The organism is Lactiplantibacillus mudanjiangensis (genome assembly GCF_005405385.1).
GTDB classification, from domain to species: domain Bacteria; phylum Bacillota; class Bacilli; order Lactobacillales; family Lactobacillaceae; genus Lactiplantibacillus; species Lactiplantibacillus mudanjiangensis.
The window spans coordinates 57,672-115,342 of record NZ_BJDY01000004.1; the positions used below are offsets into that span (position 1 = coordinate 57,672).

Consider the following 57,671-nt stretch of genomic DNA (forward strand, 5'->3'; position numbering starts at 1 on the left):
CACAAACGACGGCAGTTTATAACTACTTTTTGCGAACTTTACAACGGTTACCCAATACGATTTCATACTTGAATATTGCGGGTAATATTGGTGACGATGCCCAAAGTGATGGGGCCGTTGCGGTGAATAGTGCACTGTCATTGCGGTTTTTATTGCGTCCGGTTGTGGACCAGTATCAAGAGTTTGTGGTGCATGGCAAGAATGCTCGACATTCAAGACTGCATGAAAATTATGAAGTCGATCGACAAATTGTGCAGTTTTTATATCCAGATAAAACAAAAACGGTTGCCGATAAAAAATGATTATGTTACAATATCGTTTGTGCGTCACGTATGCACGTTTACGTGGGAGGAGCAAAAACTCAGCTCCATTTACCACATCACGAAGGAGGAATATCTCGTGGCTAAAAAAGTAGCTAACGTTGTTAAATTACAAATTCCTGCGGGTAAAGCAACACCCGCTCCACCAGTTGGCCCCGCATTGGGTCAAGCAGGTATCAATATCATGGGCTTCACAAAGGATTTCAATGCTCGTACCGCTGACCAAGCTGGTATGATCATTCCTGTTGTGATCACAGTTTATGAAGATCGTTCATTCGACTTTATTACTAAGACCCCACCTGCTGCCGTTCTTTTAAAGAAAGCTGCTGGTGTTGAACATGGTTCTGGCGAACCTAACACGAAGAAAGTTGCTACGGTAACTTCTGCTCAAGTTAAGGAAATCGCTGAAACTAAAATGCAAGATCTAAACGCAGCTGATGTAGAAGCAGCTATGCGCATGATCGAAGGTACTGCTCGGAGTATGGGATTCACCGTCGAAGGCTAATTCAGTACTGAGAGTATGTCGGACACTTCATTAAAATGAATGTGTCAAGTGGGAGGAAATCTCCGTTTGAACCACATTTGCAAGGAGGAAAACACTTAGATGGCAAAGAAAAGTAAACAATACCAAGATGCCGTTAAACTCGTTGATCGTGACAAAGCTTACGATGTAACTGAAGCGGTAGACTTAGTTAAAAAAATGGATTTCGCAAAATTTGATGCAACTGTTGAAGTTGCGTTCAAATTGAACGTTGATACAAAACAAGCTGACCAACAACTTCGCGGTGCGGTTGTTTTACCTAATGGTACTGGTAAAGACCAAACTGTTATCGTTTTTGCTAAAGGCGATAAGGCTAAAGAAGCCGAAGCAGCTGGTGCAGACGTCGTTGGTGAAGCTGACTTAGTTAGCCGTATCCAAGACGGTTGGTTAGACTTTGACGTTGCAATCGCAACCCCAGACATGATGGCCCAAGTTGGTCGTTTAGGTCGAGTACTTGGACCTAAAGGTTTAATGCCTAACCCTAAGACTGGTACGGTTACGATGGACATTACTAAAGCCGTTAGCGACTCAAAAGCTGGTAAGGTGACTTACCGGACTGATCGTGACGGTAATGTCCATGTTCCTGTTGGCAAGGTATCATTTGATACTGACAAGTTAGTTGGTAACTTCAAGACCATTGAAGATGTCATCGTTAAAGCTCGTCCAGCCTCAGTACGTGGGACTTTCATCCAAAACTTAGTTGTTACTTCAACCTTTACCCCAGCGGTACGTGTTGATTTAGCTTCATTTTAAGGATTAGATTTTCTGAAAACAATTGACCCCTTGGGTAATCTATGATAGATTACTAGAGGTTAAGTAATATCTCTACCTAAGACTCAGGCGGCCTAATTGGCCTTAATCTGATACCTGCCGAGGAAAAATTGTTTTTTCTCTATGTCTTGGTGGGCATAGGGATTTTTTTATAAATCCCTGAACAAAAATTCCGGGAGGTGAATCTTTTGAGTAAAGAAACTGTTGCTGTAAAAGCAAAAGAAGTTGAAGAAGTCGCAGAACAATTGAAGGCTGCTGTATCTGCTATTGTTGTAGATTACCGTGGGTTGACAGTTGAACAAGTTACTGACTTACGTAAGCAATTACGTGAAGCTGGTGTTAAGATGCGCGTTATCAAGAACAAAATCATGGTACGTGCAGCTGAAAAAGCTGGTTATGCTGACTTAAACGATGTCTTTTCTGGTCCTACTGCCGTTGCCTTCTCTAACGAAGACGCGATTGCACCAGCTAAGATTTTAGCTAACTTCGCTAAGACTGCCGATGCTCTTGAATTAAAGGGTGGGATGGTCGAAGGTAAAGTTGCGACTCTTGAAGAAATCCAAGAATACGCTACGATGCCATCACGTGAAGAATTATTGGCTACTATCGCTAACTTGTTACAAGCACCTGTTCGTAACGTGGCATACGCTGTTAAGGCGGTTGCTGAAAAGGGCGACGAAGACGCAGCTTAGGCTGTTGGTGTTAAATAACTAAAAAAAAATATAGTTCATATAAAATGGAGGAACACAAAATGGCTTTTGACAAAAGTGCTATTATCGACTCATTAAAAGAAGCTTCAATCTCAGATTTAAACGATTTAGTTAAGGCTATCGAAGAAGAATTCGATGTCTCAGCTTCAGCTCCAGTTGCTGTTGCTGGTGCTGCTGGTGGCGACGCTGGTGCAGCTAAGGATTCATACGATGTTGAATTAACTGAATCAGGCGACCAAAAGGTTAAAGCTATCAAGGCTGTCCGCGATATCACTGGCCTTGGTTTGAAAGATGCTAAAGCTCTTGTTGATAACGTACCTTCAATCGTTAAAGAAGGCGTTTCAGAAGACGAAGCTAACGACATGAAAGCTAAGCTTGAAGAAGTTGGTGGTGTTGTTACCCTTAAGTAGTCTAACTGCTTAAAGGAACAACCCGAGTCCGTTTGGACCATTGTAAAATGGCCTGAGCGGGCTTTTTTTGTACCAACTTTTAGGCTTCATGAAAGTGTTCAAACTGACGACCGGCTTGCGCCAGTGCCAATAATTGTTGTAAGTAGCGTTGATTTTCATGAGAGTTGTGAGGCTCCGGTAGACATAGGTGAGCAAGCTGTGTTGGTGTTAGTGGGTAACTGGGTAGTGCTTGCTGGATAAGTTGAGTCTGAAGTGTCGTTAACATGTAATCGGCTCCTCTCTTGATGGAAGTAACGGAACGATAGCTTGTAAATTTAAGTTGCTATGAGCATAACACAATCCACAGAATATACGTTCCCCTTCACGCAAATAATAAATTTTTACAAATTATTAACGAACTAATGCGCAAGTAAAGACTCGGTTAAAGCGGGGCGACGGTGGTTGTGTAAATCGGGTAAGATTGCGATAATAAGAACAATTAGATTATTGGGGGAATGATTTTTGAAGGCAACGTTACAAAAACTTGGGACGGTCTTGAATAAACGAATGGGACTAATTAAAGCATTATTTGTTTTTTCAGTCTTGTTATTCGTCATTACCGAGGTCGGCAAAATTGCCAAAGAAGTGTCAGGTGAGCAGTTAGGGATGGCCTTAGCCTCACAGAGTTGGTGGCACTTATTAAGTATGGTCGTAATTGGAATTATTGCAGTGACGCCCATGTTGACTTACGATCTCATGATTACGAAATTTTTACCTAATCATTATTCGTTAGGGTACATTGCTAAAGCTGGTTGGATTACAAATACGTTCACGAATATTGGTGGCTTCGGGGGCGTTTTGGGGGCGTCACTACGCGCTAACTTTTACAATAAGGGTGCCTCGAAGAAGCAAATTGTCTTTGCGATTTCTAAAATTGCTTTATTTTTAGTTTCAGGTTTGTCACTGTACTGTATGATTTCGTTAGTTTTGGTCTACGGATTTGGAATCGGTCAGGTTTACGATAGCTATTGGATTTGGTTAGTCGGTGGGGCCCTGTATTTTCCAGCAATTTTCATTTTTACGCGGATCAATGATTCTGAATTTTTTGATGGCTTAACGCTTGGTAATGTTGTTCGGTTATTGAGTGGTTCTTTTGGGGAATGGACCGGTTGCGTCTTGTTCTTCCTCTTAATTGGGAACTTCATGCATTTACCAATCGATTTTGCGGCGGTGGTGCCACTGTTTGTGATTGCTTCGGTTGTTGGGGAAGTCTCAATGGTCCCAGGTGGGATTGGGTCATTTGATGTGTTTATGATCTTCGGCTTAGGAGCCGTTGGAGTCTCACGACCGGATGCGGTTGCTTGGCTACTGTTCTATCGGCTGTTTTACTATATTATTCCATTTGCTATTGGCTTAGGTCTATTTGTCCACGATACCGGTCATCGAATCAATGTTCATTTAGAAGGGATTCCGAAGTCGGCTTTACAACGATTTGCCCAGATGGTCTTGACGGTGTTCTTATACATGTCGGGCTTCTTAATGTTACTGATGTCAACGGTGCCTAATTTTGCGTACAATAACAAACTGTTTTTACGGGTCTATCCGTTTACGTTTTTCTTCATTAACCAAGCAAGTAGTATTGTTATGGCTTTCTTACTGATTGGGGTAGCGATGGGAACGGCGGGGCGCGTGAAAAAAGCATTTTGGCCGACAGTGGTGGTGTTGTTAATCGCCATTTTAAATACGGTACGTTGGTTAGTTGTTTATGATGCCATCTCAATGAAGTTTATTATTTTCTTAGTCCTTATTTTGGCTTTCGTTGCGTTATCACACCACGCTTATTATCGAGAACGGTTGGCCTTTTCGTGGGGGCAAACGTTATGGGTGGGGTGTGTCTATGTCATCACCTTCGTGTTATACACGATTGTCGGGATCTATAACGCCCCACAGATTCATCACCGACATACGGTGCCAGACGCGCTGTTCTTCCCGTCACAGAAACTATGGCTCTTTGGAGTGATTGGATTAGTGATCGCGGCGATGATCTTAGTTGCCATGGAACGCTACTTTGCCAGTGGTCATAACGAACGGTTAGGACAAAAGCTTGAAGCAGCACGTGTCCAGCAATTGATTGCTCAATTTGGTGGTAATGAAATTTCACATTTAGCCTTTTTGAATGATAAGCTGGTCTACTACTATCAAGTGGATGGCGTCGATCAAATCGCCTTCCTGTATCAAATTAAGGCCGATAAGCTGGTTTTAATGGGTGAACCGTTTGGTAACCAGGACCAGCTGCAGCCGGCCTTAGAACAGCTGATGGACGATGCTGACAGTGATGGTTATTCACTAGTCTTTTATGAAATCAACGAAACCTTGACGATGCGGTTGCACGAAATGGGCTTTGATTTTATTAAGACTGGTGAAGAAGGGCATGTTGATCTAGAAAAATTCACTTTAGCCGGTAAACGACTAAGGGCTGAACGGGCGTTAATGAATAAATTTAGCCGTGATCAATATGAATTTGCGATCTTACAACCACCATTTAGCGCTGAAACGATGGCCGAGTTAAAAGCGGTCTCAGATAGCTGGTTGGCTGGTGAAACGGAAAAAGGGTTCTCATTAGGCTTTTTTGATGAGACTTATTTGAATGCAGCACCAGTCGCAGTCGTTTACAGTCCAGCACATGAGATTGTGGCGTTTGCCAATGTAATGCCACAGGGGAATGATCAAGTAACGTCAATTGATCTGATGCGTTCTAGCAAGGCGGCCCCATCAGGAATTATGGATACGGTTTTTGTTCATTTGTTTGAACAAGCTCGAACAGATGGCTATCGCTACTTTAATATGGGCATGGCGCCACTGGCCGGTGTTGGGGTGTCACGATACAGTTTTATCCAAGAAAAGATTGCCCATTTGATTTATGAATATGGGTATCAACTGTATGGTTTCCAGGGGTTACGCTCGTATAAGGAAAAATACGTGACTGATTGGGCACCGAAATACATTGCTTATCGGAAACGAAATTCGTTGATCTTCACTATTTTGCAATTGTTACAAGTGGTGAATACCCGGGTAAAGAAACCACATCAACGAACGATATTAATGCCGAAATGGCTTCAAAATGGTACCCGTCATTAATCTAAAGCTTGAAAGCTAGGTTTTAGCAATATTCGTTGATATGATAAGCATTCATCGATCAAAACTAGTCATACTTTCCACCTACCGTTCGCCCACATTGAGCCGGAACGCTGTGGGCGGACCGGTTCAGCCAAAAAGCGGTCTGAACCGTCGTTTTGAACCACTAACCCCGTGTTTCAAAAACGCCAGGATGAGCTCAATGTGGAGGCACTCTCGGTTATGATAGTGATTGCTAATTAACTAGCATCCGCATGATAACCGGAGTCAGCCAGTGATGGCGCCGGCCGTGAAAATATCGTAAGTCCGGGTGCTTTTCCCGGGCTTACGATATGGACGACTTTTGAGATTAGCGGTTTGGGCTAGGCTTAAAAGCGAGGTGGAAGCCCGTATTTTGGCTGGAGCCGGTCCCCGCAGCCGGCAGAATCGCTGGCTGGCGTAGGTGACAAATTTAATCCAACTTAAGTCAATGTTGCTAAAGTTTCGACTAATACATTTAACTTTCAACCTTTAGTCATTAATTAAAAAAACAGGCCTGATACTCCAGCGTGAGTATCGGGCCTGTTTGAGTTTAGTTAGTATATTTCATGGGTAAAACATGGTTGAACTGGTCGAAGCCAGTAAAGATTTCATCGAGGTCATGACCGTCAATAAATAAATCAAGATTTTCGACTGGCGCAAAGCCCATTTTGGTACTATTTTGAAGCATATCAATTAATGGATCATAAAAGCCATTGATATTATATAACGCAATTGGTTTTTGATGAATATCCATCTGACTCCAAGAAAGCATTTGTAAGAATTCCTCGAAAGTGCCAAAACCACCAGGTAGCACAATAAAGGCATCGGCTAAATGTAACATTTTTTCTTTGCGTTCGGTCATGGTCTTGGTTTCCACGAAGGTCGTGACATCTTTAAGCGCTAAGCCCCGTTCGACTAAGAAGTGGGGAATAATTCCAATGACGCGGCCTTGAGCGGCTAAAGTCGCCGTGGCAACTTTGCCCATTAGACCATGATCGCCACCGCCATAGATCAATTGGTAATCATTGTCGGCCAAATATTGACCTAATTCAACAGTCTTAGTTGAAAATTCAGGATCGAGACCAGAGTTGGAACCACAAAAAACACAAATATTATGAATTGACATGAGAATTGAAAGGCACCTTTCTGTATAAAACTGTAATAAAAAAGTTTGGGGATTAGCCCAAACTTTTTAAGGTCATTAAGATTAGTCGTCTGGGTCACCAATATCGTAATCGGTATCTTGCATGGCTTCAACTTGGCCTAAGCGATAACCGTTCCCAACTTGTGAGAAGAAATCATGGTTAGAAGTCCCGGTTGAAATCCCGTTCATGACAACTGGATTAACATCTTCCGCAGTATCTGGGAAGAGGGCGTCTTGACCTAAGTTCATTAAGGCTTTATTCGCGTTATAACGACTAAAGGTTAAGACTTCATCAGACCAGCCAACTTGATCGTAAACCAAGTGGATGTAGTTTTCTTCGTTTTCGTACAACTTGTATAAGAAGTCGAACATCCAGTCCTTGAATTCAGCTTGTTGCTTTTCAGAACGTTCTTTGAAACCTAATTGGAATTTATACCCAATATAAGTCCCATGAACACTTTCATCCCGCAAGATCAATTTGATGATTTCAGCGACGTTAGGTAATTGGTTATGCCCCAAGTAATAGAGTGGCGTATAGAAACCAGAGTAGAATAAGAAAGTTTCCAAAAAGACATTGGCTACTTTTTGTTTCAATGGATCTTCGTCTAAATTATCGTAAAGTTTGTAAATCCATTGCGCCTTATTTTGTAAATATTCTTCACTGTCACTCCAGTCGAAAATTTCATTAATTTCATCTGGAGTATTTAGTGTTTCAAAAATCGTCGAATAACTTTTGGCATGGACGGATTCCATGAATTGAATATTGTTTAAGACGGCCGTTTCATGTGGGGTAATGACGTGACGCCGCAATGATTGAAGCCCATCTTGAGATTGTAACGTATCTAGTAACGTAAGCCCCCCAAAGACGTGACCAACCACCCAACGATGGTCGTCATCTAATTCGCGCCAGTCCGCCATATCATTAGAAACGGGGATCCGGGTATCTAACCAGAATTGTTCAGTTAATTTTTCCCAAGTACTTTTATCGATTGCATCTGAAACTCGGTCCCAGTTGATTGCTTTGTAGTTACCGTTGTCGAGCAATTTTTGGTAGTAAGCCAAATCTGTTGCCATAGTGAGTGTCCTCCTAAAAATCTAATGTCCTAAATAACGCAACTTTCACATTCATTGACGCCGACTTCACTATCATCGTCAGTAAAGGTCCGGATGTAGTAGATCGACTTAATGCCTTTTTTATAAGCATAATTTCGTAAAATATTTAAGTCCCGAGTCGTCATCTTGTCGGTGCGACCATCTTTCCATTCGTACAAACCAGCCGGAATCGTTGAACGCATAAAGAGTGTCAAACTCATTCCTTGATCGACATGTTGTTGTGCCGCCGCATAAACATCGATGACTTTACGCATATCGGTATCGTATGCTGACTTATAATAATCAATTGTATCATTAGATAGGTATGGAGCGGGATAATAAATCTTACCAATTTTCTTTTCTTGCCGTTCTTCAACCCGGTTGATGATGGGGTGAAGGCTAGCGGTTGTGTCATTGATATAAGAAATTGAGCCATTCGGTGCCACGGCCATCCGATTTTGGTGATACAGCCCATCACGCATAACATCAGCTTTTAAGGCTTCCCAATCAGCTTGAGTGGGGATGAAGATACCGTCAAATAAAGCGATAGTCTTGTCATATTTTGGTTGCCAGGTTTGTTCGGTGTACTTATCAAAGTATGACCCATCAGCATATTTTGATTTTTCAAAGTTAACGAAAGTTTCTTGTCGTTCACGCGCAATGGCGTTAGAAGCTTTTAAGGTCCAATAATTTAAGAGTAAAAAGTAGATATTGGTAAAATCAACGGCTTCTTTACTTCCATAGACCATTTGGTTCTTAGCGAAGTAAGCATGTAAGCCCATCGCACCTAAACCAATGGTATGGGCTTGACGATTGCCTTTTTGAATTGAAGGGACGACATCAACATTGGAATGGTCGGTGACAAAGGTTAAGGCGCGAACCATCGCGTCAATTGAGTGACCAAAGTCAGGTGAAGCCATCAAGTTCACAATATTCGTTGACCCGAGGTTACAACTAATATCGGTCCCCATTTCTTCATATTCTTGTTGATCGTTAATGTGTGATGGCGTTTGAACTTGCATGACTTCAGAACACAAGTTACTCATCACAATTTTACCGTCAATTGGATTTTCGCGATTAGCTGTATCTACGTTAACCACGTATGGATAGCCGGATTCTTGTTGTAACTTACTAATTTCATTTTCCAAGTCGCGGGCCTTTAACTTGGTTTTCTTAATATTCGGATTTTTGACCATGTTGTCGTATTCTTTAGAAATATCAACATAAGAGAATGGCACGCCGTATTCACGTTCAACACCGTAAGGGCTGAAGAGATACATATCGTCATCGGCTTTGATCAAGTCATAGAACTTATCAGGGACGGTGACCCCTAAAGATAGTGTCTTTAAGCGAATCTTTTCATCGGCATTTTCTTTCTTAGCGGATAGAAAAGCGATGATGTCTGGATGGAAGACACTCAGATAAACCACCCCAGCGCCTTGGCGTTGACCTAATTGGTTAGAGTAAGAAAAACTATCTTCCAATAATTTCATGACCGGTACCACGCCACTAGCGGCACCGTCGATATGCTTAATCGGATCACCAGCCCCACGTAAGTTACTGAGGTTGATGCCGACGCCACCACCGATACGAGATAATTGCAAAGCTGAGTTAATGGTCCGACCGATTGAGTTCATGTCATCGGTTGATTGGATCAAGAAACAAGAAATTAGTTCACCACGACGTGACCGACCAGCGTTTAAAAAACTAGGGGTTGCGGGTTGATAACGTTGATGAATAATTTCGTCAGCTAAATCGAGGGCTAACTGTTCGTTACCATCGGCAAAATACAAAGCGTTCATGGCAACGCGGTCGATGTAGTTTTCCAAGTAATAGTCGCCGTCATTGGTCTTCAAAGCATATTGCGCGTAAAACTTGTAGGCGGCCATGAAGGTTTTAAAATGAAAGTCTTGTGATTTTAAATAGTCGTAGAGTTTTTCGATGAAAGCAAAGTCGTATTTAGCTAAGAAGCCAGTTTCTAAGTAGTCGTGAGTTTCTAAATAGTCAAATCGTGCTTTTAAACTATCAAATTGTTTGGTGTTAGGTTGCACGTTTTGCGCTAAGAAAGCGGCTAGTGCATCTTGATCTTTGTTCAATGGAATCTGATTATTCACCGGAATATTGATTTCGTTGTTCAAATCATAGTACGTGACGTCGCTCAAATTTTTTAGGGTCATGGGAATTCCTCTTTCTACATAGACTTAGGCCAAATGGACGACCCACAATCATTAGATGACTATTGATTGTGGGTCGGTTGAATCATTGATTATTGGGCAATACAAAAAAACATAGGTGTTTAAACCGCTAACTGCTTCAAAGCATCTGGACGGAAACCAGCGATACTGCTTTCGCCATTGATTTCAACGACTGGTACAGCATGGAAACCTTGATCCTTCAAGTAGTCCACGTATTCAGGGTTAACGTTGATATTTTTTTCTTCAAACGCAATGTTGTGCGCCGTCAAAAATTTCTTGGTCATCTTGCATTGCATACAATTATTTTTAGTAAATACCGTAATCTTTTTCATAATTAGTTCCACCTTTAATTCGTTTAATCGATAAATTTAGTATACAACAAGCTATCGAAAAAACAATCAAAAAAGCACAACATCTGGTGGCCTAATTTTGATAAACCCACTAGATGTTGTGCTATGACTGGACGAAGACGCCCAAATTAATTTTCGGTAAATTTATTGTCGTTTGTTCGGTGAATCAGTTATCATAGAACTAGCCTAAAAACTCGAGGAAACTAATTCATGACTAATTACTATTATACACACAATCCAGATATTGTGCATGACGAAAAACAGTGGCAATTTGAAATTTTTAATCACCAATTTACGTTTACGACCGATAATGGCGTCTTTTCTAAGCGGACGGTCGACTATGGCTCCCGAACTTTATTATCGGCTTTTGAGCCAACCGACTTACCTGATGGCCCGCTCTTAGATCTAGGAACTGGCTATGGTCCAATTGGGTTAGCGTTGGCTTATCAATCACCAGAACGAACGGTGACGATGGTCGATGTTAACGAATTAGCGTTAAGCTTAGCCCGTAAAAATGCGGCGTTAAATCAACTCACGAATGTTGACATTTTGACGTCGGACAGTTATGAACAATTGGCCGGTAAAACCTATGCAGGTATTGTGACCAATCCACCAGTCCGTGCCGGCAAAGCGGTGGTTGAAACGATGCTAACGGGGGCCTATGATCATTTGATGACGCAAGGCACCTTAACCGTGGTTTTACAGAAAAAACAAGGCGCACCGTCAGCTAAAAAGCTAATGACGACGACGTTTGGCAATTGTACGATTATTAAGAAGGATAAAGGCTACTATATTTTGCAAAGTGTAAAGGAGGCCTGATCGCGATGACAACAACACCAGAAGATTGGATGCGTGAAGCCTTACAAGAAGCCAAATTGGCTTATTTGATCGGTGAAGTCCCGATTGGGGCCGTGATTGTCCATGACGGCGAGATTATTGGTCGTGGTCATAATTTACGGGAGCATGGTCAAGATGCGACACTCCATGCCGAAGTTTTGGCGATCCAAGAAGCTTGTGAGTACTTGCATAGTTGGCGGTTGGAAGACTGTCAGATATATGTGACACTAGAACCTTGCATTATGTGTAGTGGCGCCATTATTAATGCACGAATTCCGGTGGTTTATTACGGGGCACGTGATCCTAAAGCTGGGGCCGTCCATAGTTTGTATCAATTACTTGATGATGAGCGTTTAAACCACCAAGTGGAGGTTCATGAACGGGTGTTAGCGCGACCGGCTGGCGAACTTCTACAAACGTTTTTTCGGAAGATTCGTGATCGGCAAAAGGCTGCTAAAAAAGCACGTCGCGAAGCTACCGAAAAAAATTAAGCGGATGGCTAGCATTATTCACTTAAATCATGTATTATAGTATTTGCCGTAAGGCCTTAAGGCAAGGGTGGATTTACGAATCGTGTCAGGTCCGGAAGGAAGCAGCACTAAGTTTGCTTCATCTTGTGCCTTAAGTTTTTATGAAATGTAACAGCTCTTAGCCATCTGGTTGAGAGCTTTTTATTTAAAAAAATCTGTAAATTGAACATGTTAGTAAGAAAGGAAGATGCGCGTGTACCGGGCACTTTATCGGGTTTGGCGGCCACAGCGATTTGATGATTTAGTTGGCCAACAAATGATTACGCAAACCTTAAAAAATGCGATCATGACCCATCAGACGAGTCATGCGTATTTATTCACCGGTCCGCGGGGAACGGGGAAAACGTCGGCGGCCAAAATTTTTGCTAAAGCGATTAACTGTCATCATTTGGTTGATGGCGAACCGTGTAATGAATGCGAAACGTGCAAAGCCATTACGACGGGTCAACTCAATGATGTAATTGAAATTGATGCGGCGTCTAACAATGGGGTCGAAGAAATTCGTGATATTCGCGACAAGGCCAAATATGCGCCAACCGAAGCGGATTACAAAATTTATATCATTGATGAAGTCCACATGTTATCTACGGGCGCGTTCAACGCTTTATTGAAAACTCTGGAAGAACCGCCAGCTAACGTGATCTTTATTTTAGCAACAACGGAGCCACATAAAATTCCACTGACGATTATTTCACGGACGCAACGGTTTGATTTTCGCCGGATTACCGCTAAAGACAGTTATGGGCGAATGGTCTACATTTTAGATCAAAAAAAAGTGACGTATGATGAAAAAGCGTTACGGGTGATTGCTCAAGCGGCTGAAGGTGGGATGCGAGATGCGTTAAGTATCTTGGACCAAGTGATTTCATTTGGTGATAATACCGTGACGTTGGAAGACGCCCTAATGGTGACGGGCAGTGTGACAAAGAAACTGCTTGCTGATTACTTAGAAGAAGTCACCCAACACGTGACGAAACCGGCCCTTGAAACGATGCGCCAAATCTTACAAGAAGGTAAAGATGCGAACCGTTTTATTGAAGATCTGATTAGTTATACCCGCGATGTGTTATTGTATCAACAGGCCCCAGAAATGGTCGATAATGTGGCCATGGGAGAAAATGATCAGCGCTTTGCCGATTTTGCCAAAGGCATCGATCCCGAAGTGTTGTATCAGATGATCAAAACGCTAAATGACGTGCAACAACAGATGCGTTTTACCACGCATCCCGATGTTTATTTGGAAGTCTTGACCGTCAAGTTGTCCCAATTAGAAGCGCCGGCTGGTGGTCAAAAGGCTGGTACAGCTGATGTGGCGGCAGATTCGGCGGCCGTTCAACAATTGACGAGTAAAGTCGATCAATTACAGTCAGAATTGCAAGCGTTGAAAGCTAATGGCGTCAAGGCGGCAGCGACTAAACCAGCCCGGGTTAAGAGTAGTAACAATGGTCCAGTTGTGAAAAAAGTTAATGTGAGTCAGGTTTACCCAATTTTGGGGGCAGCAACTAAGGATGATTTAGTGCAAGTTCGTGAGGTTTGGTCAGATCTGATGAACATTTTAAGTATTACGCAACGGGCACTCATGCATGTGGCTAAACCGGTTGCTGCTAGTGATGAAGGCGTCGTGGTCGCCTTTGATTATCCATTCTTGTATCAAAAAGCAATTGATGATCAAGCGTTAATGGATGCTTTAGGTAATGGCTTAGACCGATTAATGGGTCATAGCCCCAAACTGGTTTGTGTGCCGAAAGAACAATGGCCACAGATCCGAAAAGACTATTTAGCCACTCATCAACCTGAAATGAGTGAAGCAGCCAGTCAGGCACCGGAAAAACCGGCTGTTGTAGATCAAGCGCAACAACTCTTTGGTGACTTAGTAGAAGTAAAATCAGACTAACAATTGAAAGGATTTGATTGATTTATGATGCGTGGAATGGGAAATATGCAAAACATGATGAAACAAATGAAAAAGATGCAACAACAAATGACGACTGAACAAGCCGCCTTAAACGAAAAGACGTTTACGGGTAAGGCCCCAGATGACATGGTTACCGTAACGTTTACTGGTGACAAAAAGATGCAAGATGTCACCATTAATCCAGCCGCCGTTGATCCTGACGATGTGGATATGTTACAAGATTTAATTGTTGCTGCAGTTAATGACGCAATCAAGCAAATTGATGATCAAACGCAAAGTACGATGGGTAAATATACTCAAGGCTTGCAATAAAACCGTAGAACCAGTAGTGAGGTAAAAGCATGCAGTATCCAGAACCAATTGCCAAATTAATTGATAGTTATATGAAGTTACCCGGAATTGGTGGCAAAACGGCGACCCGTTTGGCGTTTTACACGATTGATATGGATGGTGACGATGTGACCGAGTTCGCCAAGTCTTTGGTCGCTGCCAAACGTGACCTGCATTTCTGTAGCATTTGTGGCAATATCACTGAAGATGATCCGTGTGTGATCTGTAAAGATAAGTCCCGTGATCAAAGTACCGTATTAGTGGTTGAAGAAGCTAAAGATGTGATGGCCATGGAAAAAATCAAGGAATATCAAGGATTGTACCATGTGCTACATGGCGTCTTGTCACCGGTTGATGGCAAAGGACCAGAAGACATTAATATTGCAAGTTTGTTAAAACGACTTCAACAAAATGATGGGATTAATGAACTGATTATTGCGACCAATGCGACACCAGAAGGGGAAGCCACGGCGATGTATATTTCGCGGTTAGTGAAACCAGCTGGGATAAAGGTCACGCGATTGGCGCACGGGTTATCGGTTGGTAGTGATATTCAATATGCTGATGAAATGACGTTATTTAAAGCGGTCGAAGGCCGTCAGGAAATGTAATAGGTGGCGAAGGATAATTTTTAAGCGACGCAAGCAAATCAAGCAAGCTAAGGCTGTCTATGATCAACAATTATTAACGTTGCTCGATGCAGCGAAGATTGATTGGGATCGGGCCAAGCAAAATGAACAAGCAATCTATGACAATAACACCAACGAATTGGTCACGCAAACGGCATTGGCACGCGCCAAATACTTATATTTGTATCGTGAAGCACGGCGTCGGCAAGTGCATGGCCAACAAATTCAACAATCGGTTATTGATAAATAACCAAAGCGATCGCAACTTAACGTTGTTGATCGCTTTTTTTGTCGAAAAACACAACCACTAGTAGGGTGATCGCTTAATTATGAACTAAAACTACCTTCCCTAGTAGGACGTCCATTAGACATGGGTCGCTTAATCAAGTACAATTGTCACATATACGAATTTTTAGATTGGATTGGGAATTTTGACTGGAAAATTAATCACGTTTGAAGGACCGGATGGCGCGGGGAAGACATCCGCGTTAAATGCAATTGTGGCACAAATTCAACCACAATTGGGAGATCGTTTAGTTGTTACTCGCGAACCAGGTGGTAACCAGATCTCAGAATCAATTCGCCAGATTATTTTAGATCGGCATAATACGGCGATGGATAAGCGCACCGAAGCGTTGTTGTACGCGGCGGCTCGGCGCCAACATATTGTTCAAAAAATTTTACCGGCACTAAAGGGAGATCAATTAGTGTTATGTGATCGGTTTATTGATAGCTCAATTGCGTATCAAGGTGCTGGTCGCGGGATCGGCGAAGACGCCGTGGCAACGATGAATGAATTTGCAACGGAGGGCTTGACGCCTGACTTGACGCTTTATTTTGATGTTGATGCGGCAGTTGGCTTGAAGCGGATTCAAACTCATCGTCAAGATGAGATTAATCGTTTGGATGTGGAAGCCTTGAGTTTTCATCATCGGGTTCAAGCGGCTTACTTGAGATTGTTGGCTGCAAATCCAGACCGAATCAAACGGGTGGATGCGAGTCAATCATTAGATCAAGTTGTGGCCCAAGGCTTAGCAATCATCCAAACTAAATTACCCCAGTATTTCACAACCGAAGGGAAGTCGAAATTATGAAATTAATTATTGCGATTGTCCAAGATAAAGATAGTAATCGGTTAAGCAATCAATTTATTGAAGCCAATATTCGGGCGACTAAGTTACCAACGACTGGCGGCTTTTTACGATCAGGAAACACGACTTTTATGATTGGAATTGAAGATGAACGGGTCGATGAATTATTAGCGATGATCAAAGAAACGAGTCATGCGCGCGATCAATTTATGACGCCACCGGTTAACTTAGATGTCACGATGGATGGGGCCTCGGCCTACCCCGTTGAGGTTCAAGTCGGTGGCGCGACGGTTTTTGTCTTACCGGTTGACCAGTTCCATCAATTTTAAAAGTTAGGTGACAAACATGACAACAACCACTACGTCGATTGCGACTAAACAACCGCGTTTGCTTGATGCTTTTAAACAGATTATTGCGCAGCAACATCTGGCCCATGCCTACTTATTTGCTGGGATGGAAGGTGCTGGTCAACTTGATTTGGCGACTTGGATTGCTCAGCGGTTGTTTTGCCTCAACGTGGTTGATGGTGAACCCGATGGGACTTGTGAAGAGTGTGTTCGAATTGCCAGCGGTCAGCATCCAGATATTGTGATGGTGGCACCGACTGGTCAAAGCATCCACGTTGAGCAAGTGCGTTATTTAAAGGCGGAATTCTCAAAGAGTGCCGTGGAAGGTAATCGTAAGCTATTTATCATTAACGATGCTGAAAAAATGACGGCGAGCGCTGCCAACAGCTTATTGAAGTTCATTGAAGAACCAAGCGGCAATGTGACGGCATTCTTATTGACGACGAATAAGCAACTGATGCTACCAACCATTATTTCGCGAACACAAGTGATTGAGTTTCCACCATTACCAGCGGCGGTATTACAACAAACGTTTGAAGCGGCTGGAATTTCTGCCAAGGATGCCCAAACGTTGCGGCATTTGACCAATAGTTTGACGCAGGCCCAAGCCTTACTCGTCGATGATTGGTTACCGAATGCTGTTGATCAATTGTGGCAATGGTTTCAACAAACCGTCAAAGGTGAACCACGTAGTTTTGTCGCTGTTCAGACGCGATTAGTTGGCTTAGCCAAGGAACGAGAACAACAATTAGTTTTATTAGATCTCATTGCGGCACTTTTTCAAGATTTATTGCAGTTGCATTTTGACGTTGACGATGAAAGTGAGCTAAGTTTTGGGCAGTATCAAAGTGAGCTGACCACGCTGACGACGAACCTGAATACGACGCAATTGGTCGCAGCTACTGAACTGGGCCTGAGTGCCAAACGACAATTAGCTAGCAATATTAGTTTACAGAATGTCTTAGAAGGCTTGACCTTGCAACTCTGGCCGATTTTTAAAACGAACGCTTAAAATATAGGAAGATGAGGGTGAGCGTGTGGATAAGCGTGATTTATATGATAGTTTTGGCGACATGGAACAACAAATGCAGCAAATGCTCGACAAAATGGCGCAGTTACGGGCTGATATGACGACTGTACTTGAAAAAAATGCCGAGTTGGTCATCGAAAACGAACATTTACGTGAACGTATGGTTGAAATTGAAAACGAAATCCCAAAGAAAGCCTCGAGTACGACCACGCTATCCAAATCGCGCCAGAACTTGGAAAAGCTGTATGATGAAGGGTTCCACGTTTGTAATCAATTTTATGGCAAACGTCGCGATGATGACGAATCATGCGTCTTTTGTTTAGAAGTGATTTACGGGGAACGGGCGTAGGTAGGAGGAGAAAATTTGCAAACGCAACAAAGTTTTGCTGACCATGCGGGCGTTGGGACGTTATATTTAGTGCCAACGCCGATCGGTAATTTGCAAGATATGACATTTCGGGCAGTTGATACGCTAAAAGCAGTTGATTTGATCGCTGCTGAAGACACGCGCAATACCCAAAAGTTATTGAATCATTTTGAAATTACGACAAAGCAGATTAGTTTTCATGAACATAACACCCAAGAACGGATACCACAATTTATTGAAAAGCTGCAACAAGGACTGGATATTGCACAAGTCAGTGATGCGGGGATGCCATCGATTAGTGATCCCGGAACCGAGTTAGTGGCTGCTTGTGTGGCGCGAGGCTTAACAGTGGTCCCATTACCGGGTGCTAATGCTGGTTTAACTGCTTTAATTGCCTCTGGTTTAGTGCCCCAGCCGTTTTATTTCTATGGCTTTTTATCACGTAAAAAGCAGGAACAAAAAGCTGAATTGACTGCTTTAACTCAGCGTCAAGAGACCGTGATTATTTATGAATCACCCTTTCGAGTTGCGAAAACGTTGGCTAATTTGGCCACGGTTTGTGAACCTAGTCGGCAGATTGTAGCTTGTCGGGAATTAACGAAGCGTTACGAAGAATTTGCACGGGGAACCTTAGCTGAAATGATTGACTGGTCGCAAAATCACCAGTTAAAAGGAGAATTTGTCTTGCTGATAAGTGGCAATCCGAATGAGCCAGTGGCAGCAACAACCGATGAATTGGCTGAATTACCACTCAAAGCACAAGTTGAAGCGTTGATTACTGCTGGTGATAAACCGAATGCAGCCATTAAGGCGATTGCTAAACGGCGTCAATTGCAACGCCAAGTGGTTTATAATGCCTTTCATGAGCTTAACAATGAGGAGTGATCAGATGGCAACAATTGGTGAACAAGCCAGTATTTACACAGAACAACACCGGATGACGTATTACGAATGTGATCGGACCGGTCGAGCGACCTTGGCGACCTTAATTAACATTGCCATTTTGGCCTCTCAAGATCAAAGTGATGCATTGGGATTGACTACCGAATTTGTGCAGAGTCATGGTGTTGGTTGGGTGGTTACCCAATATTCAATGGCGATTACGCGCATGCCACGGTTGAATGAAACGGTAACGTTGGCAGTCCGCGGGTCGGCTTATAATCCATACTTTGCGTTTCGAGAGTTCTGGATTCGTGATGCAGAAGGACAAGAGTTGGCCTACATTACCAGTATTTGGGTGACGATGAGTCAAACCACTCGAAAAATTATGAAGATTGATCCGGCATTAGTGACGCCATATCACTCTGAAGCGGTTAAACGGATTCCAAGGTTGCCACGACCGTTAAGTTTTGAAACCACCGATGAGACGCTGAGTAAACCATATCAAGTGCGGTTCTTCGATATTGATCCTAATCGGCATGTTAACAATGCCCACTATTTTGATTGGTTGCTGGATACATTGCCAGCTGATTTTTTATTGGCGCATGACTTACAACAAGTCGATGTTCGTTATGAAAATGAGGTTAAATATGGTCATACCGTCACGGCAGCGGCGAATATTTTACCAACAGCTGAGGATGGCAGTGTGACGACTAGTCATCAGATTCGCGTTGGTGATGAAAAGTGTTGTGACGTGACGATTAAGTGGCAGTCCACAACGATTGACTAAAGATTAATGCAAGCTGATGAGATAACTTGTCAGCTTTTTTTGACTCAATTTTTAGGCTTAAGTATGCTATGATAAGGCTAATCTTTAGAGGAGGTACACTATGTCAATTCTTGTTTTAGGTGGGGCTGGGTATATTGGTTCTCACATGGTTGATCGATTGGTTGAAAACGGCACTAATACAGTCGTCGTGGATAATCTGGTGACTGGGCATCACGCAGCAATCAATCCCAAAGCCAAGTTTTATCAAGGGGATGTACGGGACAAAGCTTTCTTGAATCAGGTTTTTGATCAAGAAAATATTGAAGCGGTCGTGCACTTCGCAGCGTTTTCAGTTGTTCCCGAATCAATGGCCAAACCGTTGAAGTATTTTGATAACAATACGGGTGGCATGATTACATTGCTCGAAGTGATGCAGGCGCATGATGTGAAGCAAATTGTCTTCTCATCGACGGCTGCTACTTATGGCACTCCTAAACAAATTCCAATTAAAGAAACTGATCCACAATTACCAATTAACCCTTATGGGGCTAGCAAGTTAATGATGGAACAAATTATGCATTGGGCTGATGTGGCCTATGGTGTGAAATTTGTCGCCTTACGTTATTTTAATGTTGCGGGGGCAAAACCCGACGGCAGTATCGGTGAGGATCATGGCCCTGAAACGCACTTAGTTCCAATTATTTTACAAGTTGCGCAAGGTAAGCGTGACGAATTGAAGATTTTTGGGAATGACTATCAAACACCAGATGGGACCAATGTCCGTGATTATGTGCATGTGGTTGATTTGGCCGATGCTCATATCTTGGCTTTGAAGTATCTTGCAGCTGGTCATGAAAGCAATGCCTTTAATTTGGGCTCATCAACAGGTTTCTCTAACCAGCAAATGTTAACAGCTGCTCGCGAAGTGACTGGAGAACCAATCCCAGCAACGTTAACAGCTCGTCGACCAGGTGACCCTGATTCATTAGTTGCTGCTAGTGACAAGGCACGTGATATCTTAGGCTGGCATCCACAGTACGACGACGTCAAAGAAATTATTAAGACTGCTTGGACTTGGACCCAAAAGCATCCAAATGGTTATGATGATCGTGACTAAGATTTAGTGATAGCAAAAGGCAGCGAACTTGCAAATGATTGCGAGCTCGCTGCCTTTTTGAATCTGATGATTATTGATGAATTTGTTGATAGTCGCTAATAACGGCTAATAACCGGTTAATATCAGTAGTATTAACGTCGCCAATTGTGCCAATTCGGAAACTTGGAATGGCAGAGACTTTACCAGGGTAGATGACGAAGCCCCGGGTTTTGATGAATTGGTAGAAATCATCAAAGTTAAAGTCGGTATGTGGATATTTGAAAGAAGTAATGATGGGGCCCTGAACGGCAGGATCAATGACTAAGTCGAAACCTAATGCTTGCATACCAACACTTAAAGCTTGTTGGCTCGCAGTATAACGTTGGTAACGTGGCATAACACCACCTTCAGTGGCCAGTTCTGTTAACGCTTGTGCAAAGGCATGAACCACATGAGTTGGTGACGTAAAGCGCCATTTACCAGGTTGCTGGGTCATTGTTTGCCATTGTGCGAAGAGGTCTAAACTCAATGAACGGGCGTTGCCGGCCGTTTTAGCTAATTCAGTTTGTTTAGCAATCACAAAGGCAAAACCGGGGACACCTTGAACGCATTTATTAGCACTACTAATCAAATAATCGCAATCGAGATCATCGACGCTAATTGGAACGCCACCTAAGCTAGACATAGCATCAATAATGCTAATAATGCCACGGGCTTTGAGTAGCGGCATTAATTCAGCGATTGGGTTGAGAATACCAGTTGTGGTTTCACTGTGCACGGTTGCAAAATGAGTGACCTCTGGATGATCAGTTAATGCTTGTGCGATCCGTTGTGGCTCAACCGCCTGGTCTTCTGGAAATTCAACATCTACATGCGTGATGTTGTAATAGTCAGCGATTTCGCCAATACGGCGACCGTAAGCGCCATTCATGGCAATCATTAAGACGGCATCTGTTCGAGGAATTGCTGAACCGATTGTGGCCTCGACGCCGTAACTCCCGCTACCTTGAAGTAATACAGTTGTATAGGTGTTGGCATCAGCATGGGCCAAGTTTAGAATTTCTTGACGAATGGTTTCCGTTACTTGGCGGTAATCATTGTCCCAAGTACAATAATCAATTTGCATGGCATCTTTAACCGTGGCCGTGGTACTAAGCGGCCCCGGAGTTAAGAGTAAATAAGGTTGTTTCATGAGTTAACAAAGTCTCCTTTATGACGAAACTTACAGATCAGCTACTGGGGCATTGATGGCATCAATTAAAGCTGGTAATTCAGACATTGATAACAAGATGTGATCAGCACCGGCAGCTTCATATTGCGAGGCGACCTTAGCTCGCAACAAGGCCTGTTGTGGAATTGACAGGGCTGCAAAGTCATCTTCTGATAAGCCCATTAGATTGCTACCTTCAACGATACCGACTGTAATAGTGTCTGCATTTTGACCTTCTAAAATGTCATTGATTGAATCGCCGACTTTTAGGACTTGCGTCAAATCAGTGACTTCCAATTGATCACAGGCTAGTTCCAACATAGCAGGGGCTGGTCGTCCGATCCCGTTAGTTTGAGCAGAAGTGATGTTTACCACAGGTTGATAACCTTGGTTAGCGGCAATTGGTGCCACGATTGACAGCATTTCTTCGTCGTAACCAGTTGTTGTCCCGTAAGGAATTTGTTGGCTATTTAGGTAGTCGATCACGGCTGGCATGCCAGGCTTTAATTGAGCAAAGTTTGTCAGTGAAGCCAATAAGATTGCCTTAAAATCGACATAAATGCGATCACAATCGTCACTCGTTGGTAAGACCTGAAAACGGGCTTGCCAATCATTTTGAACGGCAGGCAAGTTAATGATTTTGTGAATATGTGTGTATTTATCTAAGCCCATGTCCTTACGAATTTCGGCTTCAGTAATCTCAATACCAACGTTGGCAAAGGCTTGTTGAAAAGCTACGATTGGTGCGCGACTACCGTAATCTACGGTTGTTCCGGCCCAATCAAAAATAACTGCTTGAATCGTCATGTGTAAACTCCTTTAAATCTTGCGATTAGTTCTTTTGCAAATAGTGTCCCCGTAATTTCATTGAAACGATTTCTAAAACAATTGCGACTCCGAGCAGGAGATACACAATTAGGCCAACTTCGTGGAAATTAAAGTAGAAGCCACTGGCCATAAACAAGTAATAACCAATATCATCAGCCCCAGCTGCGGCTCCAACGGCAATCGCATTGGCAAAGTTGATTTCAAAACGAATGAATGTCCAACTAAGCAGTGCTGGGATAATTGATGGTAAGATGGCCTGGAAAATAATAGGCCAAAAGCCCACGCCACTAGCCTTTAAAGCTTCGATCGTATCAGTTGACGTTTCTTCAATACTTTCAGAATAAGCTTTAACCAAGTAGGCGATACTGTGGAACGTTAACCCAACAACGGCAGCATTGGCGCCTAAGCCCATGACTACCGAGTAAATGAGTACCCATAGAATTGTTGGGATTGATCGAATGAACGCCATGACCGCTTTAATACTGGTGGCTAACCACCCAGGAACCAAATTACGTGCTGAGAAAACCGCAATGAAGAAGGCAAAGAGTGCGCCTAGTAAAGTGGTTAACATGGCAAGTCCGACACTGGTGGCCAGGGCACGTAGTAATAAGGCCCAAGTGTCTTGACCAACGGTTGGTTGCAAAAACATGGCTTTTAAGTTGACGCCTAAGCTTTGAAAGGCTTCACCAAACTTTAGGCCGGCTCGATCAAGGGTAATGAGTGAGTAGATCGTAATCAATGCTAAGGCCAGCAAGACACCGCGTAAAATCAATCTTGGTTTGGTCAGTAAGGTCACTCGTTTGGTTGCGGGTAAAGTTGGTAGTGATTTGGTGTTAGATGAAGAATTTTCAATCATGCGATGGCCCTCCGAATCTGAGTTGAGGTGAGTTCCAATAGAATGACTAAAACGGCAATTAATAACACAATTAAACCGGCTGCATCATAACGAAATTGTTTAAAGTAGTGGTTGAATAAGAATCCAACCCCAGTCCCAGTTAAGATCCCGACCAAAGTCGCATCACGTAAGTTATTTTCAATCATATAGAGTACCCAGCTGGTTAGCGTGCTGGCAACCTCGGGTAAGACGCCACAAAAAACACATTGGAAATAATTGGCACCAACAGCTTGTAGCGCTTGGAGTTTCTCACGGTCTAAGTCTTCAATGGTCTCAGTGAAGGCTCGGGTGAGATAACCTAAAGTCATGAAGAATAAGGCTAAGAAGCCAGTAAAATCACTTTGCTTAAAAGAAAATAGTAAGATCATCGCCCAGGCAACCACTGGAATATTTCGTAATAAAGAGGCACTAAAACGAATGATCCAACGTAATGCTGGCGTAGGGCTGGTGGTTTTAGCACCTAAAATTGCCAGGATTAACCCAATTAAACTGGCACAAATTGTTGAAGAAACTGCCACAATCAAGGTTCGCCAGAGCTGATACAAGATTGGTCCCAAATAAGAGATTGATTGTTGTGTGGGCACAAAGTTTTTGAACAACCAAACTAATCCAGCTGGAACTTGTGCGAGTGACGTTAATGTTTGAAAATTAACGACGATCACTGAGACTAAATAAATAATCAGCAGGGCGGCGAAGACTAGTCCTAAACGGAGTCGACGTTGACGAAAGAATTGTTGTGGCGACTTAAATTTAGTGTTCATTGGCCGTAACCGCCTGTTCTGGTTGTTCAGCTTGCCGATAAATCTGTTGCAAAACTTGATCATTAACGTCTGTACTTGGGCCTTCAAAGACAATTTCACCGCTATTGATACCGACAATATGGTCAGCGTAATCAAGTGCGATATCGATTTGATGGAGATTAATCAAGATGATGAGTTGCTTTTCTTGTGCCAATTGACGCAAAATATCCATCACAATTTTTGTTGATTTAGGATCTAGTGAGGCAATCGGTTCATCACACAAAATCATTTTAGGGTGTTGCATCAATGCCCGGGCAATACCGACCCGTTGTTGTTGTCCACCACTGAGTTGATCACAGCGTTGGTAAGCATAGTCACCTAATCCGACCTCTTGCAGCAAACGTAAAGCTTCCGATTTTTCGGCAGCGCTATACATACCAAAGACACCGGCTAACGTTGATTTAGCGCCTAAGCGGCCATGTAACACATTTTCCAGAGCAGTTAGCGGACTGATTAAATTATAATTTTGGAAAATCATGCCAATATGGTGCCGAATTTTGCGTAAACCAGCTTTATTAGATTGACGGATATCTTGATCGTCGAGAAGAATTTGACCACTATCATCGCGGATTAATTGGTTAATACTCCGTAGAATTGTCGTTTTACCAGCGCCTGATGGGCCAATGATGGCGGTAACTTCGCCAGGTTGAGCCGTAAAGTTAACGTCTTTTAATGAACGTTTAGTTTGACCATAAGTTTTGTTAAGATGAATGACCTTGAGCATAGCAGTTCCTTTCATGAAGCTAGGGTTAACAGCGGTTTAGTAACCGACCAACTTGTGGGTTGGGGCATACCATTTATCGTTGACTTTAACTAACTGACTCTTAGCAGAAGTCTTAGGGAAGAGCTTAGGTGTTTTAGCATTTGGTGCCGAGAAGATTTCTTTGTTATCTGCAAATGATTTTGAGGTGAATTCTTTGGTGATTTTAGCTTGATCGTCCTTGCTTAAAGCTTTCGTGTTGTAAACCCATGGGCCTTGTTGAACTGGCATCATGGCGATATTAACTACTTTTTTACCTTTTAAATTACCAAAAGGTGCTTCGGCGTTTGATTTAACTTCAAAGGTTGAACCAAGCTTAGTCCAAGAACCTTTGCTAACTTTCAAGTAAGGCATTAAGTCGGTGTCATCAAAGGCAGCAACATCGACATCACCCTTTAATAAGTTAACGGCTGAGCCTTGATGTGACCCACCATAGAGCACTTTGCTAAAAAATTTACCATTTTGAGTTAACGTATCAGTATCTTTAACCTTGAATTCACGTGTTATTTCAGCGGTAGGAACTAAGAAACCAGAAGTTGAGCTGTTAGAAACGTAGGATATCTTCTTGCCTTTGATATTCTTAATGCCATATTTACCATTGGATTGGTACTTGTTAGCATCTTTTTGTTGTACCATGAGGTAAGAGTTGTAAGAGGCATTCTTTAAGCCGCCATCAGCATCTGATTGGGCTGCGAATGGTTGAACGTCTTTGCTAATATGGTTGGCCTGGATATAACCGTTGGCACCCATGTAAGCAATCTGGGCTTTTCCTGAAGCAATTGCTTGAATTGCGACATTATAATCGGTAGTCGTTTGTAGCTTGACCGTCTTACCGGTAACTTTCTCAATGGATTTCTTTAAAGCCGTTCGTGAACCATCGAAGCTTTTAGCGGATTCGTTTGGATAAAAGACCACCGTAATCGGTTTGCTTTTATCCGTGCTTGCTGTAGACTTGTTGCTAGTTCCCAGGCTTGTACAACCTGCTAAACCTAAGACCGAAATGAGTGAGACCCCTAAGAGTGATTTGCTGAGCTTTGACATAATTTTCCATTACCTCCAAGTAATTTATTTACTAGCGTAGCATATCAAGTGAATGTAAATGTGCTTACAATTATGCGTGAATAATGAGTATAAATTTTGTAAAGGAAATTTACGTACGAGTTAAAATGTAACGATTTATCAAATGGATTTAGGATCAAAAGACTGATCTGGTTATAAAAGGGGCCCAAATTCTTTGGTTAAGCGATTGTAAACGGTCTGAGTGCTTTCAAAGCGGGCAAATTATGATAAGATATGTGAAGTAATTCAAAATGAGGAGTTTTTATATAATTATGAAGTTGTTGGCAATTGATACGTCTAATCGACCGTTAAGTGTGGCGGTATTAGATGACACAAATATTCTCGCCACGACCACCACAACGGTTGGTCGCAATTCAAGTGTGACCTTGTTACCTTTGATTGAACAGTCCTTAAAGCAAGCTGGGATTGCACCAAACGATTTGGATCGGATCGTTGTGGCGGCAGGACCAGGATCGTATACGGGATTGCGTATTGGGGTGACAACGGCTAAAACTTTGGCTTTTACTTTGGATAAAACATTAGTTGGTATTTCTAGTCTAGCGGCTTTAGCAGGTAATATTGTTGCGGAAGGTCAATTAGTGGCACCATTGTTTGATGCACGCCGGGATAACTTGTTTGCCGGATTGTACCGGATTGAGAATCATCAACCCGTTAGTGTTCTACCTGATCAGCATGTCAGCGTGACGGATTGGGCACAACAATTGGTGGCTTATCAAGAACCCATTACGTTTGTCGGTCAAGCGGTTGATCAATATGCAGCGCCATTATCAGCAGTCTTAAAAACCAATTTTGTTCGCGGGTTGCCCCAATTTGATTTGCCCCAAGCAGCGGTTTTAGGATTAATGGGCCGGACAGCTGCGCCGGTTGAACAGTTGCACGCCTTTGTGCCAAATTACTTACGGCTTACGCAAGCTGAAAGTGAATGGCTAGCCAAGCACCCGAAAGAGGACCACGCGCCATATGTTGAGAAGATTTAAGCAATACTTTCATAAATTAAATAAAACCCATAAACATCGGCGCCAAAAAGTGATGACGATTGAAAATCACATCGTGCCAATTGGGCAACAAAGCTACTACGTGTCACGGGCTTTGATTACTGATGTGCCCGAAATGTTAGCCATCGAACGGGCCGTTTATGCTGGTAAAACGCCATGGGACGAAAATGCCTTTAAGACCGAATTGCGGCGTCAAAGTGGTCGCTTTTATATTGTGATGCGTCATGAAGATCGGTTGTGTGCCTTTTGTGGGTGTGCGTTTGATGATCGCCGGCAAGATGCGCATATTACGAATATCGCCGTGCATCCAGATTTTCAAAAACAAGGCTTAGGCCATTTCTTGATGAAAACGATGATTGAACGGGCGACTTATTTGAAGTATCGGACTGTAACGTTAGAAGTTCGTTACAGTAATGTGGCGGCTCAGCGATTATATTTAGCGCTAGGTTTTGAAAAGACGGGCATTAAAAAGCGTTATTATTTTGGTGATCATGAAGATGCGATTGATATGACGTATCGTTTGCCAGAAGCGACACCAGATGTCTGAGGTAAACTTAGTTGCGGCAGATCATTGGTCGATTGGTGAAGCGGCACAAGTGTGTTATGATCTGACGACGTTGGCTTATCCAACGGGGGCGCCGTGGCAATTAGCGACTTTTCAAACGGATTTAGCTTCAGCGCATACTAACTATGTTTTTGCAGTGATTGCGGATAACGTCGTGGGATTTGTGAGTTATACGACGTTATTCGATGAGGCCGAGGTGACGAATGTAGCCGTGCATCCAGATTTTCAACGTCGTGGCATTGCAACGCAGTTGTTACAACATGTTTTTCAAACGCTAACGGTACCGGCTAAGGTTTTTTTAGAAGTCCGACAAAGTAATCTGGCGGCTCAACAGTTGTATCAGCGTTGTGGGTTTACGACAATGACGGTGCGTAAGGGGTATTATCAGGCAACGGGTGAAGATGCCTTAATTATGCGGAAGATGATAGAGTGAAGGATGGTAACTCGTGGAGAAACAAACTTTAATTTTAGCTTTTGAATCTAGTTGTGATGAAACTAGTGTGGCAGTTGTGGCTGATGGCCATGAAATCTTGTCAAATGTCGTGGCAACCCAAATTAACAGCCATAAACGATTTGGTGGTGTCGTGCCAGAAGTGGCCAGTCGTCATCATATTGAACAGATTACCATTTGTATCGAAGAAGCGTTACAAGAAGCCCAAGTCAATTATGATGATTTGGATGCCGTAGCTGTGACTTATGGTCCTGGACTAGTTGGCGCGCTGTTGGTTGGAGTTAGCGCGGCCAAGACAGTCGCTTATGCCCACAACTTACCATTGATTCCAGTTAATCATATGGCGGGACATATTTATGCGGCTCGGTTTGTCAAACCTTTCGAATTTCCACTGATGGCATTACTAGTCTCGGGTGGTCATACGGAATTGGTTTATATGCAAGCAGATGGTCAATTTGAGATTATCGGTGAAACACGCGATGATGCGGCTGGGGAAGCTTACGATAAGATTGGTCGGGTTTTAGGTGTGCCCTATCCGGCTGGAAAAGTGATTGATGAAATGGCTCATATTGGTCATGATACATTTAACTTTCCACGGGCAATGATTGATGAAGATAACTTTGACTTTAGTTTTAGTGGATTGAAGAGTGCTTTCATTAATACCGTTCATCACGCTGATCAGATTGGTGAAACCTTAGATAAGAATGATTTAGCAGCTAGTTTTCAGGCGAGTGTGGTCGATGTGCTGGTCAGTAAAACGATGCGCGTGTTGGCTGACTATCCAGTGAAGCAATTAGTTTTAGCGGGTGGCGTGGCCGCTAACAAAGGACTACGTGAGCGATTAACGGCTGAATTGCCTGAGAAATTCCCACAAACGGAATTAATCTTGGCACCGATGAAATTATGTGGTGATAATGGCGCGATGATCGGCGCTGCCGGTTATGTTCAATATCAACATCAACAATTTGGCGATGCTGCGTTAAACGCTGAACCTAGTTTGGAATTTGATTGGATGCCTAATATGGTCCATTAATGAATAAAAGATCCTTGCCAATGACGGTAAGGATCTTTTTGTTAATCAAGACTTTCGAGCGCTTCGGCTTGTTCAGTCCAATCGTTTTCAGCCTGTTCATGTTCGGCGTTAATGGCATCTAACTGTTTTTGGAAGTCTTGTAACTTACCAGAATCCGCAAAGACATCTGGTTGTGACATTTGTTCTTGAATCGTCGTGGCTTCCGTTTCTAGTTGACTCATTTTTTCTTCAAGCGCAGCTACTGAACGTTCGAGCTTACGCTTGTCACGTTGCTGTTGTTTGCTAGCTTGATAGTCCTGTTGTCCTTTGGAACGGGTATCAACTGGTGCCGCCGCTGATACCGCTGGGTTAGCACTTGCCATGGCCGCACTTTCAGCGGCTTCACTAGCAGCCGCAATATCGGCTTGTTCTTGTTTCTTTTCCAAGTAGTAGTCATAGTCGCCAAGAAACAGTTCAGTCCCGCTGGGTGAAACCTCAACGACGCTAGTGGCAACTTGGTTAATGAAATACCGGTCATGGGAAACAAAGAGTAGTGTGCCGTCGAAGTCATTTAACGCGACTTCAAGTACTTCGCGACTATCAATGTCTAAATGGTTAGTCGGTTCATCCAAAATTAAGAAGTTATCGTTTTGCATCGCTAACTTGGTTAAAAGTAGTCGAGCACGTTCGCCACCAGATAAAGCATTGATCGGTTTATCGACATCGGCACCGGTAAATAGGAAACTGCCCAAAATCGTCCGAATATCTTTTTCAGGAGTAGTTGGATGTTCATCCCACAATTCACTTAAAACGGTCTTCTTATCATGTAAATTCTTTTGTTCCTGATCATAGTATCCCGTAACGACATTGGTTCCAAACGTTGCTTGACCTTTGATAAATGGAATCTGACCGAGAATACTTTTAAGTAGGGTTGATTTACCAATCCCATTGGGACCGACAATGGCGATAGCCTCATGCTTTTTGATATTAAGGTTATCCGGTGTTGATAAGATTTGATCATCATAACCAACGGCGGCATCCTTGACGGTTAACACAATATTGCCACTTTGTTTGGCAGCATGAAAACCAAAATGAGCGGTTTTTTCATCGCCTTCTGGTCGTTCTAATCGATCCATCCGCGTCAGTTGTTTCCGCCGTGCTTGGGCACGCTTTGTCGTTGAAGCCCGGACGATATTTCGATTAACAAAGTCTTCTAATTTACTAATCTCGGCTTGTTGTTTTTCGTAGTGTTTCCATTCCGCTTGAATACGAGCGGCTTTTTGTTGAACGTATTGATCATAGTTCCCATTGTAATGAATCATCTCGTGATGCGAAAGATCATAGACCTCGTTAACCACCCGATCTAAGAAATACCGGTCATGGCTGACAATCAGTAGGGAGCCACGGTAAGATTGTAGATAACCTTCCAACCAAGTTAAGGTTTCAACGTCCAAATGGTTGGTCGGTTCATCAAGAATTAAGAGATCGCGTTTTTCCAAGAGTAACTTCGCTAAAGCGAGCTGTGTTTTTTGTCCCCCAGAGAGTTCAGTAACCGACTTATCATAGACATCGGCTTCGAATTGAAACCCATGTAAAACGCCGCGGATTTCCGCTTGATAACCATAGCCATTTTTTTGTTGGAAAACGGTTTGAACTTGATCATAAGTTTTCAAGGTTTGTTGATAGGTATCTTCATCAGCCATAACAGCGGGATCACTGAGCTGGTTTTCTAGTTGGTGCATCTGAGCTTCTAGCGTATGTAGTTCGGCAAAGACGCTACTCATTTCTTCCCAAATCGTATTTTGACTGTTTAACCCTTGGTCTTGAGCCAAGTAGCCAATCGTGAGTCCTTTACGCATTGAAATTTGACCTTCATCAGGAACCGTTTCACCGGCAATCATTTTTAACAGGGTGGATTTACCGGCACCGTTACGGCCAACTAAGGCGACCCGTGAATGATCCTGAATATCCATTTGTACGTTATCGAACAAGACATCGGCGCCAAAACGCCGCATGACTTGCTGTACTTGTAGTAAAATCACGTTTTTTAAGCTCCTTTCACGCTTGATTCGTCAAGTAATTGTAGCATATTGTCGCGATTCTCCCTAGTGAAACGGAATAATGAGCAATTATTATTTCACAAAGTCACCTATTATGCTAGAATAGTGACAGCAAATTCACAAACTTTTTTATTAAGGAGGGTCGTCAAATGGCAGAAACAAAAATTCCACGAGCAACGGCCAAACGGCTACCAATCTATTACCGGTATTTAAATATTCTTTTAGATGCTGATAAGAAACGTGTGTCATCAACGGAGCTTTCCGAAGCGGTTAAAGTTGATTCGGCCACGATTCGACGTGACTTTTCGTATTTTGGTGCGTTAGGCAAACGTGGTTATGGTTATGATGTTGAAAAGCTATTGGCATTTTTTAAGAAGATCTTAAATCAAGATACGCTAACTAACGTGGCGTTAATCGGGGTTGGGAACTTAGGTCATGCGTTGTTGAATTTCAACTTTCATAAGAACAGCAATGTCCGGATTTCAGCAGCATTTGATGTCAATGAATCCATTGCGAATACCGTGCAAAGTGGTGTGCCAGTTTATCCGATGACGGAGTTGAAGAAGCAATTAATCGAACAACAAATCGAGATTGCGATTCTAACGGTGCCAACATCAGTTGTTCAATCGGTAACCGATGAACTTGTTGATGCCGATGTTAAGGGGATCATGAACTTTACCCCATTACGGATTTCGGTCCCAGATACGATTCGGGTTCAAAACGTTGATTTAACCAACGAGTTACAAACGTTGATCTACTTTATCGAACATTATGGTGAACAATTGGGCGATAATCAGCTCGATTCAAATGATAATCATGCTTAAAAAGTAAAAGTCATCTTCAATTTTTATTGAAGATGACTTTTACTTTTTTAATGTAAGAAAACTTGCACGACAATGAGCGCATTCATTAAAATGTGGGCGAACATTGACGTTTGAATGCGACCGGTATGCCGATATAGCCAACAGAACCAAAGACCTAAGCAAGCGTAAAGCACGATATGACCGTCAGCATGGGCGAAACTAAATAAGAGGCTAGCAATTAAAGCCGCACCGACAGTCCCCAACATCGGGGTAAAGTTGCCAAATAGGACTTTACGAAAGACAATTTCTTCCATGATTGGTGCCCCAACAAAGATCGCCAAAAAGAAAAACGGATATTTTTGGCCAACGGTTAGTAGGGTTGTCGTATTGGTTGATGCTGTGGAGTAGCCGAGCCATTGGGTGATTTGTAAAATAACCAATTGACCAACAATCGCGACAACTAACCCTGCGATACTCCAAAATAGCACTTTGAGCCAAGACTGAGGTTGGCTTTCTATTTGATTGGATTTAGGTGAGCGTGTCGCCAACCAGAGGAGTACGACAGCCCCAATTAAATAATCCAATGTTTGGATTAAAAACACTTGGCTACCAAGGTTTTGGAAAGCTGCGGTTAGCACGCTTGGTAGTGCATAAATGATAAAGTAAACAATTAAAATCAGCAGTGATTGCCGACGATTTGACATGAACTCACATCCTCAAAAGGGTTTTGATAGCCTCATTATAGTCGATTTGACATTCTTTGACTAATTATTGACAAAATCCTTGCATTCTCCAATGAAAATGATATAGTTGACTTTGTGATTAGCACTTAGCTATTAAGAGTGCTAAAAAAGAAATAAATGGAGGGATTCACGTGTTAAAACCATTAGGAGATCGTGTTATCTTGCAACAACAAGCAGAAGAAGAACAAATGGTTGGTGGAATTGTCATCGCCAACAACGCTAAGGAAAAACCACAAAGCGGTAAAGTTGTTGCCGTAGCCGATGGTCGGATTTTAGACAACGGTACTAAGGTAGCGCCAAGCGTGAAAGTCGGCGATCAAGTATTGTTCGACAAGTACGCCGGTACTGAAGTTAAGTACGAAGGGTCAACCTATTTAGTCTTACACGAAAAAGATATCGTTGCGATTGAAGACTAATTCCATTTAAAGATAGAACGATTTAAAAAATAAATTTATGAGGTGAGCACAGATTATGGCTAAAGAATTAAAGTTCTCTGAAGATGCACGTTCAGCAATGCTTAAAGGTGTCGACCAATTGGCCAACACAGTTAAATCAACGCTTGGTCCTAAGGGCCGCAATGTTGTTTTGGAACAATCATATGGTTCACCAACCATCACTAATGATGGGGTGACGATTGCCAAAGCGATCGAATTAGAAGATCATTTTGAAAACATGGGTGCTAAGTTAGTTTCCGAAGTTGCTTCAAAAACGAATGATATCGCTGGTGATGGGACAACCACTGCCACCGTATTAACGCAATCAATCGTTAACGAAGGGATGAAGAACGTTACTGCTGGCGCTAACCCAGTTGGGATTCGTCGTGGGATTGAAGAAGCCACTAAGACCGCGGTTGATTCATTGCACGCGATGGCTCATGAAGTTAAAACTCAAGATGACATTGCCCAAATCGCTTCAGTTTCATCAGCCAGCCAAGAAACTGGTAAGTTGATTGCCGAAGCCATGGAAAAGGTTGGTCATGATGGTGTCATCACGATCGAAGAATCTCGTGGGGTTGATACTAGCTTGGACGTTGTCGAAGGGATGCAATTCGACCGTGGCTACTTATCACAATACATGGTCACGGATAACGATAAGATGGAAGCTGATCTCGACAATCCTTATATCTTAATTACGGATAAGAAGATTTCAAACATCCAAGATATCTTACCATTATTACAATCAATCGTTGAACAAGGCAAACCATTGTTGATCATCGCTGATGATATTTCTGGTGAAGCTTTACCAACCTTAGTTTTGAACAAGATGCGTGGGACATTCAACGTTGTTGCCGTTAAAGCACCCGGTTTTGGTGATCGGCGTAAAGAACAATTACAAGATATTGCCATCTTAACTGGTGGGACGGTCATTACTGATGACTTAGGTCTTGAATTGAAAGATGCAACGATTGATCAATTAGGTCAAGCTAACAAGGTTACAGTTACTAAGGATAACACCACAATCGTTGAAGGTGCTGGCGCTAAAGATGCCATCAATGAACGGGTTGAATTTATCCGTAACCAAATTAACGAAACCACTTCTGATTTCGATAAAGAAAAATTACAAGAACGTTTAGCTAAGTTAGCTGGCGGGGTCGCTGTTGTGCGAGTCGGTGCGGCAACTGAAACTGAACTTAAAGAACGTAAATACCGGATTGAAGATGCTTTGAATGCGACTCGTGCAGCCGTTGAAGAAGGCTTCGTTGCCGGTGGTGGGACGGCCTTAATCAACGTGATCAAAGACGTTGCGGCTTTGAAAGAAACTGGTGACGTGCAAACTGGGATTAACATTGTTAAGCGCGCCTTAGAAGAACCAGTTCGTCAAATCGCTGAAAACGCTGGGTTAGAAGGTTCTGTGATCGTCGAAAAGATGAAAGAACAAAAACCAGGTGTCGGTTTCAATGCGGCGACTGATGAATGGGTTGATATGATTGAAGCTGGGATTGTTGACCCAACTAAGGTTACTCGTTCTGCTTTACAAAATGCAGCTTCTGTATCAGCGTTATTATTAACGACTGAAGCGGTTGTTGCTGAACAACCAGCACCAGATGCACCTGCAGCACCTGCTGCACCAGCACCAGGTATGGGCGGCATGATGTAAGCTTTAACTGGAAAAAACACCTACTCACTTGAGTAGGTGTTTTTTTGTGAGGATTTGAAAAGAATGTTTGCGGGGGGAAAGTCCTGAATTGTTAGGCTTAAGCAGGTACGGTCAACAAAAAAATCAGAACTTCCGATTAAACGTGTAGTATTTACGAATTTAAAGTAGTAAAATCATCTTTGACTTAGCACTTACTTGGGAATAATTATTTTGAGAATAAAGGAGTTATTAACATGTGGCGTTATTTAAAACGGTTGATTATCGGGAAACCGTTAAAGACCATGGACGAAGGTGGGCAATCCCTCACTAAGTTCAAGGCGTTGGCGCTGCTCTCTTCAGACGCACTGTCTTCAGTAGCTTATGGGACTGAGCAAATTACAACGGTGTTAATTACACTATCAGCTGCCGCGTTAATGTATCAGCTATATGCTGCCGCGTTAGTTTTAGTACTATTGTTTGCAATTACGATGTCTTATCGTCAAATCATTCGGGCTTATCCCTCTGGTGGGGGCGCCTATGTGGTGGCTAGTACCAACTGGGGACGACCAGCCGGATTAGTTGCTGGGGGGTCCTTGTTAGTTGATTATATGCTAACGGTGGCAGTTTCGGTAACTTCAGGGACTGAAGCCATTACATCGGCCATACCGGCGTTAGGGTCTTATCAGGTGCTAATTGCGGTGTTAATCGTACTTGCGATTATGGCACTGAATTTACGAGGAATGCGCGAATCGGCATCCTTTTTAACGTTCCCAGTTTATTTCTTTATCATCATGATTGTCGGGATGATTCTGTGGGGCGTTGTGAATATTGCGAGTGGTAACTTAACTTACCATGCGGCTGCACCGGTTGGTGGGGCTGTCAAAGGAATGACGTTGGTGCTGTTTTTACGGGCGTTCTCATCGGGTTCTTCTTCATTAACTGGGGTTGAAGCGATTAGTAATGCGGTACCGAACTTTAAACGGCCCAAACGCAAGAATGCGGCCAATACTTTAGCGATCATGTCGTTAGTTTTGGCAGCTTTCTTTGGTGGAATCACGTATTTAAGCTATTATTTAGGAATCAGACCAGAATCTGGTAATACTGTCTTGTCACAAATTGCGACCGCTGTTTTTGGTCACGGTTTGTTCTATTACTTGTTACAATTAGCAACCGCGTTAATTTTAGCCGTTGCTGCCAATACTGGGTTCTCAGCCTTTCCAATTTTGGCTTACAACTTAGCAAAAGATAAATTTTTACCACATGCTTACATGGATCGTGGTGATCGTTTAGGTTATTCCAATGGGATTATTTCATTAGCAGTCGGTGCTATTGTGTTGATCTTTATTTTCCATGGTCAAACGGCATTGTTAATTCCATTGTATGCGGTCGGTGTTTTCGTGCCATTTGTATTGTCTCAATCAGGGATGATTATCCATTGGTTGCGTGAACGTGGGCAATGGTGGTGGTTAAAAGCATCAGTTAACTTGCTTGGTGCCTTAATTTCATTGGGACTAGTGGTTTTCTTGTTTGCTTTACATTTCGGCAATGTTTGGCCTTACTTGATTGTGATGCCAGCCTTGCTCTATATGTTTTATCGGATTCACATGCATTACAAACGAGTGGCTGCGCAATTACGTGTGGTGGCGAAAGAAAAGGCCGAGTTGCACGATTACGATGGTGCGACGGTCATTGTTTTAGTTTCTAATGTGACGCGGGTAACGGCAGCGGCCGTCAACTATGCGCGATCGATTGGGGATTATGTGATTGCGATGCATGTGTCGTTTGATGAAAATCCTGAAAAGGAACATAAAACGGCGGCTGAATTTAAATCAACCTTCCCGGATGTTCGGTTCGTGGATATTCATTCATCTTATCGGTCAATTGCAACACCAACCCTGCGTTTCTGTGATGTGATTGCTAAGCGAGCTGCTGAGCGTAACTTCTCGACCACGGTCTTAGTGCCACAATTCGTACCTAAGAAACCTTGGCAAAATATTTTGCATAACCAAACGAGTTTACGGCTACGAGCGGTGTTAAATTCACGTGAAAATATTATTGTCTCGACTTACAATTATCATTTAAAAGAATAGTTATCCAGACGTGGTTAGCCTAATTAGGGGCTAATCGCGTCTTTTTTATGATGAAATGGCCTGTAATTCGGAAGTTTCTGTGAATCAAGTTGTCAAGGACGGCTTTGATTTGTATAATTATCAGTAATTAACGAAAGAGGGGTTACGCGCAAATGATTAGATTTGAAATCTTAGTCTGCTTAATGGCGACCATGATGATCTCCGCAATCTTAACGCCGTTTGTGCGAAAACTTGCGTTTAAAATCGGTGCGGTTGATAAACCGAATCAACGGCGAGTCAATAAAGTGCCCATGCCAACCATGGGGGGCTTGGCAATCTTTTTATCGTATACGATTGGTTCAACCTTACTGTATTTTATGCATCAGTTTCCGACGCGGTTATTTATCGCGTTACTCGGTGCCGAGCTGATTATTTTGGCAACTGGGATTATTGACGATATTTATGAATTGAAACCCCGGCAAAAAATGTTGGGCATTACGTTAGCGGCGCTGGAAGTTTACTTTATTGGGGGCGTCCGGATGACGACATTTACGTTCCCATTTATTGGCCTAATTCACTTCCATTGGCTGAGTTTACCGATTACGCTGCTATGGATTCTAGCGATTACGAATGCGATTAACTTGATTGATGGTCTCGATGGTTTAGCTACCGGGGTCTCGATTATCGCTTTGAGTACATCTGGGATCATTGGTCTATTCTTTTTGAATGCCAATACGTTTGTTTCATTGATGATCTTTACATTAGTTGCGGCGATGTTAGGCTTTTTACCATATAATTTTTTCCCGGCTCGAATTTATTTAGGGGACACTGGTTCCTTGTTCATTGGGTTTATGACCGCGGTATTCTCGTTATTCGGTCTGAAAAACGTGACCTTAATTTCGGTCGGAATTCCGGTCATGATTTTGGGTGTGCCAATCACCGACACGGTTTACGCGATGATTCGGCGGATTTTAAATAAAAAGCCAATCTCACAAGCTGATAAGCACCATCTACATCATCGGTTGATGCAGTTGGGGTTAACACATCGGCAAACGGTGATGGTTATTTATGGTATTGCGCTGATCTTTTCGTTCATTTCACTGCTTTATCCCATTTCATCTATCGGCGGGTCCATTCTGTTAACGATTGGGTTGTTGTTTGGATTGGAATTGTTTGTGGAAGCGATCGGTTTGGCCGGTGACAACCGACAGCCACTATTGAATTGGATTAAACGAACCGTGGCACGTTTTACATCTAAAAGTAGCCATTAAGTACTGAATGTCTGTGGACCAATGAAGGTTCACAGGCTTTTTTTGTTGACCGATGTTTGGTCAATTTAACTAACCTTTACGTAAACTATACAAGGGTTTTACATAAACCTTATTTTGTATTTACAAACGACTCGTAATATTAAGATTGTTCCAATGGCAATCAAGATTGTTTAAATCATCAAACGGTGATCATGCTCGTATCACAACAAGGCACTTCCTACCCAGAATTGCTGGTTTTGATGACGCAATCTTGATTGCACTAATTTTGATAAATCGAGAAGGGGAGTTTCTATGATGAAAAAAGCAGTGACATTTGGGGCGCTGGCCGTGACGATGACGGTCTTGTTAGCTGGTTGCGGGAGTAGCTCAGCAACAAGTACTAAGAGTAGCAGTAGTAGTAAAGCAAAAACAACTAAGATTGTTGCCACCGGTTCGACTGCGTTACAACCGTTAGTTGAACAAGCTGGTCAAGAATTTCAAAATGAACATGCCAATGTGACAATTAACGTGCAAGGTGGCGGTTCAGGTGCAGGATTAAGCCAAGTTGCCAAAGGCTCTGTGAACATTGGTAACTCCGACTTATTTGCTCAAGAACAATCTGGCTTGGATAGTAAAGGTTTGGTTGATCATAAAGTTGCCGTTGTTGGGATGGCACCAGTTGTCAACAAAGACGCCGGTGTGACCAATATCTCTAAGGCACAGTTAGTTAAAATCTTCCAAGGTAAGATTAAAAATTGGAAGGCCGTTGGTGGTAAAAATGAAAAGATTACCGTTGTTAACCGGGCTCAAGGAAGTGGGACACGGGCTACTTTTGAAAAGTGGGGATTAAATAACGCTAAAGTGGCCACAAGCCAAGAACAAGATTCTAATGGGACGGTTCAAAAGATCGTTTCAACGACCCCTGGTGCGATTAGTTACTTAGCGTTCTCTTACGTTAAGAGTGGATTGCAACCATTATCGATTGATAACGTTAAGCCAACCGAAGCCAACGTTGCGACTAACAAGTGGAAGATTTGGGCTTATGAACATATGTATACGAAGGGCAAACCAACCGGTGAACTCGCTAGCTTCTTAACTTATATGACGTCGAAGGGCGTTCAAGGCTCACTTGTTAAAAAGCTTGGCTACATTCCGTTAACTTCTATGAAGGTTGATCGTGGCATGTCTGGCAAAATTACACAATTAAATTAAAACTAGACTTTAGATAGCCAAAAAGGAGTTACCCATTGCGGGTAGCTCCTTTTTTTTAGGCGTTTTTTTCAATTGGAACTTCAACAAATTGTTGTCCTTGATCGGCAAAAGTAGCCTGACCACTGAGCAAGTTGTTAATTTCAATTTTTGTGTCAGGCACCGCTGGAACTGCCACAGCGATAACCATGGTAACCGCGACACCGTAGTCGGTTTGAAGTGTTGCTAACTGATGTTGAGTTAAATAATAATTCAGTGCATCAACATGGCGATAGTCAATGGTTATTGCTAGCTTGGTTTCTAACAGGCGCTGAACTTTACCAATTTGTTGAATTGCTTGAACTGGGGTATTGTTGTAAGCCCGAATGAGACCGCCGGCACCGAGTTTAATGCCACCAAAATAACGGGTGACTACTGCGAGGACATCATGGACCTCGTTTAATTTAAGGGCTTCTAAAATAGGGACTCCGGCTGTGCCTGACGGTTCGCCATCGTCACTCATGCGTTGAATATGATCATCATCGCCGAGGACGTAGGCAAAACAGTGATGGTTGGCTTTGGATTCAGCCGCTCGAACTGCCGCAATTTTTTGTTGGGCATCAGCCTCGTCACTAATTCGAAAAAGTTGAGCGATAAAACGTGACTTTTTAATGGTTTGTTCAAAAGTTGTATCGGTAGTAATTGTATAGTATGGGGTGGTCAAAATTACCAACCTCCTTGAATAAGAATAGGTCTTAGCTGCGTAATTACCGTTAGGAGGTTAAGTATGCAAGCTAAAGAATTATATGGACGTCAATTATTATTAACGCCGGTTGAAGCCCAGCAACTGCCAGCGGGTACCCAAAAATTGCCAGCTTTAAAGGTGACGGGGCAGCAGGTACAATGTTTACGATGTGGCAGTCAATTGCAACGTCGATGGGCGCAACTGCCAGATCATCACTATTATTGTTATCAATGTTTGACCTTAGGACGGGTAAGTACCCTAACTTCATTGTATCATCTCCCGGAACCGAATGCGTTTACTGATTTACCAAGCTTAACCTGGGATGGGCAATTAACGGGGCCACAAACAGATTGCGCAAATCGGGTCAAGGCTGCCTTTCAAGCACGGCAGCGACACCTATTATGGGCCGTGACGGGGGCTGGTAAAACAGAAATGTTATTTCCCGGGTTAGCGTGGGCTTTGCAGCAAGGATTGCGTGTCGCGGTGGCGTCACCACGAGTGGATGTTTGTCTAGAACTAGCCCCGCGTTTACAAGCGGCCTTTGCCACGACGACAGTCGCCGTTTTACATGGTCGACAACCGGCACCTTACGTTTATCGACAACTGACCGTGTGCACGACACATCAGTTATTGCGATTTCGCGAAGCTTTTGATGTTTTGGTGATTGATGAAGTTGACGCGTTTCCGTTTGCGGCTAATCCAAGGTTAACTTATGCCGTTGAACACGCGGTCAAGCCCACTGGTGCGGTACTGTATTTAACGGCTACGCCTAGTCGGGAGCTATTACAGCAAGTAAAACGTGGTCAATTGACGATTAGTTACTTACCATTGCGATTTCATCGTCACTTATTGCCAAAGATTCAAGTGACTTTAGCACCAAAATGGTGGTCGCACCTGCAACATGGAAAATTAATCAAACCGGTTCAACGTTGGCTGACACAGTATGCAACATCGGGACGCCGCTTTTTAATCTTTGTGCCGCGGATTAGTCAATTAGCTATTGTGCAGGCGGCTATTCAACGGATGTTTCCAAAAATGATGGGACTAACGGTTTATTCCGCTGATCCTGAACGGTTGGATAAGGTCCAACAGATGCGTGATCAACAGGTTCAATATCTAGTGACGACAACCATTCTAGAACGTGGGGTAACTTTACCTGGTATTGATGTGATCGTGTTGGGTGCTGATGATGCCGTATTTTCAACTGCCGCTTTGGTTCAAATTGCAGGGCGTGTTGGCCGTAGTCGTGATCGGCCTACTGGTGCGGTTCATATGGTTTGTGCCAGTCATGCGCGTCACGTGAAACAAGCCCAACGCCAGATTAATCTTGTTAATCGGAAAGGACAACGCTTATTAAATGAATTGTCTACTTTGTCAACGACCGCTAACCACTAAACTAACTTTAAAATGGGTATTGAGTTGGCAGCCAATCGTGCGGCCAGTTGTTTGTTCGTTGTGCTGGCAAGGATTCCGTCCGATCGATCGTCAGACGGCTTGTCCTGATTGCGGCCGGGCCCAATTACAGCCACAGGTTTGTCGGGATTGTCGCCGCTGGCCAACGCAAACTCAGTTTTATAATCAGGCTTTATTTGAGTATAATTCAGCAATGCAAGCTTATTTTAAAGCTTACAAATTTCAAGGTGATTTTCGACTACGGGCTGTTTTTCAAGCACGGCTTAAGCAAACATTGTCGACGATTAAGGCTGATGTTGTTGTGGCAATTCCGGTTAATCCAGCAACCATGCAGACGCGTGGCTTTAACCAAGTGACGGGATGGTTGGCAGCGGGCGAAAATGATGGTTGGTTAGTGACACTAGCGACAACAAAAGCGATTAAACAAGCCACGAAGAATCGCCAAGACCGTCTATTAACGACGCAGCCATTTCAGTTGGCGGCTGAACACCCGGATTTGACCGGGAAAACGGTCGTGATTGTCGATGATGTTTATACGACTGGTCGAACAATTCGATATGCAGCGATGGTCATGCTAGAAAACGGTGCCAAGTCGGTAATAGGGCTAACGGTAGCACGTTAAATATTGCGAAAATTGGCATTTGGATTGTTTATTGTAGCGCTTTCTATTATAATGAATTTAAGCAAAGTAATGAAAGAGTGGTCCTTTGATTACTTTGGGTGCACAGTTAATGTGTGTGAAGGGAGAGATAATCTATGCTAGATTTTAATATTCGCGGTGAAAATATCGAAGTGACACAAGCTATTCGTGACTACGTTCAAAAACGGGTGGGTAAGTTACAAAAATTCTTTGACAACAACGTTGACTCAATTGCCCACGTAAACTTGAAGATTCACCCAGACAAAACGGCTAAAGTCGAAGTAACGATTCCACTTCCATATTTAGTTCTCCGGGCAGAAGAAACTTCTCCTGATATGTATGCCAGTGTTGATTTGGTTACCGATAAACTCGAACGCCAAATCCGTAAGTATAAGACAAAGGTTAACCGTAAGTCTCGTGAAAAGGGCTTTAAAGCGATTGACTTTGCAGCTACTGATGAAACGGTTGCTGCTGATAACGATCAGGACGATAAGTTAGATGTTGTACGTACGAAGCGTGTGGCGTTGAAGCCAATGGATAATGAAGAAGCCATCCTACAAATGGATATGTTAGGCCATGATTTCTTTATCTATGAAGACGCGGAAACCGATGCAATCAACATCGTTTATCGTCGTAATGATGGTCGTTATGGCTTGATCGAAACTGGCGACAATCAATAATATCAACGAGTAATCAAGAGGACTGGTCTGGGACCAGTCTTTTTTTTGCGGATAATTTACGATGAGATATCGGTTTCATTCGGATCGTGCGGTTTTCATTAGCGCTAAAAAATGGTAAAATGACAGTTGATATTTTATTTCAAAAATATGCTATTGAATCGGTACTTAAAAGAATTACTATTTGGAGAGGATTAAGTAAATGGCCAACATTTTAAAACGCTGGGTTGAAAGCGACAAACGTGTCATTCGGCGGCTGGACAAAACTGCAAATAAAGTTGAAGCTTACGCGGATGAATATGCCAAGTTAAGCGACGCTGACTTACAAGCGAAAACCCCAGAATTTCGTGAACGATACAAAGAAGGCGAATCTTTAGATGATTTGCTTCCTGAAGCCTTTGCGACTGCCCGAGAAGGGGCCAAACGGGTCTTGGGACTATATCCCTTCCACGTTCAAATTTTAGGTGGAATTGTCTTACATCAAGGCGATATCGCTGAAATGAAAACTGGTGAAGGTAAAACCTTAACGGCGACGATGCCTGTTTATTTAAATGCGATTGCAGGTAAAGGGGTTCATGTTGTCACGGTTAACGAATACTTATCAGCGCGTGACGCGACTGAAATGGGTGAACTCTATAACTGGTTAGGTATGAGTGTCGGTATTAATGGTGCCAATAAGTCACCTGAAGAAAAACGGGAAGCTTATAACGCTGATATTACTTACTCAACTAACGGTGAAATTGGGTTTGATTACTTACGGGACAACATGGTCGTTTATCGTGAAGATATGGTTCAACGGCCATTGAACTTTGCGATTATCGATGAAGTTGACTCGATTTTAATTGATGAAGCGCGGACACCGTTGATCATTTCTGGTCAATCTGAAGGAACGACTGGGATGTACAAACGGGCGGACCGCTTTGCCAAAACGTTAACTAAAGACGAAGATTACAAAGTTGATTTGGAATCGAAGACGGTGGCTTTGCTTGATGAAGGGATTCGAAAAGCTGAAAAGTACTTTGGTTTAGATAACTTATATGATACGGATAATACTGCTTTGAATCATTACTTAGATGAAGCATTGCGTGCTAACTATATCATGTTAAAAGATAAAGACTATGTGATTCAAGATGGTCAAGCCTTGATCGTCGATTCCTTTACGGGACGGATCATGGATGGTCGGCGTTTCTCTGACGGTTTGCATCAAGCGATTGAAGCTAAGGAACATGTTGAAATCCAAGAAGAAACCAAGACCATGGCCAATATCACGTACCAAAACTTATTCCGGATGTATCAAAAATTATCTGGGATGACTGGGACGGCTAAAACGGAACAAGAAGAATTCCGTGAAATCTACAATATGGAAGTTATCACGGTGCCAACCAATCGGCCAATGATTCGTGACGACCGTGCTGATTTGCTCTATCCAACATTGCGGAGCAAGTTTAACGCCGTGGTTAAAGAAATTACGCAATTACATGAAAAAGGCCAACCGATGTTAATCGGGACGGTTGCTGTTGAAACGTCTGAATATTTGTCACAACGACTTGAAGAAGCCGGTGTACCTCACGTGGTCTTGAATGCCAAGAACCATGCCAAAGAAGCCGATATCGTTGCTAACGCGGGTCAACGTGGCGCGGTTACGATTGCGACCAACATGGCTGGGCGGGGGACCGATATTAAATTGGGACCTGGTGTCAGAGAACTTGGTGGTTTAGCCGTTATTGGGACTGAACGTCATGAATCACGCCGGATTGATAATCAGTTGCGTGGCCGGGCCGGTCGTCAAGGTGATCCTGGTATGTCACAATTTTACTTGTCACTTGAAGATGACTTGATGTTACGATTCGGTTCTGAACGAATCAAGAACTTCTTGAGTCGGATGCAAGTTGATGATGATGATGCCGTGATCCAATCACGAATGATTACACGTCAAGTGGAAGGCGCTCAAAAGCGGGTCGAAGGGAATAACTACGATTCACGGAAGAACGTCTTACAATATGATGATGTTATGCGGGCCCAACGGGAAGTCATCTATGGTGAACGGCAACAAGTCATCATGGAAGAAACGTCCTTAAAGCCAGTCATTATGCCGATGATCAAGCGGACTGTTGAACGGACTGTCCAATTGCATACGCAAGGCGATCAAAAAGATTGGGACTTGGAAGCCATTGTTGACTTTGCGCAAGCTGCCATGGTTAATGAAGATTCAATCGCGATTAAAGATTTACAAGGTAAGTCTCAAAGCGAGATTGAAGCTGATTTGATGAAACGTGTTGATGACGTCTACGCGGCTAAAGCCAAGCAATTATACGATGACAATCAAATGCTTGAATTTGAAAAAGTCGTTGTCTTGCGCGTGGTGGACTCGCATTGGACCGATCATATCGATGCGATGGATCAATTACGACAATCAATTGGTTTACGGGGCTATGGTCAGTTGAACCCGTTAGTTGAATACCAACGTGATGGTTACCGGATGTTTGAGGAAATGGTGGCTGATATCGATTACGATACCACCCGTTTATTCATGAAGTCGGAAATCCGTCAAAATATCCAACGTTAATAATGAACGCTAGAAAACGTAGTTGGGCTCAGTTGGAGGCCGACTACGTTTTTTGTAAAAATAAATTTAATAATAAGTGGAAAGAAGGTTTCTTTGTGGAATTAAGTGAATATAAACATTTAATCGAAGAAATGCAAAGTGCCGTCGTCGACTTTAGGGGGTCGCTTTGACTTAGATGCCTTGAACGAAAGCATCCAAGAAAATGAAGCCCGCATGGCCGAACCCGGTTTTTGGGATGATCAAGCTGCCGCGCAAACGGTAATTGATGATAATAACGCGTTAAAAGCCAAGTATGACGCTTATCATACCTTGGCAAGTGAGGTCGATGATTTAGCTGTGGCCTATGAATTACTCAATGAGGAGCCAGACGCTGAGATGCAGACTGACTTTGAACGCGATTTTGAAACAGCCCAACATGACTTGCAACAATATCGGTTGAACTTGCTCTTAGATGGGCCTTATGATCGAAATAACGCGATCTTGGAAATTCATCCGGGTGCCGGTGGGACGGAATCACAAGATTGGGGCGCGATGTTGTTACGAATGTACACGCGCTGGGCAGCTAGTCATAACTTTAAAGTGGAAACGGCTGACTATCAGGCGGGTGATGAGGCCGGCATTAAGAGTGTCACGTTATTAATTAGTGGTCATAATGCGTACGGCTATTTACGTTCTGAAAAAGGGGTTCATCGGCTTGTTCGAATTTCGCCATTTGATGCGGCTGGTCGCCGACATACCTCGTTTGCTAGCGTAGATGTCATGCCGGAATTAGCGGATAATGTCGATATTGATATTCGACCTGATGAGTTAAAAGTCGATGTTTACCGGGCTAGTGGCGCCGGTGGTCAGCACGTTAACAAGACGTCTTCAGCGGTGCGGATTACGCATTTGCCAACGGGAATTGTCGTGGCAAGTCAAGCCCAACGGTCACAATTGCAAAACCGGCAAACCGCGTTAAATATGTTGCGGGCTAAATTGTATGAATTAGCAGAAACGGAAAAGGCTAAAGAACGTGCAGCAATTCAAGGCGAACAACTGGAAATCGGTTGGGGATCGCAAATTCGGTCATATGTCTTTCATCCTTATACGATGGTCAAGGACCATCGGACAAACTATGAAACTCATGATGGTCAGGCCGTCATGGATGGTGCGTTGGACCCATTTATTGATGCTTATCTACAATGGCGTTTGGCACAAAAAAATCCACAATAAAAAAGAAAATACTAAGTTGACTGTGCAATCGATGAGTCTGCTTAGTATTTTTTTGTCTATCAGCATTATAATGATGTTGTATTAAAGCATTAATATCAAGGGTTAGTTGCTAGAATCAGCATTGGTCTGAACCAGTAAAAATGCTATACTAACTTCAGAGTTTAACGTTAGGAGTAACGCGCATGCAGGTATTGAAAGTATTGGAATTGTTCTTGTTACAACCATTGGTCTGGCTGGGGTTAATTCGGAGTTGGTTAACGGCCCGCCAACGCGTGACTTATGAACGGCATCACTATCGTAGTGCGATTGAAGCACGTTATGTAGAAAGCCGCAATTTCTTTAAAGATGGTCTTGGACTGGGGATCATCGCCACTATCATCGGCTTATTACTAGGCTTAGTGGTGTCGCCAGTTTGGGTCGTTATTTATGAATTATTGGCCGTTTTAAGCTTATTAGTTAGTCCTTGGGGCTATTTACCAATAACCGTCTTTGGGTTGAGCTGGTTAATTTATTGGGGCTTTAATCCACATTTGAATCGGGTGGCTTGGCAACTGCAAATGCATGGTGTCACGACGGTTAGTTTGAGCAGTGGCCTGGTGATCAATGGGCTGGTAATCTTAGCGGTAATCTTGGCGGGTATGGCGTGGTTATTAACGCGTCGTAATACGCAACTTAATTCGCCACAAATTCGACCAGATCAGCGTGGTAAGCGGATTGTTCGTTATCGCTGGCAACAACTATTAGTTGTTCCAATGGGCGTCTTAGTCCCCGGTGATTGGTTTCATGCAACGATGAGTTGGTGGCCGGTCTTTCAAATTGGCTCACACAGCTATAGTGTGCTACTCTTGCCGTTGTTAGTCGGTGCTAGTGTTCAAGTGTACAAGCAGTTACCAAAATTGGCTTGGCGGCGACTAGCAGGGGGCTACTTGTTATTAGCTGGTGCGACTTTGGTGTTAGCGATTATCGCGCGGTTTACCGTTTTAGGACCGCAGTGGCTGCTTGGACTAATGGGGCTAATGATGGTGGCAACTTGGTTGCTATTAGGGCAACATCGTTACCATGATAGTCATCAACAATTTTGGTATTCTGATACGGATCAAGGGGTCCGGGTTATCGGGTTGCGTCCCAAAACACCAGCTGATAAACTCAATTTGAGTATTGGTGACGTGATTTTAGAATGTAACCGCCAGCCTGTGCATACCGAGGCGCAATTTTACGCCGCGTTGTTGCAGAGTCCGACCTATGTTCATTTAAAAGTCCGAAATCGGCAACAAGAATTAATTATTACCGAAACCGCGATTTATAGTGGTGCACCACATGAGTTAGGGATTGTATTATTCACTGATCAGGAGGATTAATGACCATGGATAAGATTTTAGTGGTAGATGATGAACCAGCAATTGTGACGTTATTGTCATATAATCTGAAACAGGCTGGTTATGAAGTAGTGACAGCAACTAACGGAAAAGATGCGCTAGAATTGGGGTTAGCGCAATCATTTACTTGTATTTTGTTAGATTTAATGTTGCCACAACTTGATGGGATGGAAGTCACAAAGCGGCTCCGACAAGAAAAGGTTCGGACCCCGATTATTATCGTGACGGCTAAAAACGATGAATTTGATAAGGTCTTTGGGCTAGAGCTAGGTGCCGATGACTATATCACTAAACCATTTTCACCAAGAGAGGTGTTAGCACGGATTAAAGCGGTGATTCGCCGCGCAGTACCTGAGACTGTCGAATCGCCACAACCAGTGAGTCAACCAGTCAATCGGGCCATTACGGTAATTGGCGATTTGCGCATTGATCAAGATAAATTCCAGGTGACACGCAATGGTGAAAAAATTAGTTTGACACCGAAAGAATTCGAACTATTGGTATATTTTATTGAACGTGAAGGTCGGGTATTAAGTCGTGATGCGATTTTAAATCATGTTTGGGGTTACGACTATGCTAGTGAAACGCGCATTGTTGATATCCACATTTCCCATTTGCGAGAAAAAATTGAGTTAGATCCTAAAAAGCCACGTTTAATTCGAACAGTCCGCGGATTTGGGTATGAATTCGTGGGTGAAGATTATGGGTAATCATTGGCAACGAACGGTTCGACTACTGACGTTAGAAAATGTATTAATGTTATGTTTAGTGATCGTCGTGATGCAACATTACGCTAAAATTCATTGGTCTTGGGTAGTCGTTGGTTGGCTCGTTCTAGTTATTGTCGGACTATCCATGTTGGAACTTGGGTTCGTTTGGTTTCAACAACATGAACGGCAAAAGACCATTGATCGCATGGAAGCCAAGTTGCGACAAATGAGTAGTCGACAATTTCCACCACATATTCTTTTACCACAGAGTGATCCGTTATACAGTTTGTCGCAGGCCGTCAATCAATTGGAGTCATTTCAGCGTAGTCAAACGCAACGGGCACAACTGCAAGAAAAAGAATTGATGATGATCATGCGTTATTTACCGGTCGGCGTCATGGTGATTGATCATCATCGACAAGTGCAATTATCAAATCCAGCACTGGCTGAATTATTGCAACAAGCCATTAATACTGTGGCGCATGTGTATACGAAAGATATTCAGTTGTATGCATTGACAAAGTTGATTGAAGATACGATCGCGACACAACAAAACCAGCGCGCAACGATAACCCTAAAACCGGCTCCTAATACGCAAGTTGTGGAAGCCACGACGGTTTACATTCAAAGTAGTCGAGCTCGTTTTCAAATTGTGTTGATGCTGTATGATATCACGGAAGTTTACATGATTGAGCAGATGCAAGATGATTTTGTTAGTAATGCCAGCCATGAGTTGAAGACCCCGATTACAGCTATAGCTGGGTTTACAGAAACGTTGTTAAGTGGTGCTAAAGATGATCCGGAAACGTTAACACAATTCTTACACATTATTGCCGATGAGAGTCAGCGTTTAATCGATCTGATTCAAGATGTGTTGTCGTTATCACGAATTCGCGCACAAGTGCCAAGTAAGGGGACACAACAACCGGTGAAGTTGGCAACGGTTGTCGGTCAGGAATTAACACTATTGCAACAATCAATTGATCAACATCAACTGACGATCGATAATCAAATCTCGTCAACGTTAACTGTACCGGGAGATTTACAAAAGTTAACGCCGGTCATTAAAAACTTATTATCGAATGCGATTAAGTACAATCGACCACGAGGACGAGTAACCATCACGGCAGTCACTGAGACTGATCAGTGGTTGTTACGCGTGCAAGATACAGGTATTGGGATCAGTGCAGAAGATCAACAGCGAATTTTTGAACGATTTTATCGGGCAAGTGCTTCCCGTTCACAACAAGAAGTTAGTGGGACTGGGTTAGGTCTGTCTATTGTCAAAGAATTAGTGAGTGCGATGCACGGCCATATTCAAGTTACCAGTCAACGGGGTGTTGGTACCACGATGACGGTGAGTTTACCAGTACAATCAAAGAAAACGGCTAAAGATTGAAGCTAGGCTTCAGTTTTTAGCCGTTTTTTGTTGATCAGCTAAAGGTTGAAACTTACTCATCGTTAGTAGGACCTTGATAGAGCTGACTTGAATACCCTTAAATTAGTCACCTCCGGCTGTCAGTGATTCTGCCAGCTGTGGGGACCGATTTCAGCCAAAAGGCGGGCTTCAATCTCGCTTGAAAGTCTAGCAAACACCACTAGTCTTTCAAGACGTCCGCGTCGTAAGTCCGACAAAAACACCCGGACAACGACGTTTTCACGGCTGGCGCCATCACTGACAGCCAGCGATTAAGCGACGATCATTGTTTAAAACAATGATTTGGTCACAAATCTAGCCGAGAGTGAGTCTAATCTGGGCCCAGTCGTGGGTGTTTCTTAGCGGTTTTTGCTTAGAAACTGGCGCTTTTGAAACGCCGACCTTTGCGGTTCAAAACGAAATCCAAGACCGAACTTTGGCTTGGATTGTCCATCCACAGCGTTTCGGCCCGGATTGGGCGAGCAGTAGGTGGCAAGTTTCACTATTTTTGACCGTTAAATGACTGTCCTATCAATGGTTAAGTCTAAAATTCAGCTTTCAAACTTTAGTTGATCAGTTTTACGCCGTATCAGTCAAAAAATTATGACCTTTACATAATCTTTACACAACGCATATTAAGCATTTACACAAACTTAGTAATATATATTTTGAGCAATGGGTAGGAGGTATTTTGTTATGAAAAAAAGTCGGGTCATCCAATTACTAGGACTGATCTTGATTGGCGTTGCGTTAGGCTTCGGTTACACCCACCGATCACAAACGAACGCTGGCGAGTCAATCACCGCAGTTGGTTCCACCGCTTTGCAACCGTTAGTGGAGGCGGCGGGTGAACAGTATAGTGCTAATCACACGGGCATCTTCATCAATGTGCAAGGAGGCGGGTCTGGGACCGGCCTTAGTCAGATTCAATCGGGCGCTGTTGCGATTGGTAATTCGGATATTTTTGCAGAAGAGCAAGCCGGTATTCAGGCAAGCAAACTCAAAGATCATCGCGTTGCTGTCGTCGGCATTGCGCCGATCGTTAACGCCAAAGCGGGCGTCACTAACTTAACACAACAACAACTCATTAAAATCTTCACGGGTAAAATCACCAATTGGCGTGAAGTTGGCGGCAAAAATGTGCCAATTGTCTTAATTAATCGCGCACAAGGGTCTGGAACGCGTAAAACGTTTGAAAGCTATGCGCTGAATGGTCACAAGAGTGCGGAGTCTCAAGAACAAGATTCTTCTGGGCTAGCGCGGTCAATTGTTTCAAGCACACCTGGTGCAATTAGTTATGTGGCTTTCTCGTATTTAGATAAATCAGTGACGACCGTGACGATGAATGGCGTTCGACCAACGGAAGCCAATGTTCGCAATAATCGGTGGAAAATTTGGTCATATGAACATCTTTATACGAGTAAAAATCCAAATCAATTAACAAAAAACTTTATTAATTATGTTTTATCGACGGCTGTGCAAAAGAAGCTAGTGACACAGTTGGGCTACATTTCGGTACATGCAATGCAAGTTGAGCGGAGTGCGACCGGGAAAATCACGACAGTGAAATGAGGGGTAATGGATGGATAAAATTCGAGCGAGTCTATTAAAAAAATCGGTCGCCAGTAAAATTGAGCGCCGGGGAAAAATTATTAGTTTATCATGCTTGGCGTTAATTATTTTGGTTGTCTTCTTGATCTTTTACTTTGTGGCATCGCGCGGATTAGCCACATTCTTCCAAAACCATATTAATTTATGGTCATTCTTAAGTGGGATTCAATGGAATCCAGGGACGCTTGGGACTAATGGTCAACCAGCTGTTGGGGCACTGCCGATGATTGTCGGATCATTCTTGATTACCATTTGTTCGGCATTATTAGCCACTCCGTTTGCCATTGGTACGGCGGTCTTCATGACTGAAATCTCGCCACGTCGGGGGGCCCGGATTTTACGTCCGGTCACCGAATTATTAGTTGGGATTCCATCAGTGGTCTATGGGTTTATTGGGCTACAAGTGGTCGTACCATTTGTCCGTAATACGTTTGGCGGCAGTGGTTATGGGATCTTGTCAGGGACCTTTGTTCTGTTCGTTATGATTTTACCAACGGTCACGTCAATGAGTGCCGATGCCTTAAATGCGGTACCTCGGTATTATCGCGAAGCGTCGTTGGCTTTAGGTGCCACGCGTTGGCAAACAATTTATAAAGTGGTGCTACGTGCCGCAATTCCTGGAATGCTAACCGCGGTAGTCTTTGGGATGGCCCGTGCCTTTGGGGAAGCCTTGGCTGTGCAAATGGTTATCGGGAATGCCACCTTGTTACCACATAATTTAGTTTCACCAGCTTCGACATTAACCAGTATTTTAACGATGGGCATTGGGAACACGGTAATGGGTTCACTACAAAACAATGCGTTGTGGTCATTAGCCATGATTTTACTCTTAATGTCACTCTTCTTTAACTTGGTGATCCGCTATATTGGTCGAAAGGGGAAATTAAATAATGAACGCTAAACGAGCAGATAAATTAGCAACCGGTATTTTATACGCCGTGGCCGCGTTGGTGGTCATTATCTTAGTTGCCTTACTTGGTTATATTTTGGTACAAGGGGTGCCTGAGATTTCGTGGCACTTTTTAACATCACCAGCGTTGGCTTTTGAAGCTGGCGGTGGGATTGGCATTCAATTGTTTAACTCTTTTTACCTATTGATTTTGGCGTTAGTGATTTCATTGCCGATTTCGTTAGGTGCAGGGATCTACTTGAATGAATATGCTAGTAAAAACACGATTACGGGATTAATTCGGACGACCATCGAAATTTTAAGCTCATTACCATCAGTGGTTGTTGGGTTATTCGGTTACTTATTCTTCGTAGTCCAATTTAAACTCGGGTTCTCGATTCTTTCAGGGGCTTTTGCGTTAACGGTTTTCAACTTACCAATCTTAACGCGAAGTATTGAAGAAGCTTTGGCTAATATTCCTGATAGTCAACGTGAAGCTGGCTATGCTTTAGGCCTCTCTCGTTGGGAGACCGTGACTAAGATTGTTGTGCCGGCAGCGCTACCAAGTATTATTACTGGGGTAGTTTTGAGTGCCGGACGAATCTTTGGGGAAGCCGCTGCGTTAATTTACACGGCCGGTCAAAGTGCACCAGCCTTAGACTTCAGTAACTGGAATCCATTTGATATTAGTAGTCCATTAAGTCCATTACGACCGGCCGAAACACTTGCCGTACACATTTGGAAGATTAATTCAGAAGGAATTATGCCCGATGCTAAAGCCGTTTCGGCAGGGGCATCCGCAGTTTTAATCATCGCGGTCTTACTCTTTAACTTCTTGGCTCGGTGGCTCGGTAAACGCTTGTATAAACATTTAACGGCAGAATAGGAGGGCCAACTAGATGCAAAATGAAAATATGGAAACCACGCAACGTAATATCATGCATTTTGATCCAAAAGCGCATGAAATTGCATTATCGACAGAAGATTTACGTGTCTTTTACGGGCAGTCAGAAGCGATTTCTGAAGGTGATCTACAATTTGAACGGTATAAGATTAGCTCATTAATTGGCCCTTCTGGTTCGGGTAAATCAACCTTTCTACGGTCCTTAAATCGGATGAATGACCGTATTGCGACTGTTAAAGGGAAGATTATGTATCGCGGTCTAGACATCAATAGTGACGAAGTAGATGTGTATGAAATGCGTCGTCATATTGGAATGGTCTTTCAACGACCTAATCCATTTGCAAAGTCGATTTATGAAAATATCGCATTCGCTTTACGACAACGTGGGTTAAATGATAAACACAAATTGGATGAAATTGTCGAGACTTCGCTACGACAAGCCGCCATGTGGGATCAGGTCAAGGATGACTTGAATAAAAGTGCATTGGCCTTATCTGGTGGGCAACAGCAGCGATTATGCATTGCACGTGCGATTGCGGTTAAACCAGATATCTTGTTATTAGATGAACCAGCCAGTGCGTTGGACCCGGTCTCAACGAGTCAAGTTGAAGATACGCTGCTGGAATTAAAACAAAATTACACCATCATTATTGTGACACATAACATGCAACAAGCCTCACGGATTAGTGACTATACGGCCTTCTTTAACTTAGGTAAGGTCTTGGAATATGCAGAAACTGGCGATATTTTCACCAATCCAAAGGTAGATTTAACCAATGATTACATTTCTGGGAATTTTGGCTAGGAGGTCTGTTAATGAGCCCAATTTTAACTACTGAAAACTTATCCTTATTTTATGGTAAGAAAGAAGCCTTAAAAGGCATTAACATGAGTTTTGAAAAGACTGGAATTACGGCATTAATTGGTCCTTCTGGTTGTGGTAAATCAACGTTCTTACGCTGTTTGAACCGGATGAATGACTTAATCCCAGGAGTCACCATCACAGGTGATGTTAATTTTAACGGTCACAATATTTATGCGCCCACGACAGATACCGTGCAATTACGTAAAGAAATCGGCATGGTTTTTCAACAACCTAATCCTTTTCCATTCTCGATCTATGAAAATGTGGTTTATGGGTTACGATTGGCTGGTGTTCGTGATAAAGAACAATTAGACGCGGCCGTTGAAAAAAGTTTAAAGCAGGCAGCTATCTGGGATGAAGTTAAAGATCGCTTGCATGCCAATGCATTATCTTTATCTGGTGGACAACAGCAGCGGGTTTGTATCGCGCGTGTTTTAGCGGTTGAACCTGATATTATCTTATTAGATGAAGCGACGAGTGCGCTTGATCCGGTTTCGAGTCATATGATTGAAATGACCCTATTGAATTTACGTCATGATTACACTATCATTACTGTTACGCATAACATGCAACAGGCTTCACGAATTTCTGATCGAACAGCCTTTTTCTTGAATGGAGAGTTAATCGAGGCTAACGATACCAAGCAGATTTTCATGAATCCGGTAAGACAAGAAACCAATGACTACATTTCAGGACGATTTGGTTAGGAGGACGAAACATGCGACGACTATTTGATGATGAGTTAAATGATATTGATGCTAATTTCACTGAAATGGGGATGATGGTCAGTGAGACGATCGAAAAATCCGTTAAGGCATTTATTGACCATGATCGAGAATTAGCTCAAGAAATCATTGATAATGATGCTAAAATCAATGAACGTGAAGTTGAATTAGAAAAGAAATCATTTGAGATGATTGCCCTTTACCAACCAGTGACTTCTGACTTACGGGAGATTGTCACGATTCTAAAAGCCGTTTCTGAATTAGAACGAATGGCGGACTACGCGCGTAATATTGCCCATGCCACGATTCGCGTTAAGGGACATGTACGCGTACCTGAAATTGAAGCTGAATTATCCGAAATGGGTAACCGGGTTCGAAAAATGGTTGAAGAAATGTTATCCGCTTATGTGAAGAGTGATGATTTAGCGGCTCGAAAAGTTGCGGCCAAGGATGCTAAAGTTGGTGAAATGTACGACAAGATTAACGAAAAAGGCATTTCTAAAATGGAACGTCATCCAGAAACCGTGATTGGCTCGACAGATTATCTTAACGTTGCCGGCTATTTAATGCGGATCGGTGCGCTAGTGACCAATGTTGGTGAATGGATCGTTTACTTAAACACCGGAAAAATTGTTGAATTGAATCCCGAAAGTTCCAATTTAGTTTAGAAAAAGTATAAATATCTCTAAAGGCGATTCCTCAAATTTGCAAGTCTAATTCTTAATCGATAAGATATAATTAGACTAAACTTATTTGAGGAGTCGATTTTATGAAAACTAAATCTAATCGAAAATTAACTAAATCTAACAATCGTGTTTTTGCAGGGGTTCTTGGCGGTATTGCTGAATATTTACAATGGAATGCTAACGTGTTGCGAGTGCTATTCGTCTTGTTAACGATCGCCTCACATGGTGCCGGAATCTTAGTTTACTTGCTATTGATGACCATCATTCCAAGTAAACCCGAAAATACAGGGTTCTTTGAACAGATGCGCCATGCTAGCAGTCAAGCCAATTCACCACAGCAACCTCAAGGGCGAAAATCAATTCACAATGTCCGTGAAGAAGACGAACCTCGGCATCAAGATTAATGGAGTGAACGAATAGTGGGTTTTTGGAAACGAATTTTAATTAATACAGTTCTTTTTGTGGCAATTGCGGGGTTTTTCCAGAGTAGTTTTCATGTGGCTAATATTTGGGTAGCCTTGATCGCAAGTTTTGTGTTGGCGATCCTAAATGCGGCGGTTAAACCATTTTTGATGTTATTGTCTTTGCCAATTACGTTACTGACACTTGGCTTGTTTAGTATTGTGATTAATGGCTTAATGTTACAATTAACCTCATTCTTTATGGGGGCGGCTAACTTTGGCTTTTCCAGTTTTGGGATGGCCATGTTAGTCTCAATATTAATGTCCTTAGCTAATGTGATTGTTTCTAATTTTTTCTCACGAAGTGCGTAACAATGGTGAATAAAGCGCTTTAAAGTGATAAAATTAGATGATAGAAAGATTCTGTTGCAATCAAGAAAGTACGGTCAGCTTGAATGTTGGTAGCGATAGCAACCAGAAACAGGCTGACCGTACTTTTTTTAGTTAACGGAACGATTTGGGAGGGATTGACTTGGCAGGAAGTGTAACCGTTGCCGATTTGGTGAAAAATACGCGTTTGGATGTGTATCATGGCGCCAAGCTATTAGACGATAAGGCAATTACAACTAGTGATATTTCACGTCCAGGATTAGCATTAACGGGATATTTTAATTATTATCCTCGTGAACGGGTTCAGTTGTTGGGTAAAACTGAAACCGCTTATTCGAAAAATATGAGTCATGACGAACGGTTAATGATTTTTCGCAAGATGTGTCAATTAACGACACCAGCATTTGTCATTTCCACAGGATTACCTGTGCCGGACGAATTGGTTCAAGCTGGGGAAGAAAATGGTGTACCAATTCTAGGGACGAAGATGACTTCTTCACGAGTTTTAAGTAACATGACAAACTATCTAGAAGGTAAGCTTGCTGAACGTCAGTCTGTACATGGCGTGTTAGTTGATATCTACGGTCTAGGTGTTTTGATTACCGGTGATTCTGGTGTTGGTAAGAGCGAAACTGCCTTAGAATTAGTTAAGCGTGGGCATCGTTTAATTGCCGACGACCGGGTGGATGTTTATCAACAAGACGAACAAACCCTAGTTGGTGAAGCACCTAAAATTTTAAATCATCTCTTAGAGATTCGTGGTATTGGGATCATTGATGTCATGAACTTGTTTGGGGCCGGTGCAGTTCGTCAAGATACGGATATTGATCTCATCGTTCACTTAGAGAATTGGACGCCTGATAAGCAATTTGATAGACTAGGGAATGGAGAACAATCCCGTAAGTTCTTTGATGTGGAAGTACCAGAGATTTCGATTCCAGTTAAGACTGGGCGGAACTTGGCAATTATTATTGAAGCGGCGGCGATGAACTTCCGGGCCGAGAGTATGGGCTACGACGCTACTAAAGTCTTCGATGATAATTTAAATTCACTCATCAAAGAAAATTCGAGTCATGATTCTCACAAGCTTTAAGGAGATGGCAACAGCGTGAAAACCGTCTTGGGGGCGTTAAACCCGATTGCACTACGTCTGGGTCCGATTGAGGTCCAT

General features: G+C 42.9%; 61 protein-coding genes, 1 other RNA gene and 1 other annotated feature (2 of these 63 cut by a window edge). Of the genes, 48 read left to right on the forward strand and 14 right to left on the reverse strand.

Features of this window, described 5'->3' with window-relative positions:
• From FFM84_RS08485 to rplL, 5 genes are all read left to right on the forward strand, one after another.
• A protein-coding gene (locus FFM84_RS08485) for an alpha/beta hydrolase (protein WP_130844841.1) crosses the window boundary here: on the forward strand, positions 1 to 302 show its end. The gene continues 586 nt to the left of window position 1, outside the view; 302 of the gene's 888 nt are visible here — the last part of the coding sequence; its start codon lies off the left edge, out of view; the stop codon is at positions 300 to 302.
• Between the two features lie 97 nt (positions 303 to 399).
• The gene (gene rplK / locus FFM84_RS08490; protein WP_130844842.1) at positions 400 to 825 is read left to right on the forward strand and encodes a 50S ribosomal protein L11; all 426 of its coding nucleotides are present in this window, start codon (positions 400 to 402) and stop codon (positions 823 to 825) included.
• A gap of 99 nt (positions 826 to 924) precedes the next feature.
• Positions 925 to 1,614: a 50S ribosomal protein L1 gene (gene rplA / locus FFM84_RS08495; RefSeq protein ID WP_130844843.1), complete on the forward strand. Its 690-nt coding sequence runs from the start codon at positions 925 to 927 to the stop codon at positions 1,612 to 1,614.
• A 57-nt stretch (positions 1,615 to 1,671) separates the two neighbouring features.
• Positions 1,672 to 1,791: a sequence feature (ribosomal protein L10 leader region), on the forward strand.
• 29 nt (positions 1,792 to 1,820) lie between these two features.
• Positions 1,821 to 2,324, forward strand: a complete 504-nt coding sequence (gene rplJ / locus FFM84_RS08500) for a 50S ribosomal protein L10 (RefSeq protein ID WP_130844844.1) — start codon at positions 1,821 to 1,823, stop codon at positions 2,322 to 2,324.
• Between the two features lie 59 nt (positions 2,325 to 2,383).
• Entirely contained in the window at positions 2,384 to 2,752 is a 369-nt protein-coding gene (rplL, locus tag FFM84_RS08505) for a 50S ribosomal protein L7/L12 (RefSeq protein ID WP_130844845.1), read from the forward strand.
• Positions 2,753 to 2,831: 79 nt separating this feature from the next.
• Here the strand turns inward: rplL and FFM84_RS08510 are convergent, their stop codons facing one another.
• Complete coding sequence (locus tag FFM84_RS08510) at positions 2,832 to 3,017, reverse strand: hypothetical protein (RefSeq protein ID WP_130844846.1); 186 nt, start codon at positions 3,015 to 3,017, stop codon at positions 2,832 to 2,834.
• Between the two features lie 236 nt (positions 3,018 to 3,253).
• Here FFM84_RS08510 and mprF point away from each other — a divergent pair, with 236 nt between their 5' ends.
• On the forward strand, positions 3,254 to 5,869 hold the full coding sequence (gene mprF / locus FFM84_RS08515) for a bifunctional lysylphosphatidylglycerol flippase/synthetase MprF (RefSeq protein WP_130844847.1): 2,616 nt from the start codon (positions 3,254 to 3,256) through the stop codon (positions 5,867 to 5,869).
• A gap of 568 nt (positions 5,870 to 6,437) precedes the next feature.
• Here the strand turns inward: mprF and FFM84_RS08520 are convergent.
• The 4 genes from FFM84_RS08520 to FFM84_RS08535 all read right to left on the reverse strand — a co-directional run bounded on the left by FFM84_RS08520 (position 6,438) and on the right by FFM84_RS08535 (position 10,650).
• On the reverse strand, positions 6,438 to 7,013 hold the full coding sequence (locus tag FFM84_RS08520; RefSeq protein ID WP_130844848.1) for an LOG family protein: 576 nt from the start codon (positions 7,011 to 7,013) through the stop codon (positions 6,438 to 6,440).
• Positions 7,014 to 7,094: 81 nt separating this feature from the next.
• Entirely contained in the window at positions 7,095 to 8,105 is a 1,011-nt protein-coding gene (nrdF, locus tag FFM84_RS08525; protein ID WP_130844849.1) for a class 1b ribonucleoside-diphosphate reductase subunit beta, read from the reverse strand.
• 29 nt (positions 8,106 to 8,134) lie between these two features.
• Positions 8,135 to 10,300, reverse strand: coding sequence for a class 1b ribonucleoside-diphosphate reductase subunit alpha (nrdE, locus tag FFM84_RS08530; protein WP_130844850.1), 2,166 nt, complete (start codon positions 10,298 to 10,300; stop codon positions 8,135 to 8,137).
• Between the two features lie 119 nt (positions 10,301 to 10,419).
• Entirely contained in the window at positions 10,420 to 10,650 is a 231-nt protein-coding gene (locus tag FFM84_RS08535; protein ID WP_130844851.1) for a redoxin NrdH, read from the reverse strand.
• A 228-nt stretch (positions 10,651 to 10,878) separates the two neighbouring features.
• Between FFM84_RS08535 and FFM84_RS08540 the strand changes: the two genes are divergently transcribed.
• The 14 genes from FFM84_RS08540 to galE all read left to right on the forward strand — a co-directional run bounded on the left by FFM84_RS08540 (position 10,879) and on the right by galE (position 20,509).
• The gene (locus tag FFM84_RS08540) at positions 10,879 to 11,487 is read left to right on the forward strand and encodes a class I SAM-dependent methyltransferase (RefSeq protein ID WP_130844852.1); all 609 of its coding nucleotides are present in this window, start codon (positions 10,879 to 10,881) and stop codon (positions 11,485 to 11,487) included.
• A 5-nt stretch (positions 11,488 to 11,492) separates the two neighbouring features.
• Positions 11,493 to 11,996, forward strand: coding sequence for a tRNA adenosine(34) deaminase TadA (gene tadA, locus FFM84_RS08545; protein ID WP_130844853.1), 504 nt, complete (start codon positions 11,493 to 11,495; stop codon positions 11,994 to 11,996).
• A 47-nt stretch (positions 11,997 to 12,043) separates the two neighbouring features.
• Positions 12,044 to 12,141: signal recognition particle sRNA small type (gene ffs, locus FFM84_RS08550), an RNA gene on the forward strand.
• Between the two features lie 87 nt (positions 12,142 to 12,228).
• Positions 12,229 to 13,929: a DNA polymerase III subunit gamma/tau gene (dnaX, locus tag FFM84_RS08555; protein WP_130844854.1), complete on the forward strand. Its 1,701-nt coding sequence runs from the start codon at positions 12,229 to 12,231 to the stop codon at positions 13,927 to 13,929.
• A 24-nt stretch (positions 13,930 to 13,953) separates the two neighbouring features.
• Positions 13,954 to 14,262 (forward strand): YbaB/EbfC family nucleoid-associated protein, encoded by a 309-nt coding sequence (locus tag FFM84_RS08560; RefSeq protein WP_130844855.1) that lies wholly within the window; start codon positions 13,954 to 13,956, stop codon positions 14,260 to 14,262.
• A 29-nt stretch (positions 14,263 to 14,291) separates the two neighbouring features.
• The gene (recR, locus tag FFM84_RS08565; protein ID WP_130844856.1) at positions 14,292 to 14,891 is read left to right on the forward strand and encodes a recombination mediator RecR; all 600 of its coding nucleotides are present in this window, start codon (positions 14,292 to 14,294) and stop codon (positions 14,889 to 14,891) included.
• Between the two features lie 16 nt (positions 14,892 to 14,907).
• Positions 14,908 to 15,159: a YaaL family protein gene (locus tag FFM84_RS08570; protein ID WP_130844857.1), complete on the forward strand. Its 252-nt coding sequence runs from the start codon at positions 14,908 to 14,910 to the stop codon at positions 15,157 to 15,159.
• Positions 15,160 to 15,337: 178 nt separating this feature from the next.
• Positions 15,338 to 16,003: a dTMP kinase gene (tmk, locus tag FFM84_RS08575; RefSeq protein WP_130845312.1), complete on the forward strand. Its 666-nt coding sequence runs from the start codon at positions 15,338 to 15,340 to the stop codon at positions 16,001 to 16,003.
• Positions 16,000 to 16,329 carry a cyclic di-AMP receptor DarA gene (gene darA, locus FFM84_RS08580; RefSeq protein ID WP_130844858.1) on the forward strand — a complete coding sequence of 110 codons (330 nt, stop codon included), beginning with the start codon at positions 16,000 to 16,002 and terminating at the stop codon, positions 16,327 to 16,329. Before tmk ends, darA begins: the two co-directional genes overlap by 4 nt.
• Before the next feature lie 16 nt (positions 16,330 to 16,345).
• On the forward strand, positions 16,346 to 17,359 hold the full coding sequence (holB, locus tag FFM84_RS08585; RefSeq protein WP_130844859.1) for a DNA polymerase III subunit delta': 1,014 nt from the start codon (positions 16,346 to 16,348) through the stop codon (positions 17,357 to 17,359).
• A gap of 25 nt (positions 17,360 to 17,384) precedes the next feature.
• Entirely contained in the window at positions 17,385 to 17,726 is a 342-nt protein-coding gene (locus FFM84_RS08590) for a DNA replication initiation control protein YabA (RefSeq protein ID WP_130844860.1), read from the forward strand.
• A gap of 15 nt (positions 17,727 to 17,741) precedes the next feature.
• Positions 17,742 to 18,629: a 16S rRNA (cytidine(1402)-2'-O)-methyltransferase gene (gene rsmI, locus FFM84_RS08595; protein WP_130844861.1), complete on the forward strand. Its 888-nt coding sequence runs from the start codon at positions 17,742 to 17,744 to the stop codon at positions 18,627 to 18,629.
• 4 nt (positions 18,630 to 18,633) lie between these two features.
• A complete protein-coding gene (locus FFM84_RS08600) occupies positions 18,634 to 19,413 on the forward strand; it encodes an acyl-[acyl-carrier-protein] thioesterase (protein WP_130844862.1) in 780 nt (259 codons plus the stop codon).
• Between the two features lie 100 nt (positions 19,414 to 19,513).
• On the forward strand, positions 19,514 to 20,509 hold the full coding sequence (galE, locus tag FFM84_RS08605; protein WP_130844863.1) for a UDP-glucose 4-epimerase GalE: 996 nt from the start codon (positions 19,514 to 19,516) through the stop codon (positions 20,507 to 20,509).
• 70 nt (positions 20,510 to 20,579) lie between these two features.
• On the opposite strand, the gene phnW is transcribed toward galE, so the two are convergent.
• Genes phnW through FFM84_RS08630 form a run of 6 tightly spaced genes read right to left on the reverse strand, consistent with a single transcriptional unit; the run spans position 20,580 to position 26,022 of the window.
• Positions 20,580 to 21,680, reverse strand: a complete 1,101-nt coding sequence (gene phnW, locus FFM84_RS16305) for a 2-aminoethylphosphonate--pyruvate transaminase (protein WP_130846594.1) — start codon at positions 21,678 to 21,680, stop codon at positions 20,580 to 20,582.
• Positions 21,681 to 21,710: 30 nt separating this feature from the next.
• A complete protein-coding gene (phnX, locus tag FFM84_RS16310; RefSeq protein ID WP_225425285.1) occupies positions 21,711 to 22,505 on the reverse strand; it encodes a phosphonoacetaldehyde hydrolase in 795 nt (264 codons plus the stop codon).
• A gap of 25 nt (positions 22,506 to 22,530) precedes the next feature.
• A complete protein-coding gene (locus FFM84_RS08615; RefSeq protein WP_130844864.1) occupies positions 22,531 to 23,382 on the reverse strand; it encodes a PhnE/PtxC family ABC transporter permease in 852 nt (283 codons plus the stop codon).
• A complete protein-coding gene (gene phnE, locus FFM84_RS08620) occupies positions 23,379 to 24,182 on the reverse strand; it encodes a phosphonate ABC transporter, permease protein PhnE (RefSeq protein ID WP_130844865.1) in 804 nt (267 codons plus the stop codon). The genes FFM84_RS08615 and phnE overlap by 4 nt, the downstream gene beginning before the upstream one ends.
• A complete protein-coding gene (phnC, locus tag FFM84_RS08625) occupies positions 24,172 to 24,945 on the reverse strand; it encodes a phosphonate ABC transporter ATP-binding protein (RefSeq protein WP_130845313.1) in 774 nt (257 codons plus the stop codon). The genes phnE and phnC overlap by 11 nt, the downstream gene beginning before the upstream one ends.
• Positions 24,946 to 24,981: 36 nt before the next feature.
• Entirely contained in the window at positions 24,982 to 26,022 is a 1,041-nt protein-coding gene (locus FFM84_RS08630; RefSeq protein WP_130844866.1) for a phosphate/phosphite/phosphonate ABC transporter substrate-binding protein, read from the reverse strand.
• Between the two features lie 290 nt (positions 26,023 to 26,312).
• On the opposite strand from FFM84_RS08630, the gene tsaB reads away from it, so the two are divergent.
• The 4 genes from tsaB to tsaD are packed head-to-tail and all read left to right on the forward strand — an operon-like array spanning position 26,313 to position 29,105.
• Positions 26,313 to 27,038, forward strand: a complete 726-nt coding sequence (gene tsaB / locus FFM84_RS08635) for a tRNA (adenosine(37)-N6)-threonylcarbamoyltransferase complex dimerization subunit type 1 TsaB (protein WP_130844867.1) — start codon at positions 26,313 to 26,315, stop codon at positions 27,036 to 27,038.
• Positions 27,022 to 27,603: a ribosomal protein S18-alanine N-acetyltransferase gene (gene rimI / locus FFM84_RS08640; RefSeq protein WP_130844868.1), complete on the forward strand. Its 582-nt coding sequence runs from the start codon at positions 27,022 to 27,024 to the stop codon at positions 27,601 to 27,603. The genes tsaB and rimI (FFM84_RS08640) overlap by 17 nt, the downstream gene beginning before the upstream one ends.
• Positions 27,596 to 28,054: a ribosomal protein S18-alanine N-acetyltransferase gene (gene rimI, locus FFM84_RS08645; protein WP_130844869.1), complete on the forward strand. Its 459-nt coding sequence runs from the start codon at positions 27,596 to 27,598 to the stop codon at positions 28,052 to 28,054. Before rimI (FFM84_RS08640) ends, rimI (FFM84_RS08645) begins: the two co-directional genes overlap by 8 nt.
• Positions 28,055 to 28,067: 13 nt before the next feature.
• Complete coding sequence (gene tsaD / locus FFM84_RS08650) at positions 28,068 to 29,105, forward strand: tRNA (adenosine(37)-N6)-threonylcarbamoyltransferase complex transferase subunit TsaD (RefSeq protein ID WP_130844870.1); 1,038 nt, start codon at positions 28,068 to 28,070, stop codon at positions 29,103 to 29,105.
• Positions 29,106 to 29,146: 41 nt separating this feature from the next.
• On the opposite strand, the gene FFM84_RS08655 is transcribed toward tsaD, so the two are convergent.
• The gene (locus FFM84_RS08655) at positions 29,147 to 31,126 is read right to left on the reverse strand and encodes an ABC-F family ATP-binding cassette domain-containing protein (protein WP_130844871.1); all 1,980 of its coding nucleotides are present in this window, start codon (positions 31,124 to 31,126) and stop codon (positions 29,147 to 29,149) included.
• 167 nt (positions 31,127 to 31,293) lie between these two features.
• Between FFM84_RS08655 and FFM84_RS08660 the strand changes: the two genes are divergently transcribed.
• Entirely contained in the window at positions 31,294 to 31,968 is a 675-nt protein-coding gene (locus FFM84_RS08660; protein ID WP_130844872.1) for a redox-sensing transcriptional repressor Rex, read from the forward strand.
• A gap of 47 nt (positions 31,969 to 32,015) precedes the next feature.
• Here the strand turns inward: FFM84_RS08660 and FFM84_RS08665 are convergent, their stop codons facing one another.
• Positions 32,016 to 32,651 carry a CPBP family intramembrane glutamic endopeptidase gene (locus FFM84_RS08665; RefSeq protein ID WP_130844873.1) on the reverse strand — a complete coding sequence of 212 codons (636 nt, stop codon included), beginning with the start codon at positions 32,649 to 32,651 and terminating at the stop codon, positions 32,016 to 32,018.
• Between the two features lie 170 nt (positions 32,652 to 32,821).
• Between FFM84_RS08665 and groES the strand changes: the two genes are divergently transcribed.
• The 5 genes from groES (at position 32,822) to FFM84_RS08690 (ending at position 39,297) form a co-directional block, all read left to right on the forward strand.
• Entirely contained in the window at positions 32,822 to 33,106 is a 285-nt protein-coding gene (gene groES, locus FFM84_RS08670; RefSeq protein WP_130844874.1) for a co-chaperone GroES, read from the forward strand.
• Between the two features lie 55 nt (positions 33,107 to 33,161).
• Positions 33,162 to 34,787, forward strand: coding sequence for a chaperonin GroEL (groL, locus tag FFM84_RS08675; protein ID WP_130844875.1), 1,626 nt, complete (start codon positions 33,162 to 33,164; stop codon positions 34,785 to 34,787).
• Positions 34,788 to 35,020: 233 nt separating this feature from the next.
• Positions 35,021 to 36,856: a potassium transporter KimA gene (kimA, locus tag FFM84_RS08680; RefSeq protein ID WP_130844876.1), complete on the forward strand. Its 1,836-nt coding sequence runs from the start codon at positions 35,021 to 35,023 to the stop codon at positions 36,854 to 36,856.
• 152 nt (positions 36,857 to 37,008) lie between these two features.
• Positions 37,009 to 38,106: a glycosyltransferase family 4 protein gene (locus FFM84_RS08685; protein WP_130844877.1), complete on the forward strand. Its 1,098-nt coding sequence runs from the start codon at positions 37,009 to 37,011 to the stop codon at positions 38,104 to 38,106.
• Between the two features lie 294 nt (positions 38,107 to 38,400).
• A complete protein-coding gene (locus FFM84_RS08690) occupies positions 38,401 to 39,297 on the forward strand; it encodes a phosphate ABC transporter substrate-binding protein PstS family protein (protein WP_130844878.1) in 897 nt (298 codons plus the stop codon).
• Positions 39,298 to 39,352: 55 nt separating this feature from the next.
• Here the strand turns inward: FFM84_RS08690 and FFM84_RS08695 are convergent, their stop codons facing one another.
• A complete protein-coding gene (locus FFM84_RS08695; protein WP_130844879.1) occupies positions 39,353 to 39,997 on the reverse strand; it encodes a YigZ family protein in 645 nt (214 codons plus the stop codon).
• Between the two features lie 63 nt (positions 39,998 to 40,060).
• Here FFM84_RS08695 and FFM84_RS08700 point away from each other — a divergent pair, with 63 nt between their 5' ends.
• From FFM84_RS08700 to lgt, 18 genes are all read left to right on the forward strand, one after another.
• A complete protein-coding gene (locus FFM84_RS08700; protein WP_130844880.1) occupies positions 40,061 to 41,413 on the forward strand; it encodes an ATP-dependent helicase ComFA in 1,353 nt (450 codons plus the stop codon).
• A 37-nt stretch (positions 41,414 to 41,450) separates the two neighbouring features.
• The gene (locus FFM84_RS08705; protein ID WP_225425286.1) at positions 41,451 to 42,053 is read left to right on the forward strand and encodes a ComF family protein; all 603 of its coding nucleotides are present in this window, start codon (positions 41,451 to 41,453) and stop codon (positions 42,051 to 42,053) included.
• A 134-nt stretch (positions 42,054 to 42,187) separates the two neighbouring features.
• Complete coding sequence (gene hpf / locus FFM84_RS08710) at positions 42,188 to 42,751, forward strand: ribosome hibernation-promoting factor, HPF/YfiA family (protein WP_130844882.1); 564 nt, start codon at positions 42,188 to 42,190, stop codon at positions 42,749 to 42,751.
• Positions 42,752 to 42,950: 199 nt separating this feature from the next.
• Positions 42,951 to 45,314, forward strand: coding sequence for a preprotein translocase subunit SecA (secA, locus tag FFM84_RS08715; RefSeq protein ID WP_130844883.1), 2,364 nt, complete (start codon positions 42,951 to 42,953; stop codon positions 45,312 to 45,314).
• 95 nt (positions 45,315 to 45,409) lie between these two features.
• A protein-coding gene (gene prfB / locus FFM84_RS08720; RefSeq protein WP_130844884.1) for a peptide chain release factor 2 occupies positions 45,410 to 46,526 on the forward strand; the annotation gives its coding sequence in 2 pieces (ribosomal slippage) (positions 45,410 to 45,481 and positions 45,483 to 46,526; 1,116 coding nt in all).
• A 182-nt stretch (positions 46,527 to 46,708) separates the two neighbouring features.
• Positions 46,709 to 47,884 (forward strand): PDZ domain-containing protein, encoded by a 1,176-nt coding sequence (locus FFM84_RS08725; protein WP_130844885.1) that lies wholly within the window; start codon positions 46,709 to 46,711, stop codon positions 47,882 to 47,884.
• Positions 47,884 to 48,612, forward strand: a complete 729-nt coding sequence (locus tag FFM84_RS08730; RefSeq protein ID WP_130844886.1) for a response regulator transcription factor — start codon at positions 47,884 to 47,886, stop codon at positions 48,610 to 48,612. Before FFM84_RS08725 ends, FFM84_RS08730 begins: the two co-directional genes overlap by 1 nt.
• Positions 48,605 to 50,011, forward strand: a complete 1,407-nt coding sequence (gene pnpS / locus FFM84_RS08735; protein ID WP_130845314.1) for a two-component system histidine kinase PnpS — start codon at positions 48,605 to 48,607, stop codon at positions 50,009 to 50,011. The genes FFM84_RS08730 and pnpS overlap by 8 nt, the downstream gene beginning before the upstream one ends.
• A 714-nt stretch (positions 50,012 to 50,725) precedes the next feature.
• The gene (locus FFM84_RS08740; protein WP_130844887.1) at positions 50,726 to 51,601 is read left to right on the forward strand and encodes a phosphate ABC transporter substrate-binding protein PstS family protein; all 876 of its coding nucleotides are present in this window, start codon (positions 50,726 to 50,728) and stop codon (positions 51,599 to 51,601) included.
• Positions 51,602 to 51,611: 10 nt separating this feature from the next.
• Positions 51,612 to 52,541 (forward strand): phosphate ABC transporter permease subunit PstC, encoded by a 930-nt coding sequence (gene pstC / locus FFM84_RS08745; RefSeq protein WP_130844888.1) that lies wholly within the window; start codon positions 51,612 to 51,614, stop codon positions 52,539 to 52,541.
• Entirely contained in the window at positions 52,531 to 53,415 is an 885-nt protein-coding gene (pstA, locus tag FFM84_RS08750; RefSeq protein WP_130844889.1) for a phosphate ABC transporter permease PstA, read from the forward strand. The genes pstC and pstA overlap by 11 nt, the downstream gene beginning before the upstream one ends.
• A gap of 13 nt (positions 53,416 to 53,428) precedes the next feature.
• A complete protein-coding gene (gene pstB / locus FFM84_RS08755; protein ID WP_130844890.1) occupies positions 53,429 to 54,238 on the forward strand; it encodes a phosphate ABC transporter ATP-binding protein PstB in 810 nt (269 codons plus the stop codon).
• An 11-nt stretch (positions 54,239 to 54,249) separates the two neighbouring features.
• Positions 54,250 to 55,005, forward strand: a complete 756-nt coding sequence (gene pstB, locus FFM84_RS08760; RefSeq protein WP_130844891.1) for a phosphate ABC transporter ATP-binding protein PstB — start codon at positions 54,250 to 54,252, stop codon at positions 55,003 to 55,005.
• Positions 55,006 to 55,016: 11 nt separating this feature from the next.
• Positions 55,017 to 55,691, forward strand: coding sequence for a phosphate signaling complex protein PhoU (gene phoU / locus FFM84_RS08765; protein ID WP_130844892.1), 675 nt, complete (start codon positions 55,017 to 55,019; stop codon positions 55,689 to 55,691).
• 101 nt (positions 55,692 to 55,792) lie between these two features.
• Positions 55,793 to 56,113 (forward strand): PspC domain-containing protein, encoded by a 321-nt coding sequence (locus tag FFM84_RS08770; RefSeq protein ID WP_130844893.1) that lies wholly within the window; start codon positions 55,793 to 55,795, stop codon positions 56,111 to 56,113.
• Positions 56,114 to 56,128: 15 nt separating this feature from the next.
• On the forward strand, positions 56,129 to 56,482 hold the full coding sequence (locus FFM84_RS08775) for a phage holin family protein (protein WP_130844894.1): 354 nt from the start codon (positions 56,129 to 56,131) through the stop codon (positions 56,480 to 56,482).
• A 160-nt stretch (positions 56,483 to 56,642) separates the two neighbouring features.
• Positions 56,643 to 57,593: an HPr(Ser) kinase/phosphatase gene (gene hprK, locus FFM84_RS08780; protein ID WP_130844895.1), complete on the forward strand. Its 951-nt coding sequence runs from the start codon at positions 56,643 to 56,645 to the stop codon at positions 57,591 to 57,593.
• A gap of 15 nt (positions 57,594 to 57,608) precedes the next feature.
• Positions 57,609 to 57,671, forward strand: partial view of a prolipoprotein diacylglyceryl transferase gene (gene lgt, locus FFM84_RS08785; RefSeq protein ID WP_130844896.1) — the 5' end (the start) only. It continues 774 nt past the right edge of the window; the window shows 63 of its 837 coding nt (coding positions 1-63); it begins with the start codon at positions 57,609 to 57,611; the stop codon falls past the right edge of the window.

What these genes read in the sequence shown, in the direction of transcription:
- FFM84_RS08615 (WP_130844864.1), bottom strand. Translation starts at nt 23,382, where the DNA reads ATGATTGAAAATTCTTCATCTAACACCAAATCACTACCAACTTTACCC.
- FFM84_RS08600 (WP_130844862.1), top strand. Translation starts at nt 18,634, where the DNA reads ATGGCAACAATTGGTGAACAAGCCAGTATTTACACAGAACAACACCGG.
- rimI (WP_130844868.1), top strand. Translation starts at nt 27,022, where the DNA reads ATGTTGAGAAGATTTAAGCAATACTTTCATAAATTAAATAAAACCCAT.
- FFM84_RS08660 (WP_130844872.1), top strand. Translation starts at nt 31,294, where the DNA reads ATGGCAGAAACAAAAATTCCACGAGCAACGGCCAAACGGCTACCAATC.
- FFM84_RS08700 (WP_130844880.1), top strand. Translation starts at nt 40,061, where the DNA reads ATGCAAGCTAAAGAATTATATGGACGTCAATTATTATTAACGCCGGTT.
- pstC (WP_130844888.1), top strand. Translation starts at nt 51,612, where the DNA reads ATGGATAAAATTCGAGCGAGTCTATTAAAAAAATCGGTCGCCAGTAAA.
- hpf (WP_130844882.1), top strand. Translation starts at nt 42,188, where the DNA reads ATGCTAGATTTTAATATTCGCGGTGAAAATATCGAAGTGACACAAGCT.
- nrdE (WP_130844850.1), bottom strand. Translation starts at nt 10,300, where the DNA reads ATGACCCTAAAAAATTTGAGCGACGTCACGTACTATGATTTGAACAAC.
- galE (WP_130844863.1), top strand. Translation starts at nt 19,514, where the DNA reads ATGTCAATTCTTGTTTTAGGTGGGGCTGGGTATATTGGTTCTCACATG.
- phnE (WP_130844865.1), bottom strand. Translation starts at nt 24,182, where the DNA reads ATGAACACTAAATTTAAGTCGCCACAACAATTCTTTCGTCAACGTCGA.
- pstB (WP_130844891.1), top strand. Translation starts at nt 54,250, where the DNA reads ATGAGCCCAATTTTAACTACTGAAAACTTATCCTTATTTTATGGTAAG.
- kimA (WP_130844876.1), top strand. Translation starts at nt 35,021, where the DNA reads ATGTGGCGTTATTTAAAACGGTTGATTATCGGGAAACCGTTAAAGACC.
- phnX (WP_225425285.1), bottom strand. Translation starts at nt 22,505, where the DNA reads ATGACGATTCAAGCAGTTATTTTTGATTGGGCCGGAACAACCGTAGAT.
- recR (WP_130844856.1), top strand. Translation starts at nt 14,292, where the DNA reads ATGCAGTATCCAGAACCAATTGCCAAATTAATTGATAGTTATATGAAG.
- darA (WP_130844858.1), top strand. Translation starts at nt 16,000, where the DNA reads ATGAAATTAATTATTGCGATTGTCCAAGATAAAGATAGTAATCGGTTA.
- groL (WP_130844875.1), top strand. Translation starts at nt 33,162, where the DNA reads ATGGCTAAAGAATTAAAGTTCTCTGAAGATGCACGTTCAGCAATGCTT.
- phnC (WP_130845313.1), bottom strand. Translation starts at nt 24,945, where the DNA reads ATGCTCAAGGTCATTCATCTTAACAAAACTTATGGTCAAACTAAACGT.
- FFM84_RS08770 (WP_130844893.1), top strand. Translation starts at nt 55,793, where the DNA reads ATGAAAACTAAATCTAATCGAAAATTAACTAAATCTAACAATCGTGTT.
- FFM84_RS08540 (WP_130844852.1), top strand. Translation starts at nt 10,879, where the DNA reads ATGACTAATTACTATTATACACACAATCCAGATATTGTGCATGACGAA.
- FFM84_RS08725 (WP_130844885.1), top strand. Translation starts at nt 46,709, where the DNA reads ATGCAGGTATTGAAAGTATTGGAATTGTTCTTGTTACAACCATTGGTC.
- nrdF (WP_130844849.1), bottom strand. Translation starts at nt 8,105, where the DNA reads ATGGCAACAGATTTGGCTTACTACCAAAAATTGCTCGACAACGGTAAC.
- pstB (WP_130844890.1), top strand. Translation starts at nt 53,429, where the DNA reads ATGCAAAATGAAAATATGGAAACCACGCAACGTAATATCATGCATTTT.
- tsaB (WP_130844867.1), top strand. Translation starts at nt 26,313, where the DNA reads ATGAAGTTGTTGGCAATTGATACGTCTAATCGACCGTTAAGTGTGGCG.
- FFM84_RS08730 (WP_130844886.1), top strand. Translation starts at nt 47,884, where the DNA reads ATGACCATGGATAAGATTTTAGTGGTAGATGATGAACCAGCAATTGTG.
- FFM84_RS08560 (WP_130844855.1), top strand. Translation starts at nt 13,954, where the DNA reads ATGATGCGTGGAATGGGAAATATGCAAAACATGATGAAACAAATGAAA.
- rplL (WP_130844845.1), top strand. Translation starts at nt 2,384, where the DNA reads ATGGCTTTTGACAAAAGTGCTATTATCGACTCATTAAAAGAAGCTTCA.
- rplA (WP_130844843.1), top strand. Translation starts at nt 925, where the DNA reads ATGGCAAAGAAAAGTAAACAATACCAAGATGCCGTTAAACTCGTTGAT.
- rimI (WP_130844869.1), top strand. Translation starts at nt 27,596, where the DNA reads ATGTCTGAGGTAAACTTAGTTGCGGCAGATCATTGGTCGATTGGTGAA.
- holB (WP_130844859.1), top strand. Translation starts at nt 16,346, where the DNA reads ATGACAACAACCACTACGTCGATTGCGACTAAACAACCGCGTTTGCTT.
- FFM84_RS08665 (WP_130844873.1), bottom strand. Translation starts at nt 32,651, where the DNA reads ATGTCAAATCGTCGGCAATCACTGCTGATTTTAATTGTTTACTTTATC.
- FFM84_RS08690 (WP_130844878.1), top strand. Translation starts at nt 38,401, where the DNA reads ATGAAAAAAGCAGTGACATTTGGGGCGCTGGCCGTGACGATGACGGTC.
- phoU (WP_130844892.1), top strand. Translation starts at nt 55,017, where the DNA reads ATGCGACGACTATTTGATGATGAGTTAAATGATATTGATGCTAATTTC.
- FFM84_RS08510 (WP_130844846.1), bottom strand. Translation starts at nt 3,017, where the DNA reads ATGTTAACGACACTTCAGACTCAACTTATCCAGCAAGCACTACCCAGT.
- pstA (WP_130844889.1), top strand. Translation starts at nt 52,531, where the DNA reads ATGAACGCTAAACGAGCAGATAAATTAGCAACCGGTATTTTATACGCC.
- FFM84_RS08630 (WP_130844866.1), bottom strand. Translation starts at nt 26,022, where the DNA reads ATGTCAAAGCTCAGCAAATCACTCTTAGGGGTCTCACTCATTTCGGTC.
- FFM84_RS08685 (WP_130844877.1), top strand. Translation starts at nt 37,009, where the DNA reads ATGATTAGATTTGAAATCTTAGTCTGCTTAATGGCGACCATGATGATC.
- FFM84_RS08520 (WP_130844848.1), bottom strand. Translation starts at nt 7,013, where the DNA reads ATGTCAATTCATAATATTTGTGTTTTTTGTGGTTCCAACTCTGGTCTC.
- tadA (WP_130844853.1), top strand. Translation starts at nt 11,493, where the DNA reads ATGACAACAACACCAGAAGATTGGATGCGTGAAGCCTTACAAGAAGCC.
- pnpS (WP_130845314.1), top strand. Translation starts at nt 48,605, where the DNA reads ATGGGTAATCATTGGCAACGAACGGTTCGACTACTGACGTTAGAAAAT.
- FFM84_RS08740 (WP_130844887.1), top strand. Translation starts at nt 50,726, where the DNA reads ATGAAAAAAAGTCGGGTCATCCAATTACTAGGACTGATCTTGATTGGC.
- phnW (WP_130846594.1), bottom strand. Translation starts at nt 21,680, where the DNA reads ATGAAACAACCTTATTTACTCTTAACTCCGGGGCCGCTTAGTACCACG.
- FFM84_RS08535 (WP_130844851.1), bottom strand. Translation starts at nt 10,650, where the DNA reads ATGAAAAAGATTACGGTATTTACTAAAAATAATTGTATGCAATGCAAG.
- secA (WP_130844883.1), top strand. Translation starts at nt 42,951, where the DNA reads ATGGCCAACATTTTAAAACGCTGGGTTGAAAGCGACAAACGTGTCATT.